Consider the following 56,653-nt stretch of genomic DNA (forward strand, 5'->3'; position numbering starts at 1 on the left):
TGGGTTGCGGAATCGGGGCTCTTTCCGCAACCCACGTCCTGGTCGGCGCAGAACCCGCCGACGCGGCGCGCATCAGGACGGTCGCCGCGCAGAACCCGCCGACGCGGCGCGGCTCACGAAGCCGCCGACGCGGCGCGGCTCACGAAGCCGCCGCGTCCCGGGCCGCGTAGATCTCCTTGGCGACCATCGCCATGTTCACCGCGCGCGGGATGCCCGCGTAGCCGGCGACCTGGACGACGATCTCGGCGATCTGCTCCCGCGTGATCCCGACGTTGAGCGCGGTGTCGATGTGCAGGCGCAGCTCGGGCTCGCAGCCGCCCATGGCGCCGAGCATCCCGATGGTGACGAGCTGCCGGTCGCGGGGCGTGACGTGCTCGCTCTCGTAGAGCTCGCCGTAGCCCCAGCCGAGGATCTGGTAGCCGAGCTCCGGGGCCACGTCCTCGAGCGCTGCCACGAGGTTGCGCACCCCGGGGGAACCGATCCGGTCGATCACCTCCAGGCCCCGATCGACCGACGCCTTCCGGAACGCCTCGTCGTGCCGCAGGTTCTCCGCCACCGCAACCTCCAGGGTCTTGTCTCGCCCGCCCCCTGCGCAGGTCACCTTACGCACAAAACGGGCAAAGATCGACAAGACCCTGGAGGGCGGGTCAGCCCTTGACGGACCCGGCCGTGAGGCCGCCCACGATGTACTTCTGGAGGAAGAGGAACAGCGCCAGCACGGGGATCGCCGACAGGACGGCGCCCGCCGCGAACAGACCCCAGTTGGCCTCGAGGAGCGAGGAGACCCAGCCGTAGAGCCCGACGGCCAGCGTCCAGTTGCTCTCCGACTGGAGCAGCACGCGCGCGATGATGAACTCGCCGAACGTGCTGATGAAGGACAGCAGGCCGACGACGGCGAGGATCGGCGAGACGAGCCGCAGGATGATGGTCCAGTAGATCTGCGAGTGCGAGGCGCCGTCGATCTTGGCCGCCTCGTCGAGCTCCTTCGGCACGGTGTTGAAGAACCCGTACATGAGGAACGTGTTCACGCCGAGCGCCCCGCCCAGGTACACGCAGATGAGCCCGATCTTGGAGTTGAGCCCCAGCTCCGGGACCACGTTGCCCAGCCCGATGAGCAGCAGGAAGATCGCGACGAACGCGAGCATCTGCGGGAACATCTGGATGATGAGCAGGGCCGTCAGCCCGGCCCGCCGCCCCCGGAAGCGGAACCGCGAGAACGCGTAGGCGGCCGCCGCGCCCATCAGGACGGTCCCGACCGCCGTGGCGATCGCGACCTGCAGCGTGTTGAGCATCCACTGCCAGAAGAACGTGTCGGTCAGCTCGGCGAAGTTGGCCAGGCTCACCGACGAGAACAGCCGGTTGGACCCCGTGAGCGTGCCACCGGGCGACAGAGCCGCCGACAGCACGTACACCAGCGGGAAGGCGGCGTAGATCACCGTGATCACGCCGACCAGGTGCCGCCAGCCCACCTCGGTGACCCACCGCCGCCCGGACAGGCGGGGGGCGGTCCGCGGGGGCACGGACACCCCGCGGGCGGTCTGGGTCTGAGTGACCATCAGCTGATCTCCTCGAGCGAGCGGGTGCGGCGGAACGCCACGGCCGAGATGGTCGCCACGACGACGAAGATCACGATCGACAGAGCGCTGGCCAGGCCGTAGTTCTTGGGCGCGGAGCCGTCGATGCCACTGATCGAGTACACCATCGAGATGAGGATGTCGGTGTGGCCGAGCGGCACGGAGGCGTCGGCGAACCGCGGGCCGCCCCCGGTGAGCATGTAGATGAGCGTGAAGTTGTTGAAGTTGAAGGCGAAGCTGGAGATGAGCAGCGGTGCCGTCGAGATGAGCAGAAGCGGCAGCGTGATGGAGCGCCAGGTGCGCCAGCGGCCGGCGCCGTCGATCTTGGCGGCCTCCAGCACGTCCGACGACAGCGACTGCAGGGCGCCCGTGCAGATGAGGAACATGTACGGGAAGCCGAGCCACAGGTTCACGCCCAGCACGGACAGCTTCGACAGCCACGGGTCGGTCAGCCACGGGATCGCCGCGCCGCCGAGCAGCACCTGGTTCACGAACCCGAACGACCTGTTGAGCAGCCCGGACCAGAGCAGGGCGGCGAGGAAGCCGGGGATCGCGTACGGGAGGATCAGCAGGGTGCGGTAGATCTTGCGGCCGCGTACGCGCGCGTCGTTGAACGTGATGGCGAGGAACAGGCCCAGCAGGAACGTGCTGGCCACCGACACGATCGCGAAGACGAACGTCCACAGGAGGATCCGCAGGAACGGGCCGGCGTACCGGTCGTCGGCGAACGCCGTGACGAAGTTGTCGGCGCCGACGTTGACGCGCCAGCCGACCGCGAGGGTGGTGCCGTCGTCGGCCGCGAAGCGCCCCTCGCCGTCCGGCCGGTACACCGTGCCGGTCGTCGTGTCCGTCAACGTGTCGGCGGCCTCGTCGTACTCGAGGCTGGACAGGAAGACGTAACCGGTGCGGGCGTCCTGCGTGCGCACGGACCCGTCCTCCGGGTCGTCGGACACGGGGACCCGCAGGGCCGTGACCTCCTGCTGGCGCTCGAGCACCTGGACACGGTCGAGCACGTCGAAGCCGGGGACCCCGGTGGCGCGCCCGGACTCGACCGTGGCGCCGTCCACCTGCTCCAGCGGCCTGTCCGCGGTGCCGGCGAGAACGTCGCCGTCCTCGTCGACGATCGCGAAGCCGAGCGCGTCGCCGTCGGCCACGACCGTGAGCGGCGACGACGGCGAGCCCTCGACGCGACGCTCGTTCTGCACCAGGAGCGCCTCGATGGCGTCCTCCTTGGTCGAGTTGTGCCCGTCGCCGTAGTTCGTGAAGGCGACGTAGCCCGTGTAGGCCACGACGTAGATCTGGTAGACCAGCAGGAACACGAGGCCGGGCAGGATGTACTTCAGCGGCAGGGCCTGCTTCGAGAAGTACACCCAGTTCGCCACGGCGAGCAGCGCGAGGGTGGCCGCGAGGATCCCGTAGGAGCCCTCGTTCCATGCGGCCAGCGCCGCGAAGACGCCGAAGGCGTCGACGAGCGCGATGAGCACGAGCTTCGCGAGGAACCCGGGCCCCCATCCGGTGGCCGACGACGTCCGGGTCGCCTGGGGAAGAGACATCAAACCTCCGTAGTTACGCACCTTCGCGTTGACATCGCGTCGCCGAGGCGGTCGCCCCGTCCTCGCCTGCATATGACGGGGACGGAGCGACCACCTCGGTGACAGGTCGCGCAGAAGGAGCGTCAGCCGATCGCGCCCTGGATGTCCGAGACCATCTTTTCCCAGGCGGCGGCCGGCTCGGCCGCGCCCGAGATGATGTTGGCCTCGGTCACGCCCCAGAAGGCCCACACGGAGCCCATCTCGGGGATGGAGGGCATCGGCACGGCCTCGGCGCCGACCTCACGGAAGCCTGCGGTGACCGGGTCCTCCGACGCGGTGTCGGCGGCCTCGATCAGGGCCGGCGGGCGGTTGCCCGCCTCGTACAGCGCGAGCTGCGCCTCGGGGGTGGCCATGTAGTTGACGAGGAAGTCGTTGGCGAGCAGCGCGTTCTCGCTCTGCGCGCTGACGTAGAAGCCCTGGACGCCCACGAACGGCTGGGCGGGCTGCGAACCGGCAGCCGGGATCGGGTCGATCGCCAGGTCGAGGTCGGCGAACTGCTCGAGCATCCACGGGCCGCCCACGATGAACGGCGACTCGCCGTTCTTGAACGCCTCGACCGCGATGTCGTAGGTGATGTCGGTGCTCAGGACACCGGCCTTGCCCTGCTCCGCGAGCCAGGTCGCGAACGCGGTGCCGCTGTCGCCGCCGAGCGCGAGCTCGGGGGTGTAGGAGCCGTCAGCGTTCTGCTTGAACACCGGGGCGCCGAACGAGGTCTGCAGCGGGTAGAAGGTGTACGGGTCACCCTCGGTGCCGGTCTGGATGAGGACCGGGTACTTGGTGCCCGCGGCCTGGCCGGCGGCGATGGCGTCGGCCCACGTGGCGGGGGCCTCGGCGGCGAGCGCGGTGTTGCGGATGAGCGCGATGTTCTCCACCGCGTAGGGCAGGCCGTAGACCTGTCCGTCCTGCGTGAAGGCCGCGACGGAGACGGGCTCGAAGGAGTCGGCGAGGTCGCCGAGCTCGATCGGGGCCACCACGCCGGCGGAGAGGAGCTCGCCGAGCCAGTCGTGCGCGCCGACGGTGATGTCGGGGCCCTCGCCTGTCGGGACCTGGGCAAGGAAGTCGGGGCGGATGTCCTCGAAGTTCTTCAGGACGAGCTCGACGTCGACATCGTTCTCTTCCTCGAACGTCGCGGCGGCTGTCTCGACGGCCGCCTGGCGGGTCTCGTCGACCCAGATCGTCAGGGTCTCGCCGGCGGGGGCGGGCGAGGCGTCGCCGTCCGCCGGTTCGTCGGTGCCGCCCGCGCATGCGGCAAGGGCGAGCGTGCTCGCCATCGCGGCGGCCAGAAGGATGCTCCGTCGCATCGGTGTCACTCCCAAGTGATCGTGGTTCGGCCCGGGGCGGTCTCGCCCGCGGGCCCGTGGCTTGACCGTAAGGCTCGTTGCAGCGCGCTTGCAAGTCGTTGCGATAAAGTTTCAGCATCAGTTGCAGCGGCGGGGGTCCAGGGAGGGGTTTGGGCCGGCCGAGCGGTCGCGGGGCAAGACCCGCAGGACGAGGAGGTCCCGTGTCATCTAGGCTGCCGGGCGTGCGCACCCGACTGTCCGACCTCGCAACCCAGGCCGGCGTGTCGACCGCGACGGTCTCGAGGGTGCTCAACGGCAAGCCGGGCGTCGCCGGCGAGACGCGGCAGGCCGTGCTCGCCGCGCTCGACGTGCTCGGCTACGAGCGCCCGTCGGCGCTCCGGTCGCGGTCGGCCGGCCTCGTCGGGCTCGTGGTCCCCGAGCTGTCCAACCCGGTCTTCCCGGCGTTCGCGCAGGCGATCGAGTCCCAGCTCGCCGAGCACGGCTATACGCCGCTGCTGTGCACCCAGTCCCCCGGCGGCACCACGGAGGACGAGTACGTCGAGACCCTCATCGACCACGCCGTCGACGGCATCGTGTTCGTGTCCGGCAAGCACGCCGACAGCCGGGCCAGCACGGAGCGCTATCAGCGCCTGCGCGGCCGCGGGCTGCCGATAGTGCTGGTCAACGGGTACGCCTCGGGCATCGACGCACCGTTCGTCTCGCCCGACGACGCGGCGAGCGTCGAGCTGTCCGTGCGCCACCTCGTGTCGCTGGGACACCGGCGGATCGGCATGGCCATCGGCCCCGACCGGTTCGTCCCCGCGCGGCGCAAGCTCGCGGCGTTCGCGGAGGAGCTCGTGCGGTACGGCCTCGCCGCCGACGAGGCCGAGGCGCGCACGCACGCCGTCGTGACGCTCTATACACTGGAGGGCGGTCAGGCGGCCGCCGGCGAGCTGCTCGGCACCGGCCACACCGCGATCGTCTGCGGCTCGGACCTCATGGCGCTCGGCGCCATCCGCGCCGCTCGGTCGCGTGGCCTGCGCGTTCCGGACGACCTGTCGGTCGTCGGGTACGACGACTCGCCGCTCGTCGCCTTCACCGACCCGCCGCTGACGACCGTGCGCCAGCCCGTCGCGGCCATGGCGCGGGCCGCTGTCAGCGCGTTGCTCGCAGAGATCCACGGCGAGCACGCACCGCGCTCCGAGCTGCTGTTCGCCCCGGAGCTGGTCGTCCGGGGTTCGACGGGCGCCGCGCCGCAGTCCTGACCCGGACCCGGTGCGGGTGCGGGACCGGCTCGGTCCGAGCGGGACCTGGGCCGTGCCCGAGACAGGCATGTCGCTTGCCGCGCCCGACCGGCGTCGGGCAGCGCGAACCGGACGAAAAGGTCCGGCTCGAACCGTTCTGAATACCCAGTACCTGCCGTACGCTTGCTGCAACTATTGCAACAGATCCCGGATTTCCCCCGACATGTAAGGACGATTTACCCGATGTCTGCCGCACCCACCGTCGCCCAGCTCGCTGTGGGCGCCCCTGTCCACTCCCCCGCAGGGGGTCGCGAGTGGTGGCGCAGTGCCGTCATCTACCAGGTGTACCCGCGGTCGTTCGCCGACGGGAACGGAGACGGCATCGGCGACCTGCCGGGCGTCACGGCGCACCTGGACCACCTGCGCAGCCTCGGCGTCGACGCCGTGTGGCTCAGCCCGTTCTACCTGTCGCCGCAGAAGGACGCCGGCTACGACGTGGCCGACTACCGCCAGATCGACCCGCTGTTCGGCACCCTCGAGGACTTCGAGGTCATGCTCGAGGCCGCCCACGAGCGCGGCCTGCGCGTCATCGTCGACCTCGTGCCGAACCACACCTCCGACCAGCACGTCTGGTTCCAGGAGGCGCTGGCCGCCGCCCCCGGCTCCGCCGCGCGCGACCGCTACATGTTCCGTGACGGCAAGGGCACCGGCGGGAAGGTGCCGCCGAACAACTGGCAGTCGATCTTCGGCGGCCCCGCCTGGACGCGCCTCGCACCCCGCGAGGACGACGGCCCCGCCGGCCCGCAGTGGTACCTGCACATGTTCGACTCCTCTCAGCCCGACCTGAACTGGGACAACCCCGAGGTCCGCACCGAGTTCGAGAACGTGCTGCGGTTCTGGCTCGACCGCGGCGTCGACGGCTTCCGCGTCGACGTGGCGCACGGCATGGTCAAGGCGCCTGGCCTGCCCGACTGGGCGGGCAGGGTCGCCATGGTCGAGGGCACCGACCCCGCCGCGCCGGAGGACGGCTCGACCGGCGCCGGCAACAACGGCCCGATGTTCGACCAGGACGGCGTGCACGACATCTACCGCGCCTGGAACCGCGTCCTCGCCGAGTACGACGGCGACCGTGCGCTCGTCGCCGAGGCCTGGGTCGAGCCGCTGTCGCGCCTGGCCAACTACGTGCGCCCGGACGAGATGCAGCAGGCGTTCAACTTCTCGTTCCTCACCACCCCGTGGTCCGCCCCCGCGATGCGCACGGTCGTCAACGCGTCGCTCGCCGCCATGGACGACGTCGGCGCGCCCACCACGTGGGTGCTGTCCAACCACGACGTCGTGCGGCACGCTTCGCGTCTCGGCCTGTCGGAGGTCGCGGCCGGCCCGCTCAACGGCATCGCCGCCACGGACCCGCAGCCCGACCACGTGCTCGGCCTGCGCCGCGCCCGCGCCGCCACGCTGCTCATGCTCGGCCTGCCCGGCTCCGCGTACGTCTACCAGGGCGAGGAGCTCGGCCTGCCCGACCACACCGCCCTGCCCGCCGGGGTGCGCCAGGACCCGGCGTTCTTCCGCACCGGGGGCGCCGAGGCCGGCCGCGACGGCTGCCGCGTCCCGCTCCCCTGGACCGCGGACGCGCCCGGGTACGGCTTCGGGCCCACCGGCGACACCTGGCTCCCCCAGCCCGAGGCGTACGGGGTCCTCGCCGCTGACCAGCAGTACGGCGTGGCCGGCTCCACGTTCGAGATGTACCGGGAGGCACTGGCCGCGCGTCGCGTCGAGGACCTGGGCCACGGCGCGCTCTCCTGGGTGGACGCCTTCGCGAGCTCCCCGGACGTGATCGCCTTCCAGGTGGCCGACGTCGTCGTGGTCGCCAACCTCGGCGCCGCGCCGCTCGCGCTGCCCGCGCTGCCCGCCGGGTCCGAGGTGCTGGTCGCCTCCGGCGAGCTCCTCGGGGCCGACGGCGTCCTGATGCTGCCGTCCGACACGACGGTGTGGCTGCGCGCCTGACGTCTCGCTCGGTGCCGAGGGAGAACCTGCCGAGAACAGGTTCTCCCTCGGCACGTCAGCCCTCGGACAGCCGGACGTAGCCCTCCCACGCCCCATCCGAGGTGAAGGCCGCCTCCCGGCCGAGCAGTACGCCGTACTCCCCGGTGAACACGTCCGGGGACGTCCCGATCAGCGCCACGACCTCACCGTCGGCCCGGAACACGAGAAGGTTCGTCGACGACAGGTACCGCTCGCCGTGCAAGCCGGCGTCGCCGACGACCGTCTTGATCTCCTCCGCCGTCGCACCCTCGGTGAAGAGCGCTACCTCGTCCCACTCGATGCTCGTGACGTCGCGGACGAGCACCGGCGCACCGGTCTCGGCCACGCCGTCGATCGCCGTGTCAATCGCCTGGTCGAACTGCAGTGTCGGCATGTCCTGCCCGCTCTCTCCGGTCGTACCGCATCCCGCAAGCAGCAGCGCCGCGAGGACCGCCGTCGGCGTGATCCTCCGCCTGTCACGTGTGCGCATCGGTCTCAGCTGTCTTTCCACTCCGGGTTCACCCCCGGGATCGGGTCGGCATCCGCAGCCTCGCCGGTCTCTTCCGTGGTGATCTGGTCCGAGTAGACCAGGGACGTGCCGTCCGGCCCCACCACGACCATCTCGCCGTTCTTCACGGCCTGTTCGATGAGCCCGGCCAGCTCGGCCTCGTCAGCACCAGGGTTTTCCTCCTGGATCCGACGGCCGACCTCGTTGTTGTACAGATCCATGGCCTCCCGCGCGGGAGCCGTGTTGTACGGGAGCTGTTCGTGCGCCGTCCCGTAGTCGTGCGCCCAGTCCTGGCCGTACTCGCGCGCCATCAAGGCGTTCCAGTACGCGTGCCGGAAGGCGTCGTTGTGGTCGTCGTTCTGGTCCGGCGAGTCGAAGCGGGCGTCTCCTTCGCTGAATGCCGTGTCCCGGATGTCGTTGAAGGTGTTCAGCTCGAAGACGCTGAGGTCGTCGAGCATCTCCGCTTCCTTCTTGGTGATCTTCACCGGATCCACCTCGTCCAGGTTGACGTCGTCGTTCCACCAGTCGGCAAGGTCGACGGTCCAGCCGGACGGCTTCCACCCCTCGTTGCCGTTCTCGTCCACGTACATCTCGTCAGGCGCCACCTGGTATTCCTGGAGAATCTCGCCCGTCGGCTTGCGGTCCTCGAGCGGGATCGGCCCGGTCGGGGGCTCCTCACCTTGTCCGGAGCTGGAGCCGCTGCCGGAGTCGGACATCAGGGCGAAGTTCGCACCCGCCGGGTTGTCGCCGCCGTCGCCGGATCCTGAGCCGCCGCCGTCGCTCCCCGAGGCGGTCGCGAAGGCGCCCGAGGAACCCGTCTCGCTCTCGGACGTCTGGACCTGGAGGTCCGCGTTGCGAAGGGCCGTGTCGCCGGCGGACCGCAGTGCCTCGGCGGCACTCGTGAGCGACGGTCCCAGGTCCCACTCCCACTGCGAGATGAACTCCGCGGCCCCGGGACCGAACCATGGCACGGTCAGCACGATCTCGTCAGCCGTCAGCCGCGCTGCCTCGAGGTCGTCGGCGTTGCGCCGCAGGAGCTCTGCGAGGGCGCGCACCTGCTCAGGGTCCTGGCCCCACATCGTGCCGCTCATAGCAGGTTCGCCTCCTTGTCAGAGTTCGCGCGGACGGGAAGCCCGCGAGCCCGCCGCCGAACCTAGCAGCGCGGCACCCCAGCGCGCGATGGGGAGTACTCCCCGCGTGTCGCGTCTTCGCGCAGGTCAGGGGGCGAGGACGCGCGACAGGAACTCCCGGGTGCGGGGCTCCCGCGGCGTGCCGAGCACCTCCCGGGCGGGTCCCGTCTCGCAGACGCGGCCCTGGTCGAGGAACACGACCCGGTCGGCCACCTCGCGGGCGAACGCCATCTCGTGCGTCGCCATGAGGATCGTCGCCCCGTCGTCCTTGAGGCGCCGGACCAGGTCCAGCACCTCGCCGACGAGCTCCGGGTCGAGCGCGGACGTGATCTCGTCGAGGAGCAGCAGCTCCGGCTCGGTCGCGATCGCGCGGACGATCGCCACGCGCTGCTGCTGGCCGCCCGACAGCGTGTCCGGGAACGCCTTCGCCTTGGCACCCAGCCCGATCGACGCCAGCAGGTCCAGGGCCCGCGCCTCGGCCCGCGCACGCGGCACGTTGTGCACCAACCGGGCGGCGAGCGTGACGTTGTCGAGGACCGACAGGTGCGGGAACAGGTTGTACGCCTGGAACACGGTCCCGATGCGGGCCCGTACGGCGTCGGCGTCCACGCGGGGGTCGCTGATGTCCTCGCCCGCGAGCAGGACCTGCCCGTCGCCGATGTGCTCGAGCAGGTTCGCGGTACGCAGCAGCGTCGACTTCCCCGAACCGGACGCCCCGATCAGCGCCACGACCTCGTGCCGGTGCACCGACAGAGAGATGCCCCTCAGCACCTCGTGGTCCCCGAACGCGCAGCGCACGTCGCGCAGCTCCAGGACGGGCGGCGCTCCACTCATACGAGGCTCCCCATCTGCTCGCGAGCCCGCAGACGCGCGGCGTACCAGTCGGTCAGCCGGATCACCGGCAGGGCGAGCGCCACGAACAGCAGGCCTGCCACGACGTACGGCGTGAAGTCGTAGTGCTGCGCCACCTCGATCTGCGCCGCGCGGACCGCGTCGACGGCGCCGAGCACCGAGATCAGGCCCACGTCCTTCTGCATGGCGACGAAGTCGTTCATCAGGGCGGGCGTCACCTTCCGGACCGCCTGCGGCAGCACGACGCGGCGCATCGTCTGCCCGTGGGTCAGGCCGAGCGACCGCGCCGCGAGCCGCTGCGAGGGGTGCACCGCGTCGATCCCCGCGCGGAACACCTCCGCGACGTACGCCGAGTACGTCAGGACGAGCGCGATGGTGCCCCAGAACGCGGCGTCCATCCGGCCGAACAGCTGCAGGCCCGGCACGCCGAAGCCGATCACGTACAGGACGATGATCAGCGGCGTACCGCGGAAGAGGTCCGTGTACCCGGCCGCGAGGGCGCGCAGCGGGAAGAAGACGGGCCCGCGCAGGGTGCGCAGCGTCGCCACGACGAGCGCGACGACCAGCACCCCGGCGCTCGCCGCGAGCAGCACCCTGAGGTTCAGCCACAGGCCGTCGAGCACCCTCGGCAGGGACTCCCGGGCGGTGGCCGGGTCGAGGAACGAGTCCTGCACCCGCGCCCAGCCGGGGCTCGCCCGCAGGGCGAGCACCAGCAAGGTCGCGAACACGACGGTGCTGGCGAGGCTGACCAGCACCGACCGGGTCGTCTGCTTGCGCCGCCAGGCGCGGCGCCCAAGCTCCAGCTCGCTCGGCTCGTGCGGCGCCCGCCCGACGTCGGACCGGTCGCCCTGGCCGCCCAGCCGCACCTCGGGTGTCACTCCAGGACGGGCGCGGTGTCGCCACCGAGCCACTGCTCGGCGAGCGTGTCCAGGGTGCCGTCCTCGCGGAGGCTGTCCACCGCCGCCGTCACGTCCGGGGTCAGCGCGGAGTCCTTGGGCAGCACGATGCCGAACTCGTCGCCGCCGTCCGAGGAGTCCGGGAGCTGGCCGACGATCGTGCCGCCGTCCAGCTCGGCCGCCGTCAGGTAGAAGCCCGTCGGCAGGTCCACGACGATCGCGTCGATCGTGCCGGTCTGCAGTGCGAGCTTCGCGTCGTCGTTGGTGCTGAACACCTGCACGCCCGCGTCCGGGGCGATCGAAGCCTCGGCCGCCTCGAAGCTCGTCGTGCCCGTCGCGGCCCCCACGAGCAGCGGCTTGAGGTCGGCGAGCGTGGTGGCGCTCGCGGCGGGCGAACCCTCGACGGTGATGACCACCTGGGTGGTGACGTAGTACGGCGACGAGAAGTCGACTGCCTGCTTGCGCTCGTCCGTGACGGAGAACTGCTGGAGGTTGAGGTCGAAGTCCTTCGGGCCCGGCGCGATGGCCTGCTCGAACGTCGTGCGGACCCACTCGACGTCCTCGGGCGCGAAGCCCAGCTCGTCGGCGACCGCGTACGCGACGGCGGCCTCGAAGCCCTCGCCCGACGCCGGGTCGTCGTTCTCGACCCACGGCGAGTAGGCGGGCTCGCCGGTGGCGATGGTCAGCTTGCCCTCGGTGACGTAGCCGTCCGAGCCGCCGTCGGCCCCCGCTACCTCGGTGCCGGCGGAGCAGGCGGCGAGGGCGAGCACGGCGGAGGCGGCAAGGACTGCGCGGGCAGGGATGAGGATTCGACGCTGCATGCGCACAGTGTGACGTACGCTCCGCCCCCTCCGGGCGCGCCTCTCCGACGCGTCCCAGGACGTGGACGAAGCGGCCGTGACCGGCCCCGGCGTCGCCTCGGACCTGCTGGAACGGGGCCCGATGCCGGCCCGGTCCGGCCATCGGGGACAATGGGAGACGTGACCTCCACCCTCGACTCCGTCAGCACCCCGTCCGGCCTCGCCGGCGCGGGTGACGCGGTGCACCCGGGCGAGCGTCCGGTGTCGGGCAGCGCGATCCTCCCGCCGCTGCAGATCGGTCCCCTGACGGTGCGGACGCCCGTGGTGCTCGCGCCCATGGCCGGCGTGACCAACCGCGCCTTCCGGACCCTGTGCCGGGAGGCCGGCGCGTCCGGCGGTTTCGACCCCGGCCTGTACGTCGCCGAGATGGTGACCTCGCGCGCGCTCGTGGAGCGCAACGTCGAGTCCCTGCGGATCGTGACGTTCGGGCCCGACGAGACGCCCCGGTCCGCCCAGGTGTACGGCGTGGACCCGGCGACCGTCGGGGCCGCCGTGAAGATCATCGCGGGCGAGGACCGGGCCGACCACGTCGACCTGAACTTCGGCTGTCCCGTGCCCAAGGTGACCCGCAAGGGCGGCGGCGCGGCGCTCCCGTGGAAGAAGCAGCTCTTCACCGACATCGTCCGTGAGGCCGTGCGGGCGGCGGCGCCGTACGGCGTCCCGGTGACCGTCAAGATGCGCAAGGGCATCGACGACGACCACCTGACCTACCTGGAGGCCGGGCGCATCGCCGAGTCGCTGGGCGTCGCGTCGGTGGCGCTGCACGCCCGCACCGCCGCCGACTACTACTCCGGGCAGGCCGACTGGACCGCGATCGCGCGCCTCAAGGAGGCCGTGCGCACCGTCCCCGTGCTCGGCAACGGCGACATCTGGTCCGCCGAGGACGCGCTGCGGATGGTCCGGGAGACGGGCGCCGACGGCGTCGTCGTCGGGCGGGGCTGCCAGGGGCGGCCCTGGCTGTTCGCCGACCTCGCAGCCGCGTTCAACGGCTCGGACGAGCGCGTGCGGCCCGGGCTGCGGCACGTCGCCGAGACGATGTACCGGCACGCCGAGCTGATGGTCGGGTACTTCGACGGCGACGAGCACAAGGGCGTCCGCGACCTGCGCAAGCACGTGGCGTGGTACCTCAAGGGGTACGCCGTGGGCGGCGACGCGCGGCGAGCGCTCGCGCTGGTCTCCAGCCTCGCCGAGCTGCGCACCCTGCTCGACGGCCTCGACCTCACCCATCCGTACCCCGGCGCCGACGCCGAGGGGCAGCGTGGCCGTGCCGGCTCCCCGAAGGCGCCGCACCTGCCGTACGGCTGGCTCGAATCGCGCGACCTCGACTCGCAGTTCGAGGCGCGGCTGCGCGAGGCGGAGCTGAGCGTCAGCGGAGGGTGAGCCAGAGGTGCAGCGCAGGGTGCGGGCCGAGGAACGAGGCCCTCGCCCGGAGCGGAACCGCCGGCTCACCCGACCAGGAGACAAGAAGGGTGAGAGGTGGCCATGACCTTCGTGACCAGACGCGTCTACGAGCCGCCCGCACCGGACGACGGCTACCGGGTGCTCGTCGACCGCCTGTGGCCGCGCGGGCTGACCAAGGAGCGGGCCGCGCTCGACGAGTGGGCCAAGGACGCCGCCCCGTCACCCGACCTGCGCACCGCCTGGCACCGGGCGGCGACCGGCGAGTGGGACGGCTTCGCCGACCGGTACCGCGCCGAGCTCGACGACAACCCGGCCGTCGACCATCTCCTCGCACTCGGCCGCGACCACGAGCGCGTCACTCTGCTGTTCGCCGCTCACGACCCGGAGCGGAACCACGCGGCCGTGCTCCGCGACCATCTCGCGGAGCACGCACGCTGACGATCTGGAGGCTGTGGTCGGCGTCCGCGCGGCGGGGTCATTGGCCGGGAGGGGGAACGCTAGAGACCACCTGCAGGTCGCTCTAGTCACCGCTAGAACGACCCGGAGGTGGTCTCGAGCGTTCGTCGTCGAGGGGGCGGCGTCAGCGTCAGCCGAAGCTCACACCCTGCGCGAGCGGGAGCTCCGTCGAGTAGTTGATCGTGTTCGTGGCGCGGCGCATGTACTGCTTCCACGCGTCGGAGCCGGACTCGCGACCGCCACCGGTGGACTTCTCGCCGCCGAACGCGCCGCCGATCTCCGCGCCCGAGGTGCCGATGTTGACGTTCACGATGCCGCAGTCCGACCCCGCCTCCGACATGAACGTCTCGGCCTCGCGCGCGTCGAGCGTGAAGATCGACGACGACAGGCCCTGCGGCACGTCGTTGTGGAGGGCGACCGCCTCGTCGAGCGACGAGTAGGTCATGACGTAGAGGATCGGCGCGAACGTCTCGCGCCGCACCACGTCCGTCTGCTCGGGCATGCGCACGATCGTCGGCCGCACGTAGGCGGCGTCGTCGGCGCCGGGCACGTCGACCGGGGAGCCGCCCACGAGCACCTCGCCGCCGTCGGCCACGGCCTCCTCGAGCGCGGCGAGCATGCGCTCGCGCGCCCCGCCGTCGACGAGCGGGCCGACGAGGATGCCCTCCGCACGCGGGTCCCCGACCTGCAGGTTGCCGTAGGCACGGACGAGACGCGCCACCAGGTCGTCGACGACCGACTCGTGCACGATCAGGCGGCGCATCGAGGTGCAGCGCTGGCCGGCGGTGCCGGCCGCCGAGAACACGATGCCGCGCGTCGCGAGGTCGAGGTCGGCCGACGGCGCCACGACCGCGGCGTTGTTGCCGCCGAGCTCGAGGAGGAGCCGGCCCATGCGGCCGGCGACCACCGGCGCGACCTGCGCGCCCATACGCTCGGAGCCGGTCGCGGAGACCAGCGCCACCCGCGGGTCGGCGACGAGCGCCTCGCCCGCCTCGCGCTCGCCGAGGACCAGCCGCGCGACGCCGGCGGGGAACCCGGCCTCGGCGAGCGCCCGGTCGAGCAGGGCGGCGGCACCGATCGCCGAGAGCAGCGTCTTCTCCGACGGCTTCCACACGACGGTGTCACCGCAGACCAGCGCGACGGCCGTGTTCCACGACCACACCGCGACGGGGAAGTTGAACGCGCTGATCACGCCGACGACCCCGAGCGGGTGCCAGGTCTCCATGAGGCGGTGGCCGGGCCGCTCCGACGGCATGGTGCGACCGCCGACCTGCCGGGACAGTCCCACGGCGAAGTCGCAGATGTCGATCATCTCCTGGACCTCGCCCAGGGCCTCGCTGCGGATCTTGCCCGCCTCGATCGTGACGAGCTCGGCCAGGTCGGCCTTGTGCTCGGTCAGGAGCTCGCCCAGGCGCTTGATGAGCTGCCCGCGCACGGGCGCGGGCACGGAGCGCCACGTCCGGAACGCCTCGGCGGCCTGCCCGACGGCGGAGCTCACCTCGGGTGCGCCGTCTCGCCGCAGCGTCAGCAGGCTGCGGCCGGACAGCGGCGAGACGACAGGCAGGCCCTCCTCGCCGTCGGCGGCGACCGGGACCGTCGCGCCGAGGCGCTCCAGGGCCGCGAGCGCCGTGGCGCGCAGGTCTGCGGTGAGGTCGGTGGACTGGGTGGTGGCGGTCATGCCGGTGCTCCTGGGGTGGTGGATGCGGACAGGGTGGCGGGGTCGACGCCGAGGGTCGTGGCGGCGACCTGCAGGGACTGCTCGACCTGCCGGGCGTAGAGCTCGAACGGGTCGTTCAGCTCACGGCCGAGCGCGCCCGACATCCAGTCGGCGTCACGCTCGGTCGCCTCCTGCGAGGAGTCCTTCGACCCCTCGTCGGTGAGGTTGGACTGGAAGATGCCGGCGGCGGAGCGGGGCAGGAAGTCCTCGTAGACGACGGGCTCGCGGTGCACGGCGCCGCCGGTCACCTCATAGGTGAAGTATCCCAGGTCCTGGTCGGCGAGCGCGGACTCCGTGGTGGGGAACGTCTTGGCCCAGACCTCGCGGGCGACCTCCTGCCGCTCCGCCTCGGCGAGCCCGGCCGAGCGCTCGTCGACCTCGATCACGGCCGCGTCGTAGGCGGCCCGGCCCGCGCGGGTCAGCGCGATGCCGCGCGCCTCGACCTCGCCGAAGCGGACGCGCAGGGAGTCCTGGACGATCTCGCCGTCGGGCGTGCGGAACGTCCGTGGCTCGGCGAGTGCGCGGAACGACGTCTGCCGCAGCAGCACGTCCGGCCCTTCCCAGCGCGGCGGGCCCTGGATCGCGTCGATCATCGTGATGCCGCGCGCCTCCATGCGGGAGTACAGGTCGTCGATGTCGAGGACGCGGGGCGTCAGGTGGTTGATGTGGGTGCTCGCGACGCCGCCGATGTCCGCGGCGACGGCGGACACCGCCTCCAGCTCGCGGTACCAGGCCTGGTCCACGGGTTCGGTGGACAGCTCGAACGCCTCGGTGGCGAGCCGCAGGAACTCCGCGGCGGCGTCATCGGGCAGACCGCCCTCCGCCTCGGCGCGGTCGGCGAACGCCAGCAGCTCCGGCCCGAAGAGCGTGCGCTTGGCGAGGAAAGCATCGAGGCGGTGCTCGAGGTCCTCGGTGAAGAAGCGCCGGTCGCCCGTGACCAGCATGGACGTGAAGACGCGGAACGGGTTGCGCGCGAGCTCGTCGCGGTCCACCGGGCGGAACGCCGTCGAGATGACCGGGACCGAGCTGGCGGAGGCGTCGCGCAGGTCGTAGAAGCCGACGGGGTGCATGCCCATCGCGCCGAAGATGCGGGCGACCTGCGCGATCTCGGCGGGCGTGCCGACGCGGATCGCGCCGTGCCGCTCGGCGGTGACGCGGTCGATGGAGCCGAGCCGCTCGGCGTCGGCCCCGTGCGCCGCGACGAAGTCGGCGTTGACCTCGTGCGACACCTCCAGCAGCGTCGTGTAGGCGGGCACCTCGGTGCCGTACATGTCGGACAGGCTGCGGGCGAACGCCGCGCGCAGCTGCCACGGCTCGTGAAACGTCATCTCTCTGCCTTCCTCGGTCTTCCTCGCGAGTGCCGGTCGTCGGTGACCGGCACTCAGACGATGTAGGTCTCGTGGTTCCCGGGCGCAGACGACCCGCTGGCGAAGCGGTCGGCGCTGAAGCCCGACACGTCGATCGCGGGCTCCCGCCCGGTGTACAGGTCGCGCACGACCTCGCCGACGGCGGGCGCCTGCAGGAAGCCGTGCCCCGAGAAGCCGGCGGCGTACAGCACCCTGCTGAGCCCGGCGGCTTCGCCGATCAGCGCGTTGCGGTCGGGCGTCATCTCGTAGAGGCCGGCCCAGCCGTGCGCGATCGCCGCGTCGCCGAGGGCGGGCGCGCACGCCCACGCGGCGCGCTGCAGCAGCGGCAGCCAGCCCGGGTCGTACTCCGTGTCGAACGCGATCGGTGTGTCGGGGTCGGCGATGCCGAGCAGGAGGCCGTCCGGTTCCGCGTTGTGGAAGTAGAACGTGCTGCCGTAGTCGATGGTGAACGGGATACGCGGCGGGGCCGGGTCCAGCGGCGGCGTGAAGCCGATCTGGCGGCGGTACGGGTCGACGGGCAGGTCCAGGCCGGCGAGCTCGCCCGCCCGGCGGGTCCAGGCCCCGGTGCACAGCACGACGGCGCTCGTGCGCACCCGCCCCTGCTCCGTCCAGACGGCGACGACGTCCTCGCCGCGCACCTCGATGTCGGTCACGGCGCAGTGCGTGCGGATCGTCGCCCCGTGGCGCTCGGCCCCCTCGGCGTAGCCGTGGACGACGGCGTGCGGGCGGGCGAACCCGTCGCGGGCGGCGTAGGCCGCACCGGCGAACCGCGACGGGTCGATGTACGGGTTGAGCCGCCAGGCCTCGTCGACCGTGAGCATGCGGCTCGCGACACCGCGCGCGTTCTGCATCGCGACCGACTCCGTGAACACGGCGACGTCCTCGTCCGCCGGGAGGAGGAACAGGTAGCCGGGCTGCTGGAGCCCGATGTCCGCGCCCGGCCGGTTCGCGAAGTCCTCGTACAGCGCCAGGCTGCGGTTCCCGAGGTCGATGTTCGCAGGGTCGGAGAACTGGGCCCGCACCCCGCCGATCGGCTTGCCGGAGCTGCCCGACGCGAGCTCGAACGCCTCCACGAGGAGCACGTCGGCGCCGGCCTCGGCGAGGTGGAACGCGACGGACGTTCCCATCGCTCCCCCGCCGACGACGACCACCTCTGCCTGCCGTGGGAGCGGACCCTCTCGACGGGTGCTCGGGTCGGTCGATCCGGTCATGGCTGCATCCTGCCACGCGCTGTCGCGGCGCGTCGGCCTGCCGCCGGACCGCACGACAGCGGAATTCCGCGAGGCCGACCACGGGGCGCCGGGTAGGCTGTTCGCCATCCGATTCACGGCTCCCGCGTGCGCATGCCGGCGTCATGCGTGAGCCCGTACCCGACCTGGAGTGAACCCGTGGCCAGTGTGCCGTCTGCGACCGCCAAGCTCGACGCCGTCGTCTCTCTCGCCAAGCGGCGAGGTTTCGTCTTCCCCTCGGGCGAGATCTACGGCGGAACGCGCTCGGCCTGGGACTACGGGCCCCTCGGCGTCGAGCTCAAGGAGAACATCAAGCGCCAGTGGTGGCGTGCGATGGTCACGAGCCGCGACGACATCGTCGGCCTCGACTCGTCCGTGATCCTGCCGCGCGAGGTGTGGGTCGCCTCCGGCCACGTCGGCGTGTTCACCGACCCGCTCACCGAGTGCCTCTCCTGTCACAAGCGCTTCCGCGAGGACCACCTCCTCGAGGAGTTCGAGGAGAAGAAGGGCCGCGTCCCCGAGACCGGTCTCGCCGAGATCGCGTGCCCCAGCTGCGGCACGCGCGGTCGGTGGACCGAGCCCCGCGACTTCAACATGATGCTCAAGACGTATCTCGGCCCCGTCGAGGACGAGTCCGGCCTGCACTACCTGCGGCCCGAGACCGCGCAGGGCATCTTCGTCAACTTCGCGAACGTCGCCGGGACCGCGCGCAAGAAGCCGCCGTTCGGCATCGGCCAGATCGGCAAGTCGTTCCGCAACGAGATCACCCCCGGCAACTTCATCTTCCGCACGCGCGAGTTCGAGCAGATGGAGATGGAGTTCTTCGTCGAGCCCGGCACGGACGAGACCTGGCACCAGTACTGGATCGACCTGCGGACCGACTGGTACGTGGACCTCGGCATCACCCGTGACAACCTGCGCCACTACGAGCACCCGAAGGACAAGCTCTCCCACTACTCGACCCGCACCGTGGACATCGAGTACCGCTTCGGTTTCCAGGGCAGCGAGTGGGGCGAGCTCGAGGGCATCGCGAACCGCACGGACTTCGACCTGCGGACGCACTCGGACCACTCCGGCAAGGACCTCATGTACCGCGACCCGGTGTCGAACGAGAAGTACTACCCGTACGTCATCGAGCCGGCTGCGGGCCTGACCCGGTCCCTCATGGCGTTCCTCGTCGAGGCGTACGCCGAGGACGAGGCGCCCAACACCAAGGGCGGGGTCGACAAGCGCACGGTCCTGCGTCTCGACCCGCGACTCGCGCCGGTCAAGGTCGCGGTGCTGCCGCTCTCGCGCAACGAGGCGCTCTCGCCCAAGGCCAAGGACCTCGCGGCCGAGCTGCGCAAGAACTGGAACGTCGACTTCGACGACGCCGGGGCCATCGGCCGCCGCTACCGGCGTCAGGACGAGATCGGCACGCCGTTCTGCGTGACGGTCGACTTCGACACGCTCGAGGACCACGCCGTGACGATCCGCCACCGCGACTCCATGGCGCAGGAGCGCGTGTCGCTCGACAAGGTCGTGGGCTACCTGGCGGGTCACCTGGTCGGCGCCTGACGCCTTGCCTGCAACGAGGCCCGTCCCGGTCCGCCGGGACGGGCCTCAGCGCTCCGCGAGGTCCCGGCGGGCGACGCGGAGCAGCCGGTCAGGAGTTGCATCCCCGAGCAGTCAATTTGACAATCATTCTCATCGCGGCTGAGAATCGTTCTCATGCTGACGCGCCCCCCTGCCCGAAAGTCCCTCGCCCTCGCCCTCTCCGGCACTCTTGCCGCGGCGGCGGGCCTCACTGCCTGCGCCGCTCCGGCCGACGGTGACAGCGCAGCCGCAGCAGGCGGGGATGACGGCATCACCGTGCTCGCGTCGTTCTACCCGCTCCAGTTCGTCGCCCAGCAGGTCGGCGGCGACCTCGTGACAGTCGAGAACCTCACGCCCCCCGCCGCCGAGCCGCACGACCTCGAGCTCTCCCCCACCCAGGTCCGCGCCATCGGCGAGGCCGACGTCGTGGTCTACCTGTCCGGCTTCCAGGCGGCCGTCGACGAGGGCGTCGAGGCACGGCAGCCCGCGCACGTCGTGGACGCGGCCGGCGTCGTCGAGCTCGAGGAGCACCCGGGCACGGTCGAGGACCACGCGCAGGAAGAGCAGCACGAGGGCGAGGAGGCGGAAGAGGGCCACGACGACCACGGCGGTCTCGACCCGCACTTCTGGCTCGACCCGAGCCGGCTCTCCGTCGTCGGGCAGGCCGTGGCCGACGCCCTCACCGAGGCCGACCCCGAGCACGCGGACGAGTACGCGGCCGGTGCCGCGAGCCTCGGCCAGAAGCTCGAGGCGCTCGACCAGGAGTTCGCGGACGGCCTCGCCGCGTGCGAGGGTGCCACCCTGGTGACGAGCCACACGGCATTCGGCTACCTTGCCGAGCGTTACTCCCTCCAGCAGGTCGGCATCAGCGAGCTCGACCCCGAGGCCGAGCCCTCCCCCGCCCGCCTCCGCGAGATCGGCGATGTCGTGCGCGAGCACGGAGTCACTACCCTGTACTCCGAGACCCTGGTCAGCCCCAAGGTCACCGAGACCCTCGCCGGAGACCTCGGCGTCCGCACCGCTACCCTCGACCCGCTCGAGGGCATCGACACGGAGGCCGCGGCGGCCGGTGAGGACTACGTCAGCGTCATGCAGGGCAACCTCGCGGCGCTCGAGGAAGGACTCGTCTGCTCATGAAGCCGACCGCCGGAGCCGGCAGCGCCGACGCACCTGACGGCACCCCCGTCGTGCAGGTCTCCCGGCTGCACGTGCGCGCCGGCGCGAGCCACATCCTGCGGGGCATCGACCTGACGGTCCGCCGCGGCGAGGTGGTCGCGCTGCTGGGCGCGAACGGTTCCGGCAAGTCGACGCTCGTGAAGTCGGTCGTCGGCGTGACGCCTCCGTCCGAGGGGACGGTGCAGGTGCTCGGCTCCACCCTGTGGGCGGACCGCGTGCCCTGGGAGCGCGTCGGCTACGTCCCGCAGCGGGTCGGCGCCGGGTCGGGCGTCCCGTCCACGGCCCAGGAGGTCGTGGCCTCGGGCCTGCTGCACGGCCGCCGCCTCTGGCTGCCGCGCGGCTGGCGCGACCAGGTCCACGACGCGCTCGCGCAGGTGGACCTCGCCGACCGGGCGCACGACCCCTGCCACGTGCTCTCCGGCGGGCAGCAGCAGCGCGTCCTGATCGCCCGCGCCCTCGTCCGCCGCCCGGACCTGCTGATCCTCGACGAGCCGGTCGCCGGCGTCGACCGGCCGAGCCAGGAGGCGTTCGCCGAGACGATGCGCCACCTCGTCACCGACGGCCTCACGGTCCTCGTCGTGCTGCACGAGCTGGGCGAGCTCGCACCCCTCGTCACACGGGCGGTCGTGCTGCGCCACGGGAAGGTGGTGCACGACGGGGCGCCGCCGACCGCCCGTGGCGACCACGACGGCGTCGGGCACCAGCACGTGCACCCGCACGCGGCCGAGCCGCGGCCCGCCCTGCCGGAGCCGGGCCTGACCGAACCGGTGGTGGGACGATGAACGAGCTGACCCTCATGCTGAGCGACCCGTTCATGCAGCGCGCCCTGGTGGCGGCGCTGCTCGTCGGCCTCAGCGCGCCCGTCGTGGGCACCTACCTCGTCCAGCGGAAGCTGTCGCTGCTCGGCGACGGCATCGGCCACGTGGCCCTGACGGGCGTGGCGCTCGGCTGGCTCGTCGGCTCGGCGCTCGGCCTGGCGTCCGACGACGTCCTGGCGATCCCGGGCGCGATCGTCGCCGCGGTCGTGGGCTCGCTGCTCATCGAGGTCGTGCGCCGCCGTGGCCGCACCTCCGGCGACCTGGCGCTCGCCATCATGTTCTACGGCGGGATCGCCGGCGGCGTGCTGCTCATCGGCATCGCGGGCGGGTCGTCCGGCAACCTGATGCAGTACCTGTTCGGCTCGATCTCGACGGTGTCCGAGACGGACCTCGTGCTGACCGTCGTGCTGTCGGCGGTGGTGCTCGGCGTCGGCCTCGGCCTGCGGGCCGCCCTGTTCGCCGTGAGCCACGACGAGGAGTTCGCGACGGCGTCCGGGCTGCCCGTCTGGGTGCTCAACGCGGCGGTCGCCGTCGTCGCCGCGCTCACCGTCACGGTCGCGATGCGCGTGGTGGGCCTGCTCCTCGTGAGCGCGCTGATGATCGTGCCGGTCGCGGTGGCGCAGCAGGTCACGCACGCGTTCGGCCGCACGATGCTCACCGCGAGCGCCGTGGGCGTCGTCGTGTGCGTGACCGGCCTGTCGATCACGTACTGGAACAACGTCTCCCCGGGCGCCATGATCGTCGTCCTCGCGATCGCGGTCTACGTCGTCGTGTCGGTGGCGCGGCCGCTCCTGACCCGCCGCCCGGCGACGGGCGACCCGCACCCCGACATCCCGGACGACGTCGAGATCGGGCCGGGCGCCACCAAGGAGGCCTGCTCGTGAACGCCGCCCCGCCGCTCCCCGTCCCCGCCCAGCCGGCGCCGCGGATGACCCGCCAGCGAGCGGCCGTCGTGGAGGCCCTCGACGGGCTCGACGACTTCCGCTCCGCCCAGCAGCTCCACGAAGAGCTGCGCACCCGCGGCGACTCGGTCGGCCTGGCCACGGTGTACCGCACGCTGCAGGCGCTGGCCGAGGCCCGCGAGGTCGACGTGCTCCGCAACGACGAGGGCGAGAGCCTGTACCGCCGCTGCACGCGCCGCGAGCACCACCACCACCTGGTGTGCCGGGTGTGCGGCCGCACGGTCGAGATCGACGGTCCCACCGTCGAGGCGTGGGCCGCGAAGGTGGGTGCCGCGCAGGGCTTCTCCGACATCGACCACACGGTCGAGCTGTGGGGCACCTGCGCCGACTGCCGTGCCTAGCACTCGCAGCATTGTGTGAGAATTAGGCAATGCTTACCTCACCTCGCGAGACCTCCGGTGAGGTGACCCGTCCCCGCCCCGACCTGGTGCGTCAGCGCGCCCGGCGCCGGACGCTCGCACTGCTCACGGCGTTGGCCTGCCTGCTGGTGATCATCCTGGCGAGCCTCGCGCTCGGGGTGCGCGACATCCTGCCGACCGAGGTGTGGAACGCGCTCACGGCTCCGGTCACCGGGAACCAGGACCACCGCGTGGTGCTCGAGCAGCGCCTGCCGCGCACGGGCGTAGGCCTCGCGGCCGGGGCCGCCCTCGGGCTGGCGGGCACCCTCGTCCAGGGCGTGACACGCAACCCGATCGCGGACCCGGGCCTCCTCGGCCTCAACGCGGGCGCCTCGCTGGCGGTCGTGTGCGCGTTCTGGCTGCTCGGCATCACCGCTCCCGCCGGCTACGTGTGGTTCGCGTTCCTCGGCGCCGCCGCGGCCGCGGCCCTCGTCTTCTCGATCGGCGCGGGACAGCCCGTCCGGCTGGCACTCGTGGGCGCCACGGTCACGGCGCTCATCACACCCCTCATCACGCTCGTCCTGCTGCGGGACCCCACCGCGTTCAACCTGTACCGGTTCTGGGCCGTCGGGTCGCTGACCGGCCGTGGGCTGGACACGATCGCCGCCCTGTGGCCGTTCGTCGCGGTCGGCGCGGTCCTGGCGGGTGCGCTGGCGCACCGCCTCAACATGCTCGCGCTCGGCGACGACGTCGCCCGTGCCCTCGGCCAGCGCGTCGGCACCACCCGCACCCTCGCCGGTGTGGCGGTCGTGCTGCTCGCGGGCACAGCGACCGCGCTGGCCGGCCCGATCGCGCTCGTCGGGCTGGCGGTGCCGCACGCGGCCCGCCGCCTGGTCGGCACGGACTACCGCTGGATCACGGCGCTCGCCGCCATGCTCGGCCCCGTGATGCTCCTCGGGGCGGACGTGATCGGCCGGCTGGTCCTGCCGCACACCGAGCTCGAGGCCGGCGTGGTCGCCGCCCTCATCGGCGCCCCCGTCCTCGTCGCCGTCGCGCGCGGCCGCACCGTGGCGGGGGTGTGAGCATGACCTCCACGGTTGACGCGCCGACCGCCGTCGGGCGCCTCCGCGTCGCCCGGCGCCGCAGGCTCGTTCTGGTCCTGGCGACCTTCCTCGTGCTCGGGGTCGCCCTGGCGACCCTCGCGCTCACCCTCGGGGCGGCGTCCCTGCCGCCGGGGCGCGCCCTGCTCGCGCTGCTCGGAGCGGGCGACGCGAAGGACGTGTTCATCGTGCACCGGCTCCGGCTGCCGCGGGTGGAGGCGGCGCTGCTGGTCGGCGCCGCGTTCGGCCTGGCGGGCGCGCTGTTCCAGTCGACGCTGCGCAACCCCCTTGCGTCCCCCGACATCCTCGGCATCGCCTCGGGCGCGAGCCTGGGCGCCGTCTGGGCGCTCCTCGGGCTGGGCCTGACGGGGCTCACGGTGTCCGGCTTCGCGTTCCTCGGCGCGAGCGCCGTCGCGGTCGCCATCTGGTTCCTCGCCTGGCGGCGGGGCCTGCACTCGGTGCGGTTCGTCCTGGTCGGCGTGGGCCTCGCCTACCTGTGCTCGTCGGTCCTGGCCTGGCTCCTCGCGCGCGCCGACGTGCGCGAGGCGCAGTCGGCGCTGCTGTGGACCGTAGGCAGCGTGTCGGACGTCCGCGGCGAGGAGCTCGGCCTGCTCGCCGGCGGGGTCGCGATCCTGGCCCTCGGCGTCGCGCTGGTCTCCCGCACCCAGGGCCCGCTCGCGCTCGGCGACGACAACGCCCGCGCGCTCGGCGTGCACGTCGACGCGGCGCGCGTCGGCTCGTTGCTGCTCGCCGTCGCCCTGGTCGCCCTGGCCACGTCGTTCGCCGGGCCCATCGCGTTCGTCGCGCTCGTCGCGCCCGCGATCGCGCGCCGCCTCGTGGACGACGGCGGGGCCGCCCTGCTCCCGTCGGCCGCGACCGGCGCCGTCCTCGTCCTGGTCTCCGACCTCGCCGGCCAGCACGCCCTGTTCGGCGTCGGCGCACCCGTCGGCATCGTGACCGGCCTGGTCGGCGCCCCCTACCTGCTGTGGCTGCTCGCCACGAACGACAAGAGGAGCGCCGCATGAGCGACCTCGCGCTGCGGGCCGAAGGCGTCAGCCTCGGCTACGACGGGCGCCGCGTGATCGACGGCCTCGACCTGGTGATCCCGCCGGGGCGCATCACGGCGATCGTCGGGCCGAACGCGTGCGGCAAGTCGACGCTGCTGCGCGGCCTGGCGCGCCTGCACCCCCTGGAGGCCGGCCGGGTCACGCTCGGCGAGGACGATGTCTCGCGGATGCCGCGGCGCGAGCTCGCGCGCCGCGTCGGCATGCTCCCGCAGTCCTCCATCGCGCCCGACGGCGTCCGCGTCGCCGAGCTCGTGGGCCGCGGGCGGTACCCGCACCAGGGCTGGTTCGGGCGGCACTCGTCCGACGACGACGCGGTGGTGCTCGCCGCGCTCGAGTCGACCGGCACGGCAGACCTCGCCGACCGGCAGGTCCAGGAGCTCTCCGGCGGCCAGCGGCAGCGCGTCTGGATCGCGATGGTGCTCGCGCAGCAGACCGACATCGTCCTGCTGGACGAGCCCACGACCTTCCTCGACGTGCGCCACCAGCTCGACCTGCTCGACCTGCTCACCGAGCTCAACCGGACGCGGGGCACCACCGTCGCGATGGTCCTGCACGAGCTCAACCTCGCCTCCCGGTACGCCGACAACCTCGTGGTGATGTCGGCCGGGCAGATCGTCGCCGAGGGGGCGCCCGACGTGGTCCTCACGCAGGACGTCGTGCTGCGCGCCTTCGGGCTGGAGGCGCAGGTCGTACGCGACCCGGTGTCCGGGTCGCCGCTCGTGGTGCCGGTGGGGCGGTTCCACGGCGCGTGATGTGCGGCACATCGGCATTTCGTCACGATCTCGTGACCTAATTGCCCGGTGGTGAGGTTAGGCTTGCCTCACCCTGACCACCCCTGAACCTGGAGAACCCGTGCGTCCTCGCCGTTCCCTCACCGCGATCGCGGGCCTCGTGGCCGCGACCGCCCTCGCCCTCGCAGGCTGCTCGTCGACCGACGGTGGCGGCGAGGCCACCCCGTCCGCCGACGCGTCCGGCGCCACCGACGAGTTCCCGATCACGATCGAGCACGCCTTCGGCGAGACCACCCTCGAGGCCGCGCCCGAGCGCGTCGCCACCTGGGGCTGGGGCTCCACCGAGGCCGCGCTCGCCGTCGGCGTCTACCCCGTGGCCGTCGCCGAGCAGGTCTGGACCGTCGGCGAGGGCAACCTCCTGCCCTGGGTGGAGGCCGCCTACACGGAGGCCGACGCCGAGCTTCCCGTCGTCCTGAGCGACCCCGAGGCGGGCGCGTCCGTGCCCTACGAGGAGTTCGTCGAGGTCGCCCCGGACGTGATCATCGCGCCGTACTCGGGCCTCACGCAGGAGCAGTACGACCTGCTCTCGGAGATCGCGCCCGTCGTCGCGTACCCGGAGGCCGCCTGGACGACGCCGTGGGACGAGACCATCTCGATCACCGCGCAGGCCCTGGGCCGCAGCGCCGCGGGCGAGGACGTCCTCGCGGGCGTCGACGAGTTCACCGGCGGGATCGCCGCCGAGCACCCCGAGTTCGAGGGCAAGACGGTCGCCGCGATCGTCGACAGCCCGTCCGAGGGCCTGATCTACGTCTACACGTCGCTCGACCCCCGCGCGGCGTTCCTCGAGGCCCTCGGCTTCGAGACCGCCCCGGCCGTCGACGAGCTCGACACCTCCGACGGCGGCTTCTTCTACACGCTGTCCTACGAGGAGCTCGACAAGCTCCAGTCCGACGTGATCGTCGCCTACACCTACACCGAGGAGGAGGCGGCGGCACTGCCGACGCGTGCTGAGCTGCAGGCCATCCCGGCCTTCGCCGCAGGCAAGGTCGCGCAGGTCGTCGGCACGGTGAACGTGTCGTCCGTCTCGCCGCCCACCGCCCTGTCGTACAGCTGGCCCGACGGTGTGGCCAAGCTGGCCGAGGACCTCGCGCCGATCGTCGCGGAGTGATCTGAGGCAGACGCCGAAGTAGTCAGCCCGTCCTCGTCCTGCATGAGGCTTGCCTTGTGCGGACCAGGACGGGCTGACTACTTCGGCGTCACTGCGACTACTTCGCCTTCGCCATCGCGTCGATCGCCGCGCCGTAGCGGCGGTCGCGCTTCGCGAACTCCTCGACCGCCCGCCACAGGTGCGTGCGGTCCACCTCCGGCCACGGCTCCGCCAGGAACACCAGCTCGGCGTACGCGGCCTCCCACATCTGGAAGTTGGACGTGCGCTGCTCGCCGCCCGTGCGGATCAGCAGGTCCACGTCCGGCATGTCCGGCAGGTACAGGTGCTGCTGGATGGTCTTCTCGGTGATCCTGCGCGGGTCGAGCCGGCCCGCCGCGACCTCGCGGGCGATCGCGGCCGTCGCGTCAGCGATCTCCGCCCGCCCGCCGTAGTTCACACACATGGTGAGCGTGCACACGTCGTTGTCGCGGGTGGTGACCTCGCACTCCTCCAGGACCCGGATCACCGACGCCCACAGCTTCGGGCGGCGCCCCGACCAGCGGATCCGCACGCCCCAGGACGCCATGGTCTCGAGCTGCCGCCGCATGACGTCCTGCGTGAAGCCCATGAGGAAGCGCACCTCGTCGGGCGAACGCTTCCAGTTCTCCGTGGAGAACGCATAGGCGGAGATGTGCTTCACGCCGATCTCGACGCAGCCGGCGACGACGTCCAGGAGCGCGGCCTCGCCGGCCTTGTGCCCCTCGGTGCGCGGCAGGCCCCGCGCGTTGGCCCACCGGCCGTTGCCGTCCATGACGACCGCGACGTGCTGCGGAACCAGCTCCGGCGGGACCGCGGGCGGCGTGGCACCGCCGGCGTGCGGGTAGGGCTTGGCGTGGGTCGTCACCGCTCCACCATTCTCAGGGATCGCAACGTTCTCTCCAGGTAGTACTGGCTGTAGGCGGCGACGAGGCCGCTCGCCTCCTTGCGGTGCCGGGCGACGGACGCGTCGGCGACGTCCCACTCGCCCGCGAGCAGCGCGGCGAGCAGGGCGAAGGTCTCGGGAGCCGGTGCCGGGGAGCCCGGCGGCCGGCAGCGGCTGCAGACCGCGCCGCCCTGCGACACGTTGAAGGCGTGGTGCGGGCCGGGCTCGCCGCAGCGGGCGCAGTCCGTGAAGCTCGGCGCCCAGCCGGCGACGGCGAGCGCGCGCAGGAGGTACGAGTCGAGGACCAGGCCGGAGTCGTGGTGCCGCTCCGCGAGCGCCCGCAGCCCGCCGGCCAGGAGCCAGTACTGCTGCACCGACGGCTCGTGCTCGGCGTCGACGAGCCTGTCCGCGGCCTCGAGCATCGCCGTGCCCGCCGTGTACAGGGCGTAGTCCTCGCAGATCGCGCGCGCGTACGGACCGATGGTCTCCGCCTGCGTCACCGTGTCGAGGTTGCGGCCCGTGTGCAGCTGGAGGTCCACGACCATGAACGGCTCCAGGCGGGCGCCGAACCGCGACGACGTGCGCCGCACGCCCTTCCCGACGGCCCGGACCTTGCCGTGCTCGCGCGTCAGGAGCGTGACGATGCGGTCCGCCTCGCCCAGCTTCTGGGCTCGGAGAACGATCGCGTCGTCTCGGTACAGGGGCACGGGACCATTCTCCCAGGCCTCACTGACATCCCGGTCCGCCGTGCCGAAGAGAGCTGCCGTCAGCGCTCGACGAACGTGCCCTTCGACGTCAGCTCCGGCTCCCACACCGCACGGTGGATCACGTACCGCTCCAGGACCGCGCGGGTCGCCAGCGCGACCGCCGCCCACACCGCGAACAACAGCAACGCCTGCAGGAAGTTCGAGCCGATCTCGCCGAACCGCACGAGGGCGAGGAGCGGCACGAGCAGCATCAGGCCCACGAACGCGGGCAGGATGTTCACGCCGACCCACTGCAGCACGGAGAGGGCGTCGCGCTCGCGGACCGACTCGACACCCTGCTGCTCGAGGACGTCGACGACGCGGTCGGCCCGCCACTTCGCGACGTGCCGCGCGACGGTCCACTGGGCGCCGCGCGCCTCGAGCATCCCGATGCCCGAAGGCGGCAGGATCCCGAGGATCGCGTGCACCTCGGCGGGCGTGAGGTACCCCTTGTCGATGATCGTCAGGCTGTGCACCGGCGGGTGCTTCGTGTCGGTCGGCAGCACGAGCGCGCTCAGGAACGTCGCGGCGCCGCCGGTGCCGAGGAGCCACACGAGGAACTCGGGCAGCGGGCCCGCGAACTGCGTGGTGAGAGCCGTGGCGAGCGCGCCGAGCGACGCGAGCAGGATGCGGTTCTTCAGCGTCATGGTGTCTGAATATTACCGGTATCCACCGACACTCAGGCGGACCTGATCAGAAGAACACGACGTCCTTCGGACCCAGGCGGCGCGCCACCATCCACCACGCCGCCCCCTGCGCGAGCAGCAGGGCCGGCAGCGCGGCGAGGATCATGATCCCCAGCCCGCGCAGCGCCTCCTGCGACACCGCGCCGTCCATCAGGTGCGGCCACGCGACCGCCATCGTCGCCACCACCGGCGCCGCCACCGCACCCGACGTGAGCCACAGCGGCAGCCGCGCCGTCATGCCGAGGCGGCGCGCCGCCACAGCGCGCCCGTGCACGCCGGCCAGCACGACGGCGACCACCGCCAGCACCACCGCCGCGACGGCGTTGCCCCACGCGACGCCGAGCAGCGCGCCGAAGCTCGCGGAGAGCAGCGTGCTCGAGACGACGATCGCCCGGTCCCACCGACGGCGCCACGCCACGGACGTCCGCCGGCTGCGCAGCCAGAACCCGGCGTCGCGCACCGCCCAGGAGGCGACCAGCGCGACGACGGCCGGGTAACCCGCCGCTGCCAGCTCCGACTCGGCGTGCGGGAACGCGCCGAGCAGCACCCCCGCGGCGGCGATGAGCCACACCTCCCCCGGGAGCAGGAGCGGCCCCACCGCCGCCAGCAGCAGACGGCGCTCCTCCGCGGTGCGGCCGGGCCGCAGCAGGGAGGCACCCACCCCCTGGACCGCCCCGTCGAGCACCACCCAGCCCACGAGCAGCGCCGTGAGCAGCACCCCCCACGCCGGCGCGCTCATCGGGCCACCTCCGGCGCGGCGCCGCTCACACCGGCAGGACCGCCGACGCCGAACCGCAGCAGCACGTCGGCTCCCGCGCCGTCGTCGCGCAGGACCTCCCCCGGTGGCGCGCCGAGCACGAGCCGCTCCGTACCCCTGGCCGCGAGGCGGGTGAGCACCCACCAGTCGAGGACGGCCAGCGTCGCCATGATCCCGACGAGCGCCACGAGAGACACCAGCACCGCGGAGGCGGGCTGGCCGGAGACGACGTCGGACGTGCGCAGCACCCCCGTGACGACCCACGGCTGGCGGCCCAGCTCGCGGGAGAGCCAGCCGAGGATCGCGACCACGAACGGAGCCGGGACCAGCACCGCCATCACCCGGTAGAGCCCGTGGCGCAGTCCGGGCCGGAGGCGGAACAACGCGTTCCGGATCAGCAGCAGCGCGAGCACCCAGCCCGCGAGCGCGGCAAGGTTCGCGAACATCTCCATGATCGCCCAGCCCGAGCCCACCAGGCCGGGGTAGGTGGCCATCGATGCGTCCGTGTCGAGGTACGAGAACTGCGCGTACCCGAAGCCGGTGGCGATCAGCGCGCCGATCAGGCCCGTCCAGATCCCCGCACGCATCGAGCGGCGCCACACGTCCTCGTCGACGTCGGCGGACACCTTGCCCCCCGCGGACGCGTGCCGGCGCAGCCGCGACGCGCTGACCCCCACCAGCACGAACCCGCCCGCGATGAGGCACGCGCCGAGCACGTGGAACGACGAGACGAGGGCGGCCGGGTTGAGGATCAGGGCCGCCGGGTCGGTGATGCGCGCGACTCCGTCGACCAGCTCGAACCCGACGGGGTTGCGCAGGAACCCGTTCGCGACCATCACCGTGAAGGCGGAGGCGTAGCCGGTCAGCACGACGAGCCAGAACAGGGTTGCGTGCAGCCACCGCGGGAACAGGTGCCAGCCGAAGACCCACAGGCCGAGCAACGTCGACTCCAGGAAGAACGCCACCATCGTCTCGACGGCGAGCGGCGCCCCGAACACCTCGCCCGCGACGTCGAGGAGGCCTGGGAAGTGGAGCCCGAACTGGAGCTCCAGGACGATGCCGGCCGCGATGCCGAGCGCGTAGTTCACGAGGTAGATCTGCCCCCAGAACCGCGTCGCGCGCTCGAACACGGCCTTACCCGTGACAGCCCACCGGGTCCCGAGGATGGCGACGACCGGTCCGAGCCCCAGGGTCAGCAGGACGAACAGGAAGTGGATCGCGGCCAGCAACGCGAACTGCAGGCGGGCGAGGTCTTCGGCGGTCACGCTTTCGAGCGTAGGTTCGCAAATCGCCGAAAGCGCGGGCTCGCGGCCCTTTCCAGGGGTGAATCCGGGGCATCCCTGAGCGCAGGAGTAGGGCTGGCCCTACCGCCCCGGCGTCGGGGGCTCGTCGACGTCGTCGCCCCCGCCGAGGTCGGTGCAGTCGACGTCCGCGACGCCGTGCGCCCGTAGGTACGGGCCGGCGCCCGTGTCGCCGGTCACCGAGGCCGAGACGCCGGTCCAGTGGTCCCGGCCCAGCAGCACCGGGTGCCCGGGACGGCCGGCGTAGACGGCGCGCCGCAGGGCAGGGCGCCCCGCGTCGTGAAGCACGCGTGAGACCGCCTCCGGCCGCAGGCCGGGCAGGTCGACGAGGGTGACGACGGCGACGTCGGCCGACGTCGCCGTGGCCGCCGCGAGGCCGGCCCGCAGCGACGCCGAGACGCCCCGGGACCAGCCGGAGGCGACCACCGGCACCGCCCAGGACGGGACGAGCGGCACAATCTCGGCCGCACGGGCGCCGAGCACGACGATCACGTCGGAGCAGCCCCCCGCCCGCAGCGCGGAGCACGCGAGCTGCACCCACGGCTCCCCGGAAGCCGTCCGGGCCAGCGCCTTCGGCCCGCCGTACCGGGTCCCGGCACCGGCGGCCAGCACGACGCCGACGGCGGTCATCCGCTCAGCGCTGCCCGTACCGGGCGAGCACGAGCGACTCGATCACCTGCGCCACCGTGTAGAGCGCGAGCGACACGACGGTCACGACGATCACGCACGCCCACACGAGGTTGTTCTGCGACTGCCCGGCGGCGTTGACCACCAAGGATCCGATCCCCTCGCCGGTGACGAGCCACTCCGCGAGCAGCGCCCCCGTGATCGCGCCCGGCACGGAGATCCTGACGGACGCGAACAGCGCGGGGAGCGCCGAGGGGAAGGCCACGCGCAGCAGCACGGACCAGGCGCCGCCGCCGTACACGTGCACCACGTCCCGCATCTGCGGCGTCACGGACCGCAGCCCCTGCACGATGTTCACGAGCGCGGGGAACAGCACGACGATCCCGCTGATCACCGCCAGGCGCGTGAAGGTGTCCGTGAACAGCAGGCGGATCACGGGCGTCAGGGCGATGAGCGGCACGGCGCGCAGGATGAGCGCGACCGGCATCACCGTCGCCTCGACGGGCTTCGACAGCACGATCAGCGCCGCCGCGAGCGTCGCGACGAGCATGCCGGCCACGAACCCGATCGCGGCGTCGCCGAGGGTGACGCCGAGGGCGTCGAGGATCGTGGCCCGGGTCTGCGCGGAATCGTCCTTGTCGAAGAGATACTCGGCCACGTCGAGCGGCCCCTTGGCCACGAACGCGTTGTCCACGACCAGCACCGAGACGACCCACACGACCGCGACGATCGCCAGCATCAGCAGCCCGGTCCCGAGGGCCCGGCTGACGCCGCTCAGGACGGCGCGCCCGGTCCCGGGTCGCACACGCTGCCCGACGGCGGTGCTCACCGAGGTGGTCACCCCGATCATGCCCGTCCCCTTCCGCTCGCCCAGGGTGCGACGAGGCGGCCGAGCAGGCCGAACACGCCGTAGCCCAGGCCTGCCACGAGCGCGCAGGCGAACATGATCCCCCACGCGCGCTCGACCTGAAGTCCCTGTCCCGCGGCGAGGAGCGCGGGCCCGACGCCCCGGTCGACGCCGCCGATGTACTCACCCAGGATCGCGCCGAGGAACGCCGCGGGCGCCGCGATCTGCAGCGCGGCGACGATCGCGGGCAGCGCGGCGACGAGCTGCACCGTGAGGAGCTGGCGCAACCGGCCTCCGCCGTACACGCTGACCACGTCGAGAGCGGCCTGGTCGGCGGAGCGGAAGCCCAGCACGGCACCCACGACGGTGGTGAAGAACACCGACAGGGCCGCGAGCACCACGGCGGTCCCGGACGGGTCACCCGACTCGGGCGGGCCGATCACGATGTAGAGGATCGGCACGATCGCCACGGTGGGCACGCAGTAGCTGATGACCGCGACCTGCGTGATCACGGTCTCGAACCGCGGCACGAGAAGCACGAGCGACGCGAGGCCGAGCGCGAGCCCGTTGCCCCAGAGGAAGCCGAGGACGGCCTCCTCGACGGTGCCCGAGAAGTTGTTCACGTAGAACCGCAGGCCGTCCACGCCGTACTGGCGCACCACGCCGAGCGGGGTCGGCATGGCCTTGTCGCCGAACACGGTGACGGCCAGCACCCACCAGACGCCGACGACGGCGGCCAGGCCTGCGCCGCCGTACGCCCAGTGCCGGAGCCGGTCAGACATCGGCCCCGCCCTCGGCGTCGGGCACCGGCTCGTCCTGGGCCGCCGGACCGCCGCCCCCGAAGAGGAGCTCGGAGGCGTGGTCGTGCAGGGCGTGGAACTCCGGCGTGCGCATCATCTCGGGCGTGCGCGGGCGCGGCAGGTCGACGTCGATGACCTCCTGGATGCGACCGGGGCGCGGGCTCATGACCGCGACCTGGTCGGACAGGAAGATCGCCTCGGAGATGCCGTGCGTGACCATGAGGGTGGTCGCGGGCTTCTCGGTCCAGATGCGCAGCAGCTCGAGGTTGAGGCGCTGCCGCGTCATGTCGTCGAGCGCGCCGAACGGCTCGTCGAGGAGCAGGACGGAGGGCTTGACGACGAGGGCGCGCGCGATCGACGCGCGCTGGCGCATGCCGCCCGACAGCTGGCCGGGGCGGGCCTTCTCGAAGCCCTCGAGGCCGACGAGGCGGATCAGCTCGGAGACGAGCTCGTGGTCCACGGGCCGGCCGGACACCTCGAACGGCAGGCGGACGTTCGACAGGACGGAACGCCACGGGAGCAGAGCGGAGTCCTGGAACGCGATGCCGAGCTCGTGGTCGCGGCGCAGCTCGAGCGGGGACTTGCCGTCGACGCGCACGGTGCCCGACGAGGGCTGGTCGAGGCCCGCGAGGATCCGCAGGATGGTCGACTTGCCGCAGCCCGACGGGCCGAGCAGCGACAGGAAGCTGCCCTGCTCGGTGTGCAGGGTGACGTCGTCGAGGGCGTTGACGGTCTTGCGGCCCAGGCCGAACGTCTTGGACAGGTTGGCGATGTGGAGGCCGGTGCCGGCCACGCCCGCAGCAGGGGCGTGGCCGGCACCGGTGGTGACGTCAGCGGTCACGATCAGCCCTTGAGCTCCGGCTTCTCCTCGAGGAGCTCCTCGAGGAGGGACAGGTCGAACACGTCCTCGGCGGCCACGTCGATGCCCGCGGCCTCGAAGGTCGTCAGGTTCTGCTCGAGCAGCGAGTCGCTGATCGTGAACAGCCCGTTCTCGGCCGTCTCGTCGGTGTTGATCAGGGTCTCGCACTGGGTGGAGTTCTGCGCGATCTCCTTGTCGAGCTCGAGGCCGAACTCCTCGCCGTAGGTGTCGACGGCGTACTGCGCGCTGCCCTCGACGTCGGCGCAGGCGTCCTTCCAGCCCTTGATCTCCGCCTCGAGGAACGCCTTGACGACGTCGGGACGCTCGGCGATGGTCTCGTCGGTCGCGATGATCGACTCGGCGACGAACGGCAGGCCGTTCTCGGCGAACAGGAGGTTGGTGACCGCCAGGCCCTGCGACTCGACGATGATCGACTCGTTGGTCACGTAGGCGAGGAAGCCGTCGACCTCACCGTTGACCAGCGGCGACGGGTCGTACTGGACGGGGACGATGGTGAGCTCGTCCTCGGAGATGCCGTTGGCGGCGAGCAGCGCGGCGAACAGCAGGGCGTTGCCACCGTCCTGGACGCCGATCTTCTTGCCCTTGAGGTCCTCGGGCGTCGCGATGTTCCCGCCGTCCTTGAGGGACAGGATGGTGAACGGGTTCTTCTGGAACGTGGTGCCGACGATCTTGATCGGGGCCTCCTCGTTCGCGACGACCTGGCCGACCGTCACCGCGTTCGTCAGGCCGAAGTCGGCCTCGCCGGAGGCGACGAGGTTCTCGGTGGCCCCCGGGCCGGCGTTCAGCGTGACGGAGCTGAAGCCCGCGTCCGTGTAGTAACCCTTCGAGTCGGCCATGAACTCACCGGCGAACTCGGCGTTCTTGATCCAGGAGAGCTGGACGGTGAGGTCACCCAGACCCTCGTCGCCGCCTGTCGCGTCATCCTCGCTCGACCCGCACGCAGACAGGGCGAGAGACGCGGCCGCCGCGACGGCGACGACCGCCGAGAGGCGCGCGCCACGCGCGCCCGGACGAGAAAGCTTCATGTGTGGTTCTCCTGTGTGCTCTGGTGTCCGAAACCCCTGTTGACGACGCGTCAGACTACGGACCTGCCGTTGCACGGCCCGCGTCGCTGGGTTACACCGCCGTAAAAGGTACCGGACGCTATCGAATCGTTATCGATGGTCGGGAAAAGCCGGGCAAAAGCGACCGTCAGTAGGGGGTTCGCCCCGTGTTCGACAGCCACGCGTCGAAGGGATCGGCCGCCGAGACGACACGCAGGACCGTCACCGGGTTCGGCCACGTCTCCCGGTCGGTCTCGAGCAGGTCGTAGAACTCCCGGTCGTCGAAGCCGGCGCGCTCGGCGTCGTGCCGGTCGGCCGCGTACACGACCCGGTCGAGGCGCGCCCACAGCCCGGCGGTCAGGCACAGCGGGCACGGCTCGCAGGAGCTGTACAGCGTGGCCCCGGCCAGCGAGAACGTCCCGAGCGCACGGCACGCCGCCCGGATCGCGACCACCTCGGCGTGCGCCGTGGGGTCCAGGTCGCGGGTGACGCGGTTGACGCCGGAGGCGACCGGGACGTCGTCGCGCACGACCAATGCCCCGAAGGGACCGCCGCCCGCGGCGACGTTCTCGACCGCGAGCTCCACGGCCTGCCGCAGCCACTCCTCGTCTGTGTTCACGTCCCGATGCTCGCACCCGCGGATCAAGAGCGCGTTACGGCCAGGTCACCACCACGAAACACAAGTTTCCGATTCCCTGGAACTGGAGACAGACGTTCCGCACCGCACTGCCCGGACGCCCCGCGCATACCTTTTCCGTATGGACACCGCCGAGCTGTATACGCATCTCGCCGAGCACCAGGCCCGTGATTCCTCGCCCACCTACGTGGAATGGGGCCACGGCGTCGCCGCCGACCCGGAGGTGCTCGCCCTGCTCGACGCTCTGCCGGCGCCCAAGCGGCAGCCCCACCTGCTCTTCGCGGCCGCCCGGTTCGCGGGGGCGCCGTCGGGCGCCTGGGCCGAGGTGCGGGCCTGGCTGCTCGGCGCCTGGCCCGAGGTCGCGCGCGAGATGCTCACGCGGTCCACCCAGACCAACGAGCCGCGCCGCTGCGCGACGCTCCTTCCCGCCCTCGCCGCGATCCCCGGGCCGATCGCCCTGGTCGAGGTGGGAGCGTCCGCGGGGCTGTGCCTCTACCCGGACCGCTACTCGTACCTCTACGACGACGGCGTCGCCACCACGCGCCTCGACCCGCCGGACGGGCCGAGCGACGTGCTGCTCCCCTGCGCGATCGAGGGCCCCGTCCCGACCCGGGTGCCCGACGTCGTCTGGCGCGCCGGGCTCGATCTGAACCCGCTCGACGCCGGCGACCCGGCGGACCTGGCCTGGCTCGAGGCGCTCGTCTGGCCGGAGCACACCGACCGGGTGGACACGCTGCGCGCCGCGGCGCGCGTCGTCGCCGCCGACCCCCCGCTGCTGGTCGCCGACGACCTCCTCACGGGCACCGCCCACCTGGTGAGCCGCGCGCCCGCGGGCGCCACCGTCGTCGTGCAGCACTCCGCCGTGCTCACCTACCTCACCCCGGCGGGACGGGCCGCCTTTGCTGCGACGATGCGGGAGCTCAGCGCCGCGCACCGGGTGGTGTGGCTCAGCAACGAGGGCTGGACCGTGCTGCCCGACGTCGCCGCGCGGCTTCCCGCGGGGTCGGCGCCCCAGCTCATCCTCGCCCGGGACGGGGAGCCGGTCGCGCTCACGGAGGTGCACGGGCGCTGGGTGCGGATGCTCTGAGCTAGGCCGACCTCGCTGCGCCACCGTTCAGCAGCGCCCACACCACGTCCTTCTGCACCGGGATCGCGTACGGCCGCACGCCGGTGGCCGCGGCCACCGCGTTCGCCAGCGCCGGGGCCACCGGGTTGTACGGCGCCTCGCTCATCGACTTCGCGCCCCGCACGCCCATGGTGTCCACCGTGGACGCGAACAGCACCTCGGTCGGCGGCACGTCCGCAATCTGCGGCACCCGGTAGTGCCGGAACGTCCGCGTCTCGACGACGCCGTCGCGCACCACGACCTGTTCGGCCATCGCCGAGCCGAGCGCCTGCGCCACGCCGCCCTCGATCTGCCCGCGGAGCTGCTCCGGGTTGATGACGACGCCCGCGTCCGCCGCCTGCACCGACTGCAGCACGCGCACCTCGCCCGTTCCGCGGTCCACCGCGACGCGGAATCCCTGCACGTTGAACGCGACGGAACGCGGCGAGCCGTCGTGCGAGCCGTCGGCCGACACGGTGTCCGCCGTCGTGCCGTCCGTCGCGCCTGCCCGGGCCGCCGCGCGGCCGACGAGGTCCGCGAAGGCGACCCCTCCGCCGTCCGGCAGCGAGGCACCCTCCGCGCCGAGCGCCGAGCCCTCCGGGAGGCCCGCGAGCAGCGCGGCCCGCAGCCGTTCGGCCGCGAGCGCCACCGCCTTGCCGGCCACGACGGAGCCCGCCGAGCCGTAGGCGCCGGTGTCGTACCCGGCGACCGCCGTGTCCGACTGCCGCACCCGCACCCGGTCCACCGTGGTGCCGAGCTCGGCCGCGGCGATCTGCACGTGGACCGTGGTGGTGCCGTTGCCGAACTCGGCGGTGCCGACGTCGAGCGTGTACGTGCCGTCGGCCCGCGCCGTCAGGCGCGCGGTGGAGTGGTGCCCGCGCGGCGGGATCGTGGCGATCATCGCCAGGGCGACACCCCGGCCCTCGGCCCACCCGGGGGGCGCGGCCTGCCCGCGCTCGCCCCGCTCCCCCGCGTCGAGCGCCGCCTCGACGAGGTCGAGGCACTGGTCCAGGCCGTACGACCCGTAGTCCAGGTCGCCGGCGTCCACGTGGCCGACGACGAACGGGTCACCCGGCTGCACCACGTTCCGCCGGCGCAGCTCGACCGGGTCGAGGCCGAGCCGGGCCGCCAGCTCGTCGACCGCGGACTCGATCGCGAACTGGACCTGGCCGAGCCCATACCCGCGGAACGCGCCCGACGGCACGTTGTTCGTGTAGACGGCCTCGGCGTCGACCCGCTTGGCGGGCGCCCGGTACACGGCCATGGACTCGTGGACGCCGTGGAACAGCACGCCGGGGGCGTGGTTGCCGTAGGCGCCGGTGTCGGACAGGACGTCGATCGCCAGGGCGGTGAGGGTGCCGTCCGCGTCGGCGCCCAGGCGGACGCGCACGCGCATCGGGTGCCGGCACGGCGTCACCGCGAACTGCTCCTCGCGGCTGAGCTCCCACTGGACCGGGCGGCCCGTGCGCAGGGTGGCGAGCGCCACCACGTCCTCGACCAGCATCTCCTGCTTGCCGCCGAACCCGCCGCCCACGCGCCCCGCGACGACCCGCACCGTCTCGCGCTCGCGGCCCAGAAGGCGGGCCAGCTCGTCGCGGACGAGGAACGGGACCTGCGTCGACGTACGGACCACGAGCGTCCCGTCCGGCGCGACGTGCGCGCGGGCGCCGTGCGTCTCGAGCGCGGCGTGGGCGACGCGGGCCGTGGTCCACGTGCCGTCCACCGTGGCGGGGCTCGTGGCGAGCGCCGCGTCGACCGCACCCGGAGCCGGGTGCTCCTCGTGCAGGGCCGCGACCACGTTGCGGTGCGGATCGTTCACGCGCGCCTCGAGCGGGTCCTTGTCCCCGTGCAGCTGCGGGGCGCCCGGCGCGCGGGCCGCCTCCGGGTCGAAGACCGCCGGCAGCTCCGCGTACTCGACGTCGACCAGGCGCAGCGCCTCGCGCGCCAGGCGCGGGGTCTCGGCGACGGCGACGGCGACGCGCTGACCACGGAAGCGCAGCACCGGGTCGAGCATCAGGGTGTCGTCCGGGTCGTCGAGCCGGTTGTCGTGGCGGGCGGTCGAGAAGCGGACGGGCGGGACGTCCTCGTGGGTGAGGACCAGGTGCACGCCGGGCGCGCGGCGGGCGGCGGACGCGTCGATCCGCGTGATCCGGGCGTGCGGGTGCGGGCTGCCGAGGACGGCGACGTGCAGCATCCCCGCCGGCTCGCGTTCGTCGAGGGTGTATGCCTCGCACCCGGTGACGACCCGCCGTGCGGCGGGGGCGGCGACGGCGCGGCCGAACGACTCCCCGGCGTCGGCCTGCTCGATGTTGACCTTGCCCGCGAGCGCGTCGCGGATGGAGCGGTAGCCGGTGCAGCGGCAGAGGTTGCCCTTGAACAGCCGCTCGAGGTCGGACCCGGACGGACGGACCACCTCGGCGTCGTCGGGGAGCCCCAGCGACGCCGCCGTCACGACCATCCCGGCCGTGCAGAATCCGCACTGGAACCCCGCAGCCTCGGCGAACGCGCGCTGGGCCGGGTGCAGGTCGTCGGGGGTGCCGAGCCCGGCGACGGTCACCACCTCGGAGTCCGCGGCCCGGTGCGCCGGGACGAGGCACGAGTGCACCGGGGCGCCGTCGAGCAGCACGGTGCAGGCACCGCAGTCCCCGGCGTCGCAACCCTTCTTCACGCCGGTGCGGCCCTGCTCCCGCAGGAACGTGCGGAGGCACTGGCCGGGGCGCGGGGTTGCGGCGACGTCGGAGCCGTCGACCTTCATCCGAGCTCCTCCAGCACCTCGTGCGCCAGGCGGCGGGTCATCGCCGCACGCCAGACGGGCGTGCCGTGAGGGTCGTCGTACCAGTCGGTCACGCGGTCGAGGACTGCGTCGAGGGCGGCGTGGTCGCCGGCCGGCACGGTGAGCTCCACCGGCCGCGGCACCGAGGCGGTCAGCACGAGCCGCACGCGCCGTACTGCTTCGGCAGGTTCTGCTTCGGCGGCCGTCACCACCGCCGACGAGCGGCCCAGCGCCGTCAGTGCCGCCTTCCGGAACGCGGTCCGCGCCCCGAGCGCCGACGCCGGCACGCGCACCTCGCGCAGGACCTCACCGGGCGCGAGCGTCGTGCGACCCGCCCCTGTGACCAGGTCGACGACCGTGGATTCGCGAGCCCCGCCTCCCGGCGTCCAGACCACCACGGACCCGCCGAGCGCCGCGAAGAGGGAGACCATGGCGCCCGCGGGCAGCGCGAGGCACACGTTGCCGCCCACCGTCGCGCTGTGCGCCACCTTGAACGACAGCAGGAGCGCGTCGGTGCACGCCCGCACGATCGCGAGCCCCGGGTAGGGTCCCGGGACGCCGGAGCCCCCGAGCCCTCCGGGTCCTTCGCGGAGCTGCTCGATCGTGCAGGTGGCAGCCACGCGCAGCCCGGCCCCGTCGATCGTCCATGGCTCCCACCCCATCCCCGTCAGGTCCACCAGGCCGGTGACGCCGTCGGGAACGGGCTCGGAGAAGAGGAACGTCCCGCCGCCGAGCAGCACCTCGCCGGGCGCCAGCGCGAGGTCCTCGCGCGAGCGGGCGACCCGCACCGTGTCGACGTCGAGGTCCATCAGCTCTCCTCGATCTCGTGCAGCGCGGCGTACGCGCGGTCGATCGCCTCGATGCGCTCCTCGCCGGCGGGGACGCGGGCGAGGACGGCGTCGGACAGGGCGGCGACCAGGCTCATCGGGACGGCGTGCGAGTCGAACGCCCCGTCGTACCCGACCGGGCACTCGACCCACCAGGTCACCCGCCCGGAGAGCACTCGCAGCGTCGGGTCGGCCAGGAGCAGCACGCGGACGCCGTCGGCGAGGAGCTGTTCGACGGCCGCCACGACGCCGGTGGCGTGCCGCCGGAACGACAGCATGACCACGACGTCGGACTGCCCGAGGCCCACCAGGTCCTCGGCGAGCGACTGCCCCGGCGAGGGCGCGAACACGACCCCGCCACGCGCCTGGGCGAGGTTGCGCCGCAGCTCGACGGCCGCGGCGTGCGATCCGCGCCGCCCCACCACGACGACCTGGCGGGCGTCCGCGAGCGCCCCCGCGACGTCGTCGAGCAGCGCCTCCGAGAGGGTGCCGTAGGCGCGCTGCAGGTTCGCGACCTCCTGCTCCAGCCGCTCCCGCAGCCCTGGCGCGGGCTCGACCGCGACCGGCAGGCCGCGCCCGCGCTGCATCCGCAGGTGCTCCCGCAGACCCTCGAAGTCCTCGTAACCGAGGCGGCGGAACAGCCGGCTCATCGTCGCCTTGGACACGCCCGCGAGCGTGGCGAGCTCCGTGGCGCGGTAGGTGGCGAGGTCGCCCATGTGGTCGAGCAGGGTGTCGGCGGCGCGACGCTCCTGCGGGGACAGGTCCGCGTACCGGTCGGCGATACGGTCCTCGAGCGGGGTCATTCGTTCTCCTCCCGGGACGCGTGCCGGCGCGCGACCGCGAGCACGGCCGCCTCCAGCGCGTCGAGCGCGAGCGCCACGTCGTCCTCGCGGACGTCCTCCGCCGGGTGGTGGCTGATCCCGTCGTGGCACCGCACGAACAGCATCGCCACGTCGGTCACGGCCGCCATGGCCATGGCGTCGTGCCCGGCCGGGCTCCACAGCCCGGGCACGCCGTCCGATGCCGCACGGCCCGGGTCGACCGGCGGTGCGGTGGCCGTGATGCCTTCGACCACCGCCTCCGTGAGCCACGGGGCGCACGTCGTGGACGGTGCACGGTGCGTCTCGGTCGCGTCGAACCGCACGCCCCGTACGGTCGCGATACTGCGGGCGGTGCCCTCGATGCGTTCCCAGAGGTCGTCGCGCTCGGCGTCGGTGGTGGCCCGCAGGTCGAGGGTGAGCTCAGCGCGGCCGGGGATGACGTTGACCGCGCCGGGCTCGACGGCGATCTCCCCCACCGTCGCCAGGCAGCCTGCCGACTCGCGGCCGAGGCGCTCGATCTCCACCACGATCATCGAGGCCGCCACGAGGGCGTCCCGGCGGCGGTCGTAGGGTGTGCCGCCCGCGTGCCGGGCCTCACCCGTCACGGTGAGGACGAAGCGGCGGGCGCCCGCCACCGTCGTCACGTACCCGAGGGGCTGGTCGACCGCCTCGAGGCGCGGGCCCTGCTCGATGTGCGCCTCCAGGTAGCCGACGAGCTCCTCCGGGCGCCGGGCGGCGTCGCCCACGCGGGCCGGGTCCAGCCCGAAGGCACGGAACGCCTCGTCGAGACGTATCCCGTCCGCGTCGCGCTGCTCCCACCACGCCGGGTCCCACTGGCCCGACGCGGCGCAGCTGCCCAGCAGCGCCTTGCCGAACCGGGCGCCCTCTTCGTCGGAGAAACCGGCGACCTCCAGCGCGAACGGCAGGGCGGTGTCGCGCAGCCGCTCCGCGACGGCGATGGCGAGGGTCACGCCCAGCATGCCGTCGTAGGCGCCGGCGTCGGGCACGGTGTCGAGGTGCGAGCCCAGCACGAGGGCGGGGGCGCGGTCGCCCGCACCGCCGCCCGGCCGCTCCGGCGCCCCGCCCGGCCGCTCGGGCGCCCCGCCCGGCGCTCGGCGGCCCCACAGGTTCCCGGCGGCATCTGTCTCGGTGTCCAGGCCGGCGTCCCGCATCCACGCGGCGACGGCCGTGTTGGCCGCCGCGTGCTCCCGCGTCAGGTACGCGCGCTCCAGCGCGTCCGGGCGGGCCGAGAAGGTCAACAGGTCGGTGCAGCGGTCGAGCACCCAGCGCGCGGTCGTCACGCGACCACCCCAGCCGTCGCCGACTCGTACACCCCGAGCGCCGCGTCGACGCCGCCGCCCGGTGGCACCGGCACCCCGGCCCGGCGCAGCGCCTGCTCCAGGGCGGCGAGCGTCACCAGCACGGCGTCCCGGCGGGCGTTGTGACCCATGGTGCCGATGCGCCACACCTTCCCGTGCAGCGACCCGAAGGAGGTACCGATCTCGAGGCCGAAGTCGGACAGGAGGGCACCGCGCACCGCGTCGCCGTCGACCCCGTCCGGGATCGCGACCGCGACCACGTTGTGCATCTTGTGCGCCACGTCGCCGAAGACCTCCAGGCCGAGGCCCCGCACGCCCGCGAGCATCGCGCCGCCGTGCAGGGCGTGCCGGGCGATCGCGGCGTCCATGCCCTCGACCGCGAGGAGGCGCGCGCACTCCCGGGCCGCGTAGAGCATCGACGTGGCCTCGGTGTGGTGGTTGAGGCGGCGCGGCCCCCAGTAGTCCATGACCTGCGCCAGGTCCAGGTAGTTGGAGGCGATGCGGGCACCGTGGTCGATGTCGTCGGCCGACCGGATGCCCGCCTCCACGTGCTTGCGGGCCCGGATCAGGGCGGCGGCGCGCACCGAGACCGTGACCGGCGCGGAGCCGGACGGTCCGCCCAGGCACTTCTGCAGGCCGGCCGTCGCCACGTCGACGCCCCAGGCGTCCGTCTCGAACGAATTCCCGCCGAGGGAGGCGGTCGCGTCGACGTAGAGCAGCGCGTCGTGCTCGCGGGCGATCGCGCCCAGCGCCTCCAGCGGCTGGGCCATGGTGGTGGACGTGTCGCCGTGCACGACGGCGAGCACCTTGGGCCGGACGCGGCGGACGGCGTCGGCGATCTGGTCCGGCTCGAACACCTCGCCCCACGGCGCCTCGATCGTGTGCACCTCGGCCCCCGCACGCGCCGAGATCTCCGCGAGCAGGTGCCCGAACCGCCCGAACACCGGGACGAGCACGCGGTCCCCGGGCTCCAGCAGCGACACGAGCGCCGCCTCGATGCCCGCGCGGGACGTGCCGTCCACGAGGAACGTCTGCTCGTTCTCCGTGCGCCACACCGTGCGCCACAGGGCCATGGTCTCGTTCATGGTGTCCGTCATGAACGGGTCGAACTGGCCCACCAGCGACGCGGCCATGGCGCGCAGCACGCGCGGGTCCGCGTCGACGGGGCCGGGCCCCATGAGGAGCCGCGGGGGCGGGTTGATCTGACGCGCGCCTCCCGCAGGGTCCAGGCCGACGGCGGCCGGGCGGAAGCCGGGAGCTTGCTGGCCTGTCATACGTGTGTCCTCTCCAGCAGGCGGCCGCGTGCGCCGCCGCGGGTGTCGCGGGTACCGCGCAGGACCGTGCCCACCACGGCTCCCTCCAGCACCAGGCCGTCGTACGCGCTGATCGGGTTGCGGTGCGCCAGGTCCTCGGCCCGGACCGGGGTGGTCGCGGCCGGGTCGTAGAGCACCAGGTCGGCATCGTGCCCGACGGCGATGCGCCCCTTGCCCGCGAGCCCCGCGAGCGCGGCCGGTGCCGCCGAGACCCACCGGGACACGCGGTCGAGCCCGATCCCGCGCCGGCGTGCCTCGGCCGCGAGCGCCGTGAACCCGACCTGCAGCCCGCTGATCCCGCCCCACGCCTGCTGCAGGTCGCCGTCGCCGCGGAGCTTCTCGGTGGCGGTGGCCGGCGAGTGGTCGCTCACGACGAGGTCGAGGATCCCGGCCTCGAGCCCCTCCCACAGGGCGTCCCGGTTGCCGCGGTCGCGGATGGGCGGGCAGCACTTGAACTGGGGCGACGCGTCCGGGATGTCCTCCGCGGCGAGCGTCAGGTAGTGGTGGCAGGTCTCGGCCGTGACGGGCAGGCCCTCGTCCTTCGCCTTCGCGACCAGGTCGAGGGCGCGGGCGCTCGACAGGTGCAGCACGTGGGCGCGGGCGCCGGTGTCGCGCACGGCGTCGATCAGCCCGGCGATCGCGGACGTCTCGGCCTCGTCCGGCCGCGACAGCACGAAGTCGCCGTAGGCACGGCTCGACGGGTGCGGTGCCGCGGCGAGCACCGCCGGGTCCTCCGCGTGCACCACCATCAGCCCGCCGAACCGGGCGATCTCCCCCAGTGCCTCCCGCAGGAGTGCCCCGTCGAGGTGCCCGAACTCCGGCACGCCCGAGTCCGCGAGGAAGCACTTGAAGCCGGACACGCCGGCGTCCCACAGCGGCTCGAGCTCGGCGGTGTTCCCCGGCACGGCCCCGCCCCAGAACGCCACGTCGCAGCTCAGCCCCGCGGCCAGGGCCGCTGCCTGCTTCACGCGGAGCGCCTCGACCGTCGTGGTGGGCGGGATCGAGTTGAGCGGCATGTCGACGATCGTGGTCACACCGCCGAGCGCGGCCGCACGCGTCGCCGTCGCAAACCCCTCCCACTGCGTGCGGCCGGGCTCGTTCACGTGCACGTGCGAGTCGACGACGCCGGGCAGCACGACGACGCCGTCGGGCACCCGCACCACCGCTGCGGGCGGAGCCTCCTCGCCGGACCCGGCCTCTTCTCCGCCCACGGCGAGGGAGACGATCCGGCCGTCCTCGATCCGCAGCCTCGCCGGCTGCAGCTCACCGTCCACGAGCACCTGCCGCGAGGACAGCTCCCAGGAGGTCACGCCGACGTCGGGCAGCGCGCTCATACGAAGCCCCCGATCGTGTTCCACACCGGATGGTCCTCGACCCCGGACCGCGTGACCGCCGCCTCGATGAGGCCGTACGGCCGGTCTGCGGCGAAGAAGACCTCGCCCGGGTTGTCCAGTCCGAAGGGCTCGAGGTCCACGAGGAAGTGGTGGTTGTTGGGGCAGGAGAGCCGGATCTCGACGATGTCGTCGAACGCCTCGAGCACGGCGCGCCCCATGGCGTACACCGTCTGCTGCAGGGCGAGCGAGTGCAGGGTGGCGAACGTCTCGAGCAGCAGGGCGCGGACCGCGTCGAACCGGGCGTCGTGGTCCCCGTCGAACCCGGGTGCGTACCGCCACCAGGCCGTGACGTCGGTGGCGAGGATCCGGTCCGACACCTCCGGGAGCGTCGTGTACCGGTCGCGCGGGAAGCCGTGGAACTCGCTGCCGGTGGACTTCAGCACCGTGCAGTCACGCAGCCCGGCCAGCACGGTGAGCCCCGACGCGTCGGCGTGCACGAGTGCCGTCCGCGCCTCGCGCCCGGACCGCACGAACGCGTGGTCGTGCTCCGACCCGTCCGCGACGATCCGGTCCCACCCGTACTGCTCGGCGTACCAGCGCCCGCCGCTGACCTGCGGGAACCCGGTGAAGTGCTCCGCGAGCCGGGTCAGGAACGCCTCGGGCGCGCCGACCCCGTCCCGCGCGAACGCATACACGGTGTTCTTCTGCGTGTCCGTCGCGATGACGGCCGAGTTGTCGCCGTCGACGTGGCACGCGGCGAAGTCGCCGCGCAGCTGGGACGTGACGTTCAGGTCCGTGACGCGGTGCACCGGCGTGGCCCGGTCCACGCGGACGATCCGCACCTCGGCCTTGCCGTACTGGTTGGCTCCCAGGACGATCGACATTCAGCTCCCCCGGTAGGTGGTGTACGCGAACGGGCTCAGCAGCAGCGCCACGTGCGTGTGGTCTGCGCCGAGGGTGACGTCGAGGACGACCTGCGGGAAGAAGGTCTCGCGGCCCTGGGCCGCGAACCACTCCCCGGTCGCGAACGTCAGGACGTAGGCCCCGGGGCCGGGGACCTCGCCCCAGGCGATGCGCCCGTCGGCATCGGTGGTCGCCTCGGCCGCGACGGTGCCCGACGCCGGACGCCCGGGCGAACGCTCGAGACCGCCTCCAGGTCGCTCTTGGACGCCGTTGAGCGACCTGGAGGCGGTCTCGAGCGTGACGCTCAGGCCGGCGGCGGGCAGGCCGCGGGCGGCGTCGAGCACGTGGGTGGACGCGGTGGTCATGCGCCGACCGTGCCCTGGCCGGCCGACCCGACGCCCGCCTCGACGGCGGACTCGAGCCGCAGGAGTGCGATCTGCCGGAGCTGCTCGACCGTGACGAGCTCCTCCGTCTCGGGCGCGTGCCCGAGGCGGCGGGTGAGCTCGGCGAGGATCTCCGGCGCGGTCCGCCCCGCGGCGCGGATCAAGAAGATACGGCCGAACCGCTGTTCGTACTCGGCGTTGCCGGCGGCGATCGCGGCGGCCGTCACCTCGTCGGCGGTCGGTTGCTCGCGCCGGGACATCGCCGCCTCCGCGGTCGCGCCGCCCGCCCGCTCCCCGATCCGGGGATGGTGCGCGAGGGCGGCGTCGAGGTCCGCGACGGTCCAGTCAGCCGCAGCGCGCACGGCACGCAGCAGCAGCGTGTCCCGGCAGGGGTACGGCCGGCCGGCGACGACGTCGTCGACCCAGGCGTCGATGTCGGCGCACGGCCGGATGACCGCCGCGGCCTGAGCCGGGGGCAGCACGTTGAACGTCGCCAGGTCCATGCTCGGAACGTACTGTCGCAGGCGTTCCCTCGCATGGCACGCGCGTTTCACGCCGGTTAACTCTTGAAACAGACCGACGCGCACTCAAGGAGCTGCCGGGCGACGAACCTGCGCGGAGCGGGTGCGTCAGGGAACCGGGCCGGTACCCGGGTCGCGGTAGTTCGGGTCGCGGAGGGCCGCGTCGGGGTAGTCCGGGTTGCGGTAGGCCGCGTCCGGGTAGACCGACGGCGCCGCAGTCGCCGTCTCCACGACCGTTCGCCGCGGCCACAGGGCGATGAGAAGACCCACGATCGCGCTGCCCAGGTGCAGCCAGTTGTCTTCCTCGTTGAGGTTGAGGTAGTCCGTCATCCGGTCGTCCAGGACGAGCAGGCCGTAGACGAAGGTCGCGCCGTAGCCGATGGCGAGCAGCCAGCCGAAGGTGCGAGCCCCTCCGGAGGACGGCCACAGCATCACGCCCAGGAGGCCGATGACGACGTGGACGATGTTGTGCAGCGGGTTGACCGCGAAGACGAGCAGCGTCTGGTCATGATCGGTCTCGGTGAAGCCGTCCATGTCGAACCCGGTCACGAAGAACCCGGCGACACCCACCACGAGAAAGACGAGCCCGACGACCAGGGCAAGCCACTGGTGCACCCCGCGCGCACGGCGGACGGTGGTCTGCTGGACCATGGTTCCCTCCTTGGACCCGAATGGTCAGGTACAGCCACCATCACGCAGCCCGGGTACGCTCGCACGTCAGACGATTGCATCGGCCCAGTACCGCAGCCAGCCGCGGGGCGCCGGCCGCGGGACGAATCAGCCACCCACCACCGGCATCCTGCCCGTCCGCAGGGCGTGCGCCACGTCGGGGCGCCCGTTCACCCGCGCCAGGTCCGCCGCTCGCTCGTGGTCATAGGCGACCGAGCGGAGCCGCGCTTCCCAGCCGCGGCCTTCGCCGTCGACGATCGCGTACCGGGCGTCCGGACTGCCCGCCTCCACGCGGTAGTGGTGCGGCTGGTCGTCGTCGAAGGCAGGCCAGCCCACGCTGCCGGGATTGACGACGAGCGACCCGTCGGGCAGCCGACGCGAGCGCGCGACGTGGGTGTGCCCGCACAAGAAGAGGGCGTACCGCCCGTACGCGGCGCCCAGCCGCTCGACGACCTCCGCGTCGGTCGCCTCGCGCAGCCCGCCCGGGGTCACGGTCTCGGTGAGGTGCCCCAGGTCGTCGTCCGGGCTCGCGTGGAAGGCGAGAACGCCCGGCACCGGCGTAGCCGTCAGGGGCAGGGCGGCGAGCCGGTCGCGGTCGGCACCGGTCAGCACGGAGTCCGCGAGGCGGTCGGACGCGCCCATCCGGCCACGCGGCAGGGTCAGGACCTGCCGCTCGTGGTTGCCGCGCACCGTCACGACGCCGGGCAGCCCGGCGAGCAGGTCGAGCGTCCCGCGCGGGTCGACCGCGCCCGAGGCGATGTCGCCCAGGTTCAGCACGAGGTCGACCCCCTCGGCGTCGACCGCCGCGAGGACGGCGGCGAGCGCCGGGGTGTTGCCGTGGACGTCGGACAGGACGGCGATGCGGACCATCACCGCAGGCTAGCGGGCACTTCCCTGGCCGAGGGACGCCGCCAGCGCGATCAGCGCGCGGTCCGAGCCCGCCGGCCCCACCAGGCACGCGCCCGCCGGGAGGCCCGACGTCGTCTCGACCGGCACGTTCACTGCCGGCAGCCCGCCGATCCCCGCGACGCAGGTAAGCAGCATCGTCGCCTGACGGACGGCGTCGAAGGCACCCGGGTCGTCCGCCCGCGGCGCCGGCGACGACGTCGAGGGCAGCACCAGCACGCCGTCGCCGAGGCGCTCGCGGATCGTCGCGCGCGCCCGGGCGACCGCGGACCGCGCCTCCTCCGCCTCGGCGGCGGTGATCGCCCGCGCCCGCTCGAACCGCCCGCGCACCGCGGGCCCCAGGGTGTCCATCCGGTCCGCGAGCCACGCCCCGTGAACCTGCCACGCCTCGGCGGCCTGGAGGGTCTGGAACGCGGCGAGCCACCCGGGCTCGGGCAGCCACGCGACGGAACGGACGTCCCGCCCGGCCGGAACGGCACCCGCCACCTGTCCGACGGCGGCGCTCACCTCGGGCTCGGCCAGCCCCAGCAGGTCGTCGCTCACGAGGAACGGGCCGGTGGGCGCCGACGTGTCGGGTGGGAGCAGCACCTCCCCGGCGCGCGCCAGCAGGGCGGCGTCGCGCGTGAGCCAGCCGACCGTGTCGAACGACGGCGCCAGCGGCAGCAGGCCGCCTGCCGGGACGGCGCCGTGCGTGGGGCGGATTCCCCACAGCCCCTGGTAGGCGGCCGGAACCCGCACCGACCCGCCGGTGTCCGTGCCCAGCGCGATCGTCGCCTCGCCGCCCGCGACCGCCGTCGCCGGTCCCGACGTCGAGCCACCGCTGATCCGGCCCTGCGCCCGGGGGTTCGGCGGCGTGCCGTAGTGCGCGTTGGCGCCGGTCAGGCTGTACGCGAACTCCTCGGTCTGCGCGATGCCGGCCACCGCGGCACCGGCGCCGAGGAGCCGCGCCACTGCGTCGGCGTGCGCGGCCGCAACCGGCGCGGCCGCGAGCCACGCGGGGTTGCCCGCCCCGACCCGCTGCCCGGCGACGGCGAACAGGTCCTTCACCGCGACGGTCTCGCCGTCGAGCACACCGATCCCGGTCGGGGCGACGAGGGGGCCGCCGTGCCCGTCACCGAGGACGCGCCAGACACTGGGGTCGTGAGTCAAGGCAGTCGCCTCCTAGGCGTACGGGTCGGTCAGCGCGAAAGGCGTCCGGGCGGCGTCGAGTGCCTCAGCGGGGAAGGACTCGCCGGGCGTGTAGTACCGCGACCGGGTTCGCCCCACCGATTCCAGGATCCGCAGCGCGACCAGGTCCCGCAGGTCGCGCTGCGCCTGCTGACGGCTCAGGTTCTCCGCGTGCTCGTAGCGAGCCCGGCGGACCCGGCCGGAGAGCGCGACGTCATGAAGCGCCGTGACCATCCGCTGGTCAAGGCCCGACTGTCCCGCGAACCTGTCGAGCTCCACGAGCACCCGAGCCGAGCGCTCCAGCCGGCGCTGCACCGACTGCGTCTGCTGGTGCGAGGCGACCAGGTTGAACCGCACCCACTCGCCGACGTCCTGGTCGGGCAGGTAGGTCGCACCACGGGCCGTCAGCACGCGGTAGTACTCCCACGTGTTTCCCGGTCGCCCGAGCCACGCCTCGATCGACGAGAACTCCGGGGACAGCACGCCCGACCGAGCTGTGACCAGGGTCTGCAACGACCGGGACATCCGTCCATTGCCGTCGGCCCAGGGGTGGATGGACACCAGGTGCAGGTGCGCCATCGCCGCCCGCACGACCGGGTGGGTCGCGTCGTCCTCGTTGAGCCGGTCCACGAGCTCGGTCATCAGACCCGGGACCTCTTCGGCAGCCGGCGCCGTGTACGAGGCGATCGACGGATCGCGGGCATCCGTGACGTACACGGGCCCAGGGCGCCACTGGCCGGCCGGGCGGCGTCTCGTGTGGTGATGCCCCTGCAGCATCCAGTGGAGCGCGTTGAGAAACCCCTTGCTGTACGCGAAGTCGGGGGCCTCGTGCAGCGACTGGATGTAGGTCATCATCCGCTGGTACGCGAGGGTCTCGTCACGGTTCTCCTCGGTCACGTCGACGTCCCGCTCGCCGTCCATCAGGTCGGCCACGTCCACCGTGGACACCCGGAACCCCTCGATCGAGTTCGACGCCGCGACCGCGTCGGCGGCGAGGAAGCGCCGGAGTCCGTCGGTCCACTTGGCGGGAGTGGACCGGACCGCCAGGCGCAGGTCCTCGCGGGCAGCGTCGATCTCGGCGAGCACTCGCTCGTCGTTCGCCGTCAGCCGTGGGGTGGGAAAGAGCACCGACTCACTCTAGGTTGAAACAATCACCGCGTCAATGCGTCTCGAAGTCCGACTTCCGGATGCGGGCGTGGACGCCCTTGACGACGTCGACCACCTGGGAGATGTCGAAGTCGGTCGCCGCACTCAGGTAGGCGTAGGCGTGGGCCGGCGCCATGCCGTAGCGAGCGCCGAGCAGCGCGATCGCGGCGCGCACGCAGTCCTGGACGGCCACGTCGAGGTCCCGGTCGAGCCCCGTCGGCACGAGGAACTCGGCCGTCTCGGCGACCGGCCCGACGAGCTCGCCGAACGCGGCGACGGCGTCGTCGGCCGGGATCACGTCGAACGCGAGCCGGGCGCGCAGCGAAGCCTCGAAGGCCGTCAGGGCGACCTCGCCATCGCCCTGCGCGAAGTGCGGGTCTCCGACATAGGCGAGCGCTCCGTCCACCTGCACCGGCAGGTACAGCGTGGCGCCCGCGGTGAGCAGGTTGATGTCGAGGTTGCCGCCGAACCGGCCCGGCGGGACGGAGTGCGGGCGCTCGTCCCCGGCCGCCGCGACGCCCATGATCCCGAGGAACGGATGCAGGTCGAAGCCGACGGTGGCCGACGACCCGGGGGCGAGCGGGAGGCGACCGCGTCCGGCGTCGTCCACCGTGGCGAAGACGCTCACGATGCCCTCGCCGCCGGCCGGGTACTCCCCCGGCAGCGCGCCGCGGCCGTGCCGGTTGGAGATGACGCCGTACGGGACGCGCGGCACGGTCTCCAGGACGCGGATCGCGAGGAGGTCGCCCGGGCGGGCGCCGCGCACCGCGACCGGGCCGGTCACGACGTGGCCGCCGTGTGCCCCGGGGACGTCCACCAGGCCCGGGACGCGCGGCCCGAGGCGCGAGGTCCGGGCCCCCGCGAGCGCGACCGCGTCCTCGAGCACCGCGTCCTCGGCGACCCCGCGCTCGGCGAAGTAGGCCAGCGGGTCACCGCCCTGGTCCTCCAGGATCCCCTCGTGGGACAGGGCGTCCACCACGACCTCGTCGCCCGGGTCCACCGTGAGCACGGGAGTGTCGGCCGCGCACGGCAGCCGTCCCCAGTAGGCGGTGTCGACGGTGGTGGGCAGGTACGCGGCGCCCGCCGGGACGGCGGTACCGGGCTGGAGGATCTGCTGCTGGCGCACGGGGTCACCGTACCCAACCGCCAGGGGCCGTCAGTCCCGTGCCGGACGAGGCCGCGCACCGCGCAGATACCACGCCAGGACCGCGCCGGTCGCCGCCAGGAAGATCAGCTGCATGAGCGTGCGCGGCAGCAGCTCGTCGTACCACGGCACCCCGACACCCTCGAGGGCGTAGTACACGTTGGCCGGGAACATCACTACCAGCAGAGCCGTCAGCCCCGCGGCCGCCCACGGGACGGTGCGGCGCAGCAGCAGCCCGACGGCGCCCGCCAGCTCCAGCACGCCCGTGACGGTGACGAGCACGCCCGGGTTCGGCAGTGCCGGCGGGACCATGTCGATGAGCTCCTGACGCAGGCCGATGAAGTGGGCTCCGCCCGTCATCAGGAACATGACGGCCAGCCCGCCGCGGAGCGCGACCGGCCAGGGCCGCAGCCGGGCGACCCCTGCGGCACCTGCGACCAGCAGCGCCGACGTGACGACGACGAGGGCGATGAGCGGTTCCACGGTGAGCACCTTCCCGAGTCCTGGCCGAACGCGCCGAGTTGGATACCAGCACTCTCCAATAATGGAGAGTGCTGGTATCCAATGTCAAGGCGTCCCACTCCGACCTGGCGGGCCGCCCTGCGCCCGCCCGTGCGCCTGCGCCTGCCCGTGCGCCTGCGCACATGACTTCGGCACCTTGTCGTCGGGTCGGCACATCGAAGTGCCGACCCGCGCGGCGCTGGGCGGGGCGGCCCCCCCCCCCCCCCCCCCCCCCCCCCACGACAAGGTGCCGAAGTCATGTGCGCAACCAGCGACCAGCGACGCGCGATCCCGGTCAGGCGGAGGCGCGCTCCGCCCGGTTCACCGCCGAAACGATCGCCTTGAGCGACGCTGTCGTGATGGACGGGTCGATGCCCACACCCCACAGGACGTCGTCGCCCACGGCGCACTCGACGTACGCCGCCGCGTTGGCGTCTCCGCCCTCGGACAGCGCGTGCTCGGCGTAGTCGAGCACGCGGACCTGGATGCCCACCTGCGAGATCGCGTCCAGGAAGGCGTCGATCGGGCCGTTGCCCGAGCCCGTCAGGGTCAGCTCGGACCCGCGGTCGAGCACGTCGATCTCCAGCGTGGCCGGCCCACCCTCGACGGAGGAGACCCGGGTGCCGCGCAGCTTGAGACGGCCCCACGGCTCCAGCCCGGGGTTCGTGTCCCCCTCGACCGGCAGGTACTCGTCGGTGAAGATGCGCCAGATGTCGCCGCCCGTGACCTCGGCCCCCTCGGTGTCCGTCACTTCCTGCACGGCCCGCGAGAACTCGATCTGGAGGCGGCGGGGCAGGTCGAGGGCGTGCTCGGCCTTCAGCAGGTAGGACACGCCACCCTTGCCGGACTGGGAGTTGACCCGGATGACGGCCTCGTACGAGCGGCCCACGTCCTTGGGGTCGATCGGCAGGTACGGCACGCCCCACACGAGGTCGTCGACGCCGACGCCGGCCGCCACCGCCTGGCCCTCCATGAACTCGAAGCCCTTCTTGATGGCGTCCTGGTGCGAGCCGGAGAAGGCAGTGAACACGAGGTCGCCCACGTAGGGGTGCCGCTCGTGGACCGGGATCTGGTTGCAGTACTCGACGGTGCGACGGATCCCGTCGATGTCGGAGAAGTCGATCTGCGGGTCGACCCCCTGGGAGAAGAGGTTCATGCCCAGCGTCACCAGGTCGACGTTGCCGGTGCGCTCGCCGTTGCCGAACAGGCAACCCTCGATGCGGTCGGCGCCGGCCTGGTAGCCCAGCTCGGCCGCGGCGACGGCGGTCCCGCGGTCGTTGTGCGGGTGCAGCGACAGGATGACGTTCTCGCGGTGGTCCAGGTTTCGCGACATCCACTCGATCGAGTCGGCGTACACGTTGGGCGTCGCCATCTCGACCGTGGCGGGCAGGTTGATGATCACCTTGCGGTCCGGCGTCGGCTCGAAGACCTCGATCACCGCGTTGCAGATGCGTGCCGCGAACTCCAGCTCGGTCCCGGTGTACGACTCCGGCGAGTACTCGTAGTACACCCGGGTGTCCGGGATGGTCTCCTCGAGCTTGCGGCACAGCCTGGCGCCGTCGAGCGCGATGTCGATCACGCCGTCCATGTCCGTGCGGAACACGACCTCGCGCTGCAGCACCGACGTGGAGTTGTACAGGTGGACGATCGCCTGCTTCGCGCCCCGGATCGACTCATAGGTGCGCTCGATGAGGTGCGCGCGCGCCTGGGTGAGCACCTGGATCACCACGTCGTCCGGGATGCGGTCCTCCTCGATCAGCATCCGGACGAAGTCGAAGTCCGTCTGGGACGCCGACGGGAAGCCGACCTCGATCTCCTTGTAGCCCATCTGGACGAGCAGCTCGAACATGCGGAGCTTGCGCTCGGGGTTCATCGGCTCGATGAGGGCCTGGTTGCCGTCCCTCAGGTCGACCGCGCACCAGCGCGGCGCCTCCGTGATGCGACGGTCCGGCCACGTGCGGTCCGGCAGCGAGAGCTCGATCTGCTCGTGGAACGGGCGGTACTTGTGTACCGGCATCCCGGACGGGCGCTGCGGGTTGTCCTCGATGATCCCGGCGGCAGTGCCGAAGACGGGGCTCCCGGTGACCGGGGCGGTGCTGTTCTCCATCGTGCGTCCTTCGTTTGCGGTGGACCTGGGGTCGGCCGGCACGACAAGTCCACCGCGGCGAGGGACCGGCCTTGTCAGGCCTCGCCGCGGCAGCGAAGGAGGAGGCTCATCGCCAGGTGCACATCGTCACTGTACCCCGGGCGCCGGTCGCGGGGTTCACTGTCCACATTCCGGCGCGGCGACCACCACTCAGACGCGCTTGGTCTCCAGGAACTCGGCGATGCGGCCGATCGCCTCCTCCAGCTGCTCCACTGCGGGGAGCATGACGAGCCTGAAGTGGTCCGGCCGCACCCAGTTGAACCCCGTCCCGTGCGTCACGAGGATCTTCTTCTCGCGCAGCAGCTCGAGCACGAGCTTCTCGTCGTCGTCCACCGGGTAGACGGCGGGGTCGAGCCGAGGGAAGCAGTAGAGCGCTCCCTGGGGCACCACCGTGGAGACGCCCGGGATCTCGTCGAGCAGCCGCACGGCCAGGTCCCGCTGCTCGCGCAGCCGCCCGCCGGGCAGCACCAGGTCCTCGATGGACTGGTGCCCGCCGAGCGCGGTCTGGATGGCATGCTGCGCGGGCACGTTGGCGCACATCCGCATGTTCGACAGCAGCGTCAGGCCCTCGAGGAAGTCCTTCGCAAGGTGCCGCGGCCCGGTGAGCACCACCCAGCCGGACCGGAACCCGGCCACGCGGTACGACTTTGACAGGCCGGAGAACGTCAGGCACAGCACGTCGTCGCCGGCGAAGGTGGCGGTGTGGTGGTGCACGGCCCCGTCGAACAGGATCTTCTCGTAGATCTCGTCCGACAGGAGCACCAGGTCGTGCTTCCGGGCGATCTCGACGAGGGCCTGCACCGTCTCGGCGGAGTACACCGCGCCGGTGGGGTTGTTCGGGTTGATCACCACGAGCGCCTTCGTGCGCGCCGTGATGCGCGACTCCAGGTCCGCCAGGTCGGGCGCCCAGCCGTTCGCCTCGTCGCACAGGTAGTGCACGGGCGTGCCGCCGGTGAGCGACACCGCGCCGGTCCACAGGGGGTAGTCCGGCGCGGGGACGAGCACCTCGTCGCCGTCGTCGACGAGCGCCTGCAGCACCATCGTGATCATCTCGGACACGCCGTTGCCGATGAACACGTCGTCCACCGTCACGTCGGCCAGGCCCCGGCCCTGGTAGTACTGGGCGACGGCGGTCCGCGCGGTGTAGATGCCGCGGGAGTCGCTGTACCCCTGGGCGTCGGGCAGGTGGTGGATGATGTCCTGCAGGATCGAGTCGGGTGCCTCGAAGCCGAACGGCGCCGGGTTGCCGATGTTCAGCTTGAGGATCCGGTGCCCCTCCGCCTCGAGGCGCTCGGCCTCGACGAGGATGGGGCCGCGCACGTCGTAACGGACGTGCTGGAGCTTGCGGGACTGGCCGATGTGACGCACGGGTGGATTCTGCCACCCT

54 protein-coding genes are annotated in these 56,653 nt (G+C 72.7%); 14 read left to right on the forward strand and 40 right to left on the reverse strand.

Features of this window, described 5'->3' with window-relative positions; genetic code table 11:
- Positions 1-139: 139 nt before the first annotated feature.
- From L1785_RS21315 to L1785_RS21330, 4 genes are all read right to left on the reverse strand, one after another.
- On the reverse strand, positions 140-556 hold the full coding sequence (locus L1785_RS21315) for a carboxymuconolactone decarboxylase family protein (protein ID WP_236091266.1): 417 nt from the start codon (positions 554-556) through the stop codon (positions 140-142).
- Between the two features lie 91 nt (positions 557-647).
- Positions 648-1,556 carry a sugar ABC transporter permease gene (locus L1785_RS21320; protein WP_236091267.1) on the reverse strand — a complete coding sequence of 303 codons (909 nt, stop codon included), beginning with the start codon at positions 1,554-1,556 and terminating at the stop codon, positions 648-650.
- Complete coding sequence (locus L1785_RS21325) at positions 1,556-3,127, reverse strand: ABC transporter permease subunit (protein WP_236091268.1); 1,572 nt, start codon at positions 3,125-3,127, stop codon at positions 1,556-1,558. Before L1785_RS21325 ends, L1785_RS21320 begins: the two co-directional genes overlap by 1 nt.
- Positions 3,128-3,249: 122 nt before the next feature.
- Positions 3,250-4,467, reverse strand: coding sequence for a sugar ABC transporter substrate-binding protein (locus tag L1785_RS21330; RefSeq protein ID WP_236091269.1), 1,218 nt, complete (start codon positions 4,465-4,467; stop codon positions 3,250-3,252).
- Positions 4,468-4,688: 221 nt separating this feature from the next.
- Here L1785_RS21330 and L1785_RS21335 point away from each other — a divergent pair, with 221 nt between their 5' ends.
- Together L1785_RS21335 and L1785_RS21340 are read left to right on the forward strand one after the other, a co-directional pair.
- Positions 4,689-5,711 (forward strand): LacI family DNA-binding transcriptional regulator, encoded by a 1,023-nt coding sequence (locus L1785_RS21335; protein ID WP_236091270.1) that lies wholly within the window; start codon positions 4,689-4,691, stop codon positions 5,709-5,711.
- 222 nt (positions 5,712-5,933) lie between these two features.
- Entirely contained in the window at positions 5,934-7,694 is a 1,761-nt protein-coding gene (locus L1785_RS21340; protein ID WP_236091271.1) for a glycoside hydrolase family 13 protein, read from the forward strand.
- Positions 7,695-7,749: 55 nt separating this feature from the next.
- On the opposite strand, the gene L1785_RS21345 is transcribed toward L1785_RS21340, so the two are convergent.
- The 5 genes from L1785_RS21345 to L1785_RS21365 form a co-directional block, all read right to left on the reverse strand.
- Complete coding sequence (locus L1785_RS21345) at positions 7,750-8,202, reverse strand: hypothetical protein (protein ID WP_236091272.1); 453 nt, start codon at positions 8,200-8,202, stop codon at positions 7,750-7,752.
- 5 nt (positions 8,203-8,207) lie between these two features.
- On the reverse strand, positions 8,208-9,311 hold the full coding sequence (locus L1785_RS21350; RefSeq protein ID WP_236091273.1) for a DUF6973 domain-containing protein: 1,104 nt from the start codon (positions 9,309-9,311) through the stop codon (positions 8,208-8,210).
- Between the two features lie 126 nt (positions 9,312-9,437).
- On the reverse strand, positions 9,438-10,184 hold the full coding sequence (locus L1785_RS21355; RefSeq protein ID WP_236091274.1) for an amino acid ABC transporter ATP-binding protein: 747 nt from the start codon (positions 10,182-10,184) through the stop codon (positions 9,438-9,440).
- On the reverse strand, positions 10,181-11,080 hold the full coding sequence (locus L1785_RS21360) for an amino acid ABC transporter permease (protein ID WP_372461898.1): 900 nt from the start codon (positions 11,078-11,080) through the stop codon (positions 10,181-10,183). The genes L1785_RS21355 and L1785_RS21360 overlap by 4 nt, the downstream gene beginning before the upstream one ends.
- Complete coding sequence (locus L1785_RS21365) at positions 11,077-11,919, reverse strand: ABC transporter substrate-binding protein (RefSeq protein ID WP_236091275.1); 843 nt, start codon at positions 11,917-11,919, stop codon at positions 11,077-11,079. The genes L1785_RS21360 and L1785_RS21365 overlap by 4 nt, the downstream gene beginning before the upstream one ends.
- Before the next feature lie 150 nt (positions 11,920-12,069).
- Here L1785_RS21365 and dusB point away from each other — a divergent pair, with 150 nt between their 5' ends.
- Positions 12,070-13,338: a tRNA dihydrouridine synthase DusB gene (gene dusB / locus L1785_RS21370; RefSeq protein ID WP_268915553.1), complete on the forward strand. Its 1,269-nt coding sequence runs from the start codon at positions 12,070-12,072 to the stop codon at positions 13,336-13,338.
- Between the two features lie 102 nt (positions 13,339-13,440).
- Positions 13,441-13,797 carry a DUF488 domain-containing protein gene (locus L1785_RS21375; protein WP_236091276.1) on the forward strand — a complete coding sequence of 119 codons (357 nt, stop codon included), beginning with the start codon at positions 13,441-13,443 and terminating at the stop codon, positions 13,795-13,797.
- 148 nt (positions 13,798-13,945) lie between these two features.
- On the opposite strand, the gene amaB is transcribed toward L1785_RS21375, so the two are convergent.
- The 3 genes from amaB to L1785_RS21390 are packed head-to-tail and all read right to left on the reverse strand — an operon-like array spanning position 13,946 to position 18,110.
- Entirely contained in the window at positions 13,946-15,493 is a 1,548-nt protein-coding gene (gene amaB / locus L1785_RS21380) for an L-piperidine-6-carboxylate dehydrogenase (protein ID WP_236091277.1), read from the reverse strand.
- On the reverse strand, positions 15,490-16,860 hold the full coding sequence (gene hglS, locus L1785_RS21385; RefSeq protein ID WP_236091278.1) for a 2-oxoadipate dioxygenase/decarboxylase: 1,371 nt from the start codon (positions 16,858-16,860) through the stop codon (positions 15,490-15,492). Before hglS ends, amaB begins: the two co-directional genes overlap by 4 nt.
- Positions 16,861-16,913: 53 nt before the next feature.
- On the reverse strand, positions 16,914-18,110 hold the full coding sequence (locus tag L1785_RS21390) for an NAD(P)/FAD-dependent oxidoreductase (RefSeq protein ID WP_236091279.1): 1,197 nt from the start codon (positions 18,108-18,110) through the stop codon (positions 16,914-16,916).
- A gap of 132 nt (positions 18,111-18,242) precedes the next feature.
- Between L1785_RS21390 and L1785_RS21395 the strand changes: the two genes are divergently transcribed.
- The 9 genes from L1785_RS21395 to L1785_RS21435 all read left to right on the forward strand — a co-directional run bounded on the left by L1785_RS21395 (position 18,243) and on the right by L1785_RS21435 (position 27,063).
- Positions 18,243-19,685 carry a glycine--tRNA ligase gene (locus tag L1785_RS21395; protein ID WP_236091280.1) on the forward strand — a complete coding sequence of 481 codons (1,443 nt, stop codon included), beginning with the start codon at positions 18,243-18,245 and terminating at the stop codon, positions 19,683-19,685.
- 153 nt (positions 19,686-19,838) lie between these two features.
- On the forward strand, positions 19,839-20,840 hold the full coding sequence (locus L1785_RS21400) for a metal ABC transporter substrate-binding protein (protein WP_236091281.1): 1,002 nt from the start codon (positions 19,839-19,841) through the stop codon (positions 20,838-20,840).
- Positions 20,837-21,661, forward strand: coding sequence for a metal ABC transporter ATP-binding protein (locus L1785_RS21405; protein WP_236091282.1), 825 nt, complete (start codon positions 20,837-20,839; stop codon positions 21,659-21,661). Before L1785_RS21400 ends, L1785_RS21405 begins: the two co-directional genes overlap by 4 nt.
- On the forward strand, positions 21,658-22,581 hold the full coding sequence (locus tag L1785_RS21410) for a metal ABC transporter permease (RefSeq protein WP_236091283.1): 924 nt from the start codon (positions 21,658-21,660) through the stop codon (positions 22,579-22,581). The genes L1785_RS21405 and L1785_RS21410 overlap by 4 nt, the downstream gene beginning before the upstream one ends.
- Positions 22,582-22,625: 44 nt before the next feature.
- The gene (locus L1785_RS21415) at positions 22,626-23,000 is read left to right on the forward strand and encodes a Fur family transcriptional regulator (protein WP_236091316.1); all 375 of its coding nucleotides are present in this window, start codon (positions 22,626-22,628) and stop codon (positions 22,998-23,000) included.
- A gap of 29 nt (positions 23,001-23,029) precedes the next feature.
- Entirely contained in the window at positions 23,030-24,079 is a 1,050-nt protein-coding gene (locus tag L1785_RS21420) for a FecCD family ABC transporter permease (protein WP_236091284.1), read from the forward strand.
- A gap of 2 nt (positions 24,080-24,081) precedes the next feature.
- A complete protein-coding gene (locus L1785_RS21425) occupies positions 24,082-25,122 on the forward strand; it encodes a FecCD family ABC transporter permease (protein WP_236091285.1) in 1,041 nt (346 codons plus the stop codon).
- Positions 25,119-25,916: an ABC transporter ATP-binding protein gene (locus L1785_RS21430; RefSeq protein WP_236091286.1), complete on the forward strand. Its 798-nt coding sequence runs from the start codon at positions 25,119-25,121 to the stop codon at positions 25,914-25,916. The genes L1785_RS21425 and L1785_RS21430 overlap by 4 nt, the downstream gene beginning before the upstream one ends.
- A 100-nt stretch (positions 25,917-26,016) precedes the next feature.
- A complete protein-coding gene (locus L1785_RS21435; RefSeq protein ID WP_236091287.1) occupies positions 26,017-27,063 on the forward strand; it encodes an iron-siderophore ABC transporter substrate-binding protein in 1,047 nt (348 codons plus the stop codon).
- 97 nt (positions 27,064-27,160) lie between these two features.
- On the opposite strand, the gene L1785_RS21440 is transcribed toward L1785_RS21435, so the two are convergent.
- The 11 genes from L1785_RS21440 to L1785_RS21490 form a co-directional block, all read right to left on the reverse strand.
- A complete protein-coding gene (locus L1785_RS21440) occupies positions 27,161-27,946 on the reverse strand; it encodes an isoprenyl transferase (RefSeq protein WP_236091288.1) in 786 nt (261 codons plus the stop codon).
- The gene (gene recO, locus L1785_RS21445; RefSeq protein ID WP_236091289.1) at positions 27,943-28,671 is read right to left on the reverse strand and encodes a DNA repair protein RecO; all 729 of its coding nucleotides are present in this window, start codon (positions 28,669-28,671) and stop codon (positions 27,943-27,945) included. Before recO ends, L1785_RS21440 begins: the two co-directional genes overlap by 4 nt.
- Positions 28,672-28,730: 59 nt before the next feature.
- On the reverse strand, positions 28,731-29,357 hold the full coding sequence (locus L1785_RS21450; protein ID WP_236091290.1) for a hypothetical protein: 627 nt from the start codon (positions 29,355-29,357) through the stop codon (positions 28,731-28,733).
- A gap of 46 nt (positions 29,358-29,403) precedes the next feature.
- Positions 29,404-30,135: a cytochrome d ubiquinol oxidase subunit II gene (locus tag L1785_RS21455; RefSeq protein WP_236091291.1), complete on the reverse strand. Its 732-nt coding sequence runs from the start codon at positions 30,133-30,135 to the stop codon at positions 29,404-29,406.
- The gene (locus L1785_RS21460) at positions 30,132-31,418 is read right to left on the reverse strand and encodes a cytochrome ubiquinol oxidase subunit I (RefSeq protein WP_236091292.1); all 1,287 of its coding nucleotides are present in this window, start codon (positions 31,416-31,418) and stop codon (positions 30,132-30,134) included. Before L1785_RS21460 ends, L1785_RS21455 begins: the two co-directional genes overlap by 4 nt.
- 99 nt (positions 31,419-31,517) lie before the next feature.
- Positions 31,518-32,084 (reverse strand): nucleotidyltransferase family protein, encoded by a 567-nt coding sequence (locus L1785_RS21465; RefSeq protein WP_236091293.1) that lies wholly within the window; start codon positions 32,082-32,084, stop codon positions 31,518-31,520.
- Between the two features lie 4 nt (positions 32,085-32,088).
- Positions 32,089-32,931, reverse strand: coding sequence for an ABC transporter permease (locus tag L1785_RS21470; protein ID WP_236091294.1), 843 nt, complete (start codon positions 32,929-32,931; stop codon positions 32,089-32,091).
- Positions 32,928-33,710, reverse strand: a complete 783-nt coding sequence (locus tag L1785_RS21475) for an ABC transporter permease (protein ID WP_236091295.1) — start codon at positions 33,708-33,710, stop codon at positions 32,928-32,930. The genes L1785_RS21470 and L1785_RS21475 overlap by 4 nt, the downstream gene beginning before the upstream one ends.
- Positions 33,703-34,569, reverse strand: a complete 867-nt coding sequence (locus L1785_RS21480; protein ID WP_236091296.1) for an ABC transporter ATP-binding protein — start codon at positions 34,567-34,569, stop codon at positions 33,703-33,705. Before L1785_RS21480 ends, L1785_RS21475 begins: the two co-directional genes overlap by 8 nt.
- Before the next feature lie 2 nt (positions 34,570-34,571).
- Entirely contained in the window at positions 34,572-35,633 is a 1,062-nt protein-coding gene (locus L1785_RS21485; RefSeq protein WP_236091297.1) for an ABC transporter substrate-binding protein, read from the reverse strand.
- 166 nt (positions 35,634-35,799) lie between these two features.
- Complete coding sequence (locus tag L1785_RS21490) at positions 35,800-36,270, reverse strand: nucleoside deaminase (RefSeq protein ID WP_236091298.1); 471 nt, start codon at positions 36,268-36,270, stop codon at positions 35,800-35,802.
- Between the two features lie 139 nt (positions 36,271-36,409).
- Between L1785_RS21490 and L1785_RS21495 the strand changes: the two genes are divergently transcribed.
- On the forward strand, positions 36,410-37,375 hold the full coding sequence (locus tag L1785_RS21495; RefSeq protein ID WP_236091299.1) for a DUF2332 domain-containing protein: 966 nt from the start codon (positions 36,410-36,412) through the stop codon (positions 37,373-37,375).
- Position 37,376: 1 nt separating this feature from the next.
- Here L1785_RS21495 and L1785_RS21500 read toward each other — a convergent pair whose 3' ends face one another.
- The 17 genes from L1785_RS21500 to L1785_RS21580 all read right to left on the reverse strand — a co-directional run bounded on the left by L1785_RS21500 (position 37,377) and on the right by L1785_RS21580 (position 56,634).
- Complete coding sequence (locus L1785_RS21500; RefSeq protein ID WP_236091300.1) at positions 37,377-40,148, reverse strand: molybdopterin-dependent oxidoreductase; 2,772 nt, start codon at positions 40,146-40,148, stop codon at positions 37,377-37,379.
- Positions 40,145-40,975, reverse strand: coding sequence for an FAD binding domain-containing protein (locus L1785_RS21505; protein ID WP_236091301.1), 831 nt, complete (start codon positions 40,973-40,975; stop codon positions 40,145-40,147). The genes L1785_RS21500 and L1785_RS21505 overlap by 4 nt, the downstream gene beginning before the upstream one ends.
- Positions 40,975-41,796 carry a MurR/RpiR family transcriptional regulator gene (locus L1785_RS21510; protein WP_236091302.1) on the reverse strand — a complete coding sequence of 274 codons (822 nt, stop codon included), beginning with the start codon at positions 41,794-41,796 and terminating at the stop codon, positions 40,975-40,977. The genes L1785_RS21505 and L1785_RS21510 overlap by 1 nt, the downstream gene beginning before the upstream one ends.
- Complete coding sequence (locus tag L1785_RS21515) at positions 41,793-43,115, reverse strand: Zn-dependent hydrolase (protein ID WP_236091303.1); 1,323 nt, start codon at positions 43,113-43,115, stop codon at positions 41,793-41,795. Before L1785_RS21515 ends, L1785_RS21510 begins: the two co-directional genes overlap by 4 nt.
- The gene (locus tag L1785_RS21520; RefSeq protein ID WP_236091317.1) at positions 43,112-44,311 is read right to left on the reverse strand and encodes a pyridoxal-phosphate-dependent aminotransferase family protein; all 1,200 of its coding nucleotides are present in this window, start codon (positions 44,309-44,311) and stop codon (positions 43,112-43,114) included. Before L1785_RS21520 ends, L1785_RS21515 begins: the two co-directional genes overlap by 4 nt.
- A 92-nt stretch (positions 44,312-44,403) precedes the next feature.
- On the reverse strand, positions 44,404-45,780 hold the full coding sequence (allB, locus tag L1785_RS21525; RefSeq protein ID WP_236091304.1) for an allantoinase AllB: 1,377 nt from the start codon (positions 45,778-45,780) through the stop codon (positions 44,404-44,406).
- A complete protein-coding gene (pucL, locus tag L1785_RS21530; protein ID WP_236091305.1) occupies positions 45,777-46,664 on the reverse strand; it encodes a factor-independent urate hydroxylase in 888 nt (295 codons plus the stop codon). Before pucL ends, allB begins: the two co-directional genes overlap by 4 nt.
- Complete coding sequence (locus L1785_RS21535; RefSeq protein WP_236091306.1) at positions 46,665-47,048, reverse strand: hydroxyisourate hydrolase; 384 nt, start codon at positions 47,046-47,048, stop codon at positions 46,665-46,667. It lies immediately after the preceding gene.
- Positions 47,045-47,569 carry a 2-oxo-4-hydroxy-4-carboxy-5-ureidoimidazoline decarboxylase gene (uraD, locus tag L1785_RS21540; protein WP_236091307.1) on the reverse strand — a complete coding sequence of 175 codons (525 nt, stop codon included), beginning with the start codon at positions 47,567-47,569 and terminating at the stop codon, positions 47,045-47,047. The genes L1785_RS21535 and uraD overlap by 4 nt, the downstream gene beginning before the upstream one ends.
- A 126-nt stretch (positions 47,570-47,695) precedes the next feature.
- Positions 47,696-48,238 (reverse strand): DUF4383 domain-containing protein, encoded by a 543-nt coding sequence (locus L1785_RS21545; RefSeq protein WP_236091308.1) that lies wholly within the window; start codon positions 48,236-48,238, stop codon positions 47,696-47,698.
- Between the two features lie 126 nt (positions 48,239-48,364).
- On the reverse strand, positions 48,365-49,126 hold the full coding sequence (locus L1785_RS21550; protein ID WP_236091309.1) for a metallophosphoesterase family protein: 762 nt from the start codon (positions 49,124-49,126) through the stop codon (positions 48,365-48,367).
- A gap of 9 nt (positions 49,127-49,135) precedes the next feature.
- Positions 49,136-50,311, reverse strand: coding sequence for an amidase family protein (locus L1785_RS21555; protein WP_236091310.1), 1,176 nt, complete (start codon positions 50,309-50,311; stop codon positions 49,136-49,138).
- 12 nt (positions 50,312-50,323) lie between these two features.
- Complete coding sequence (locus L1785_RS21560) at positions 50,324-51,457, reverse strand: Fic family protein (protein WP_236091311.1); 1,134 nt, start codon at positions 51,455-51,457, stop codon at positions 50,324-50,326.
- A gap of 31 nt (positions 51,458-51,488) precedes the next feature.
- The gene (locus L1785_RS21565) at positions 51,489-52,601 is read right to left on the reverse strand and encodes an acetamidase/formamidase family protein (RefSeq protein ID WP_236091312.1); all 1,113 of its coding nucleotides are present in this window, start codon (positions 52,599-52,601) and stop codon (positions 51,489-51,491) included.
- 30 nt (positions 52,602-52,631) lie between these two features.
- Positions 52,632-53,102, reverse strand: a complete 471-nt coding sequence (locus L1785_RS21570; protein ID WP_236091313.1) for a DoxX family protein — start codon at positions 53,100-53,102, stop codon at positions 52,632-52,634.
- Positions 53,103-53,415: 313 nt separating this feature from the next.
- Entirely contained in the window at positions 53,416-55,227 is a 1,812-nt protein-coding gene (gene leuA, locus L1785_RS21575) for a 2-isopropylmalate synthase (RefSeq protein WP_372461857.1), read from the reverse strand.
- A 189-nt stretch (positions 55,228-55,416) separates the two neighbouring features.
- Positions 55,417-56,634: a pyridoxal phosphate-dependent aminotransferase gene (locus L1785_RS21580; protein ID WP_236089339.1), complete on the reverse strand. Its 1,218-nt coding sequence runs from the start codon at positions 56,632-56,634 to the stop codon at positions 55,417-55,419.
- Positions 56,635-56,653 lie beyond the last annotated feature (19 nt).

The sequence above is a fragment of the Antribacter soli genome (assembly GCF_021568775.1).
GTDB classification, from domain to species: domain Bacteria; phylum Actinomycetota; class Actinomycetes; order Actinomycetales; family Cellulomonadaceae; genus Antribacter; species Antribacter soli.

What these genes read in the sequence shown, in the direction of transcription:
- L1785_RS21350 (WP_236091273.1), bottom strand. Translation starts at nt 9,311, where the DNA reads ATGAGCGGCACGATGTGGGGCCAGGACCCTGAGCAGGTGCGCGCCCTC.
- L1785_RS21425 (WP_236091285.1), top strand. Translation starts at nt 24,082, where the DNA reads ATGACCTCCACGGTTGACGCGCCGACCGCCGTCGGGCGCCTCCGCGTC.
- dusB (WP_268915553.1), top strand. Translation starts at nt 12,070, where the DNA reads ATGGGAGACGTGACCTCCACCCTCGACTCCGTCAGCACCCCGTCCGGC.
- L1785_RS21410 (WP_236091283.1), top strand. Translation starts at nt 21,658, where the DNA reads ATGAACGAGCTGACCCTCATGCTGAGCGACCCGTTCATGCAGCGCGCC.
- L1785_RS21420 (WP_236091284.1), top strand. Translation starts at nt 23,030, where the DNA reads ATGCTTACCTCACCTCGCGAGACCTCCGGTGAGGTGACCCGTCCCCGC.
- uraD (WP_236091307.1), bottom strand. Translation starts at nt 47,569, where the DNA reads ATGGACCTGGCGACGTTCAACGTGCTGCCCCCGGCTCAGGCCGCGGCG.
- L1785_RS21325 (WP_236091268.1), bottom strand. Translation starts at nt 3,127, where the DNA reads ATGTCTCTTCCCCAGGCGACCCGGACGTCGTCGGCCACCGGATGGGGG.
- L1785_RS21355 (WP_236091274.1), bottom strand. Translation starts at nt 10,184, where the DNA reads ATGAGTGGAGCGCCGCCCGTCCTGGAGCTGCGCGACGTGCGCTGCGCG.
- L1785_RS21550 (WP_236091309.1), bottom strand. Translation starts at nt 49,126, where the DNA reads ATGGTCCGCATCGCCGTCCTGTCCGACGTCCACGGCAACACCCCGGCG.
- L1785_RS21415 (WP_236091316.1), top strand. Translation starts at nt 22,626, where the DNA reads ATGACCCGCCAGCGAGCGGCCGTCGTGGAGGCCCTCGACGGGCTCGAC.
- pucL (WP_236091305.1), bottom strand. Translation starts at nt 46,664, where the DNA reads ATGTCGATCGTCCTGGGAGCCAACCAGTACGGCAAGGCCGAGGTGCGG.
- L1785_RS21345 (WP_236091272.1), bottom strand. Translation starts at nt 8,202, where the DNA reads ATGCGCACACGTGACAGGCGGAGGATCACGCCGACGGCGGTCCTCGCG.
- L1785_RS21485 (WP_236091297.1), bottom strand. Translation starts at nt 35,633, where the DNA reads ATGAAGCTTTCTCGTCCGGGCGCGCGTGGCGCGCGCCTCTCGGCGGTC.
- allB (WP_236091304.1), bottom strand. Translation starts at nt 45,780, where the DNA reads ATGAGCGCGCTGCCCGACGTCGGCGTGACCTCCTGGGAGCTGTCCTCG.
- L1785_RS21450 (WP_236091290.1), bottom strand. Translation starts at nt 29,357, where the DNA reads ATGACGCTGAAGAACCGCATCCTGCTCGCGTCGCTCGGCGCGCTCGCC.
- L1785_RS21395 (WP_236091280.1), top strand. Translation starts at nt 18,243, where the DNA reads ATGCCGGCGTCATGCGTGAGCCCGTACCCGACCTGGAGTGAACCCGTG.
- L1785_RS21535 (WP_236091306.1), bottom strand. Translation starts at nt 47,048, where the DNA reads ATGACCACCGCGTCCACCCACGTGCTCGACGCCGCCCGCGGCCTGCCC.
- L1785_RS21545 (WP_236091308.1), bottom strand. Translation starts at nt 48,238, where the DNA reads ATGGTCCAGCAGACCACCGTCCGCCGTGCGCGCGGGGTGCACCAGTGG.
- L1785_RS21455 (WP_236091291.1), bottom strand. Translation starts at nt 30,135, where the DNA reads ATGAGCGCGCCGGCGTGGGGGGTGCTGCTCACGGCGCTGCTCGTGGGC.
- L1785_RS21340 (WP_236091271.1), top strand. Translation starts at nt 5,934, where the DNA reads ATGTCTGCCGCACCCACCGTCGCCCAGCTCGCTGTGGGCGCCCCTGTC.
- L1785_RS21505 (WP_236091301.1), bottom strand. Translation starts at nt 40,975, where the DNA reads ATGGACCTCGACGTCGACACGGTGCGGGTCGCCCGCTCGCGCGAGGAC.
- L1785_RS21330 (WP_236091269.1), bottom strand. Translation starts at nt 4,467, where the DNA reads ATGCGACGGAGCATCCTTCTGGCCGCCGCGATGGCGAGCACGCTCGCC.
- L1785_RS21495 (WP_236091299.1), top strand. Translation starts at nt 36,410, where the DNA reads ATGGACACCGCCGAGCTGTATACGCATCTCGCCGAGCACCAGGCCCGT.
- L1785_RS21430 (WP_236091286.1), top strand. Translation starts at nt 25,119, where the DNA reads ATGAGCGACCTCGCGCTGCGGGCCGAAGGCGTCAGCCTCGGCTACGAC.
- L1785_RS21465 (WP_236091293.1), bottom strand. Translation starts at nt 32,084, where the DNA reads ATGACCGCCGTCGGCGTCGTGCTGGCCGCCGGTGCCGGGACCCGGTAC.
- L1785_RS21500 (WP_236091300.1), bottom strand. Translation starts at nt 40,148, where the DNA reads ATGAAGGTCGACGGCTCCGACGTCGCCGCAACCCCGCGCCCCGGCCAG.
- L1785_RS21365 (WP_236091275.1), bottom strand. Translation starts at nt 11,919, where the DNA reads ATGCAGCGTCGAATCCTCATCCCTGCCCGCGCAGTCCTTGCCGCCTCC.
- L1785_RS21510 (WP_236091302.1), bottom strand. Translation starts at nt 41,796, where the DNA reads ATGACCCCGCTCGAGGACCGTATCGCCGACCGGTACGCGGACCTGTCC.
- L1785_RS21405 (WP_236091282.1), top strand. Translation starts at nt 20,837, where the DNA reads ATGAAGCCGACCGCCGGAGCCGGCAGCGCCGACGCACCTGACGGCACC.
- L1785_RS21400 (WP_236091281.1), top strand. Translation starts at nt 19,839, where the DNA reads ATGCTGACGCGCCCCCCTGCCCGAAAGTCCCTCGCCCTCGCCCTCTCC.
- L1785_RS21470 (WP_236091294.1), bottom strand. Translation starts at nt 32,931, where the DNA reads ATGATCGGGGTGACCACCTCGGTGAGCACCGCCGTCGGGCAGCGTGTG.
- leuA (WP_372461857.1), bottom strand. Translation starts at nt 55,227, where the DNA reads ATGGAGAACAGCACCGCCCCGGTCACCGGGAGCCCCGTCTTCGGCACT.
- L1785_RS21475 (WP_236091295.1), bottom strand. Translation starts at nt 33,710, where the DNA reads ATGTCTGACCGGCTCCGGCACTGGGCGTACGGCGGCGCAGGCCTGGCC.
- L1785_RS21520 (WP_236091317.1), bottom strand. Translation starts at nt 44,311, where the DNA reads ATGGGGCCCGGCCCCGTCGACGCGGACCCGCGCGTGCTGCGCGCCATG.
- L1785_RS21390 (WP_236091279.1), bottom strand. Translation starts at nt 18,110, where the DNA reads ATGACCGGATCGACCGACCCGAGCACCCGTCGAGAGGGTCCGCTCCCA.
- hglS (WP_236091278.1), bottom strand. Translation starts at nt 16,860, where the DNA reads ATGACGTTTCACGAGCCGTGGCAGCTGCGCGCGGCGTTCGCCCGCAGC.
- L1785_RS21375 (WP_236091276.1), top strand. Translation starts at nt 13,441, where the DNA reads ATGACCTTCGTGACCAGACGCGTCTACGAGCCGCCCGCACCGGACGAC.
- amaB (WP_236091277.1), bottom strand. Translation starts at nt 15,493, where the DNA reads ATGACCGCCACCACCCAGTCCACCGACCTCACCGCAGACCTGCGCGCC.
- L1785_RS21320 (WP_236091267.1), bottom strand. Translation starts at nt 1,556, where the DNA reads ATGGTCACTCAGACCCAGACCGCCCGCGGGGTGTCCGTGCCCCCGCGG.